Origin of the sequence: Mycolicibacterium sediminis (genome assembly GCF_010731735.1) — a bacterium.
GTDB classification, from domain to species: domain Bacteria; phylum Actinomycetota; class Actinomycetes; order Mycobacteriales; family Mycobacteriaceae; genus Mycobacterium; species Mycobacterium sediminis.
The window spans coordinates 3,705,664-3,760,622 of the sequence record NZ_AP022588.1 but is presented as its reverse complement, the minus strand read 5'-3'; the positions used below and the strand labels follow the sequence as shown (position 1 = coordinate 3,760,622).

The following is a 54,959-nucleotide window of genomic DNA, read 5'->3' as shown; positions in this document are numbered from 1 at the left end:
TCTCGTATGGGGCGTCGAGGACTGAGTCAGCCTCGCAGCTGCGGCAGCACGTCCTTCTCCCACGCGGCGAAGAACCCCTCCATGTCGGGCCCGATCTGCTGCACGTACACCTCGTCGACGCCCGCCTCCAGGTAGGGGCGGATCTGCTGGGCGTGCTCGTCCGCGTCCGGCCCGCACGTGACCGACTCGCCCACCTTCTCGCGCGGCACGAGGCTCATCGCGTCCTCGAAGTCCTTTGGCCGCGGCAGGATCTGCGCGAGCTGACCCGGCAGGCTCTCGTTGGCCCACAGCCGATGTGCCGCGTCGAGGCCTGCGTCCGCGTCGCGGTCCCAGCTCACCTTCGTGCCGGCCTGCACCGGCTTGTCCCCGCCACCGGACTCGCGGAACGCCTTGATCAGCTCCGCGTCGGGCATGGTGGTGCAGAAGCCGTCGCCGATGCGCCCGGCGAGTTCGGCTGCCTGGGTTCCGAAGCCCGACACGTAGATCGGGACGGGCTGCTCCGGCAGCGTGTAGATGCGCGCCTCCTGCACTTCGTAGTGCAGGCCGTGGTAGCTGATCTCCCTGCCCTCGTGCAGCTTTCGGATGATCTCGAGTGACTCCTCGAGCATCTCGAGGCGCACGCCGACCGATGGCCACGGGTCGCCCAGGACGTGTTCGTTGAGCGCCTCGCCGCTGCCGACGCCGAAGACGAACCGGCCGTCGAGCTGCACGGCGGCGGTGGCCACGGCCTGCGCGATGATCGCGGGGTGGATGCGGATGGTCGGGCACGTGACGGCCGTCGTGACGGGGAGCGACGTCACCTCCGACAAGGCACCGATCACACCCCACACGAAGGGGCTTTGGCCCTGCTCGTCGTTCCACGGATGGAAGTGGTCCGAGATCCACAGGGCCTCGAACCCCGCCGCCTCGGCGCGCTTCGCCTGGTCGATCAATTCCTTCGGGCCGAACTGTTCACAGGACAGGAAGTATCCGATCTTTGCCATCGTGATCCCATACCCCGTCCGTCCGCGGGTACGCCTCTACTGGTGGATGTCGTACTGGGCGATCTTGCGGTAGAGCGTGGCGCGGCTCATCCCCAGTTCGCGAGCGGCGTCGGCCATCGTCGAATCCTGCAGTCCGAGGACCCGGATGATCTCGCCGCGCTCGAATGCCTCGATCCGCGACAGGTGTCGGGTGCTGCCCGCCAACACCTCCGGAGGCAGTCCGCCGACGTCGATCACGTCGGCCCGGCCCGCGGCGTGCGTGACGACGCGGGTCAGCTCGTCGACGTTGCCAGGCCAGTCGTGATTGCGCAGCGCCCTCGCCGCGGCCGGGGTGACGTCGACGTCACGGCCCCGCACCCGGCGGGCGACGTGCAGCGCCAGCGGCAGCACGTCGTCGCACCGATCTCGCAGCGGCGGTACGTCGACCACGGTGTCGACGAGTTCCGCCAGCGCCGGGGGGATGTCCGCGAAGCGCTCCGCGGTCACCGCGAACGGCACCGCCGCCTCGGTGCTGCCGCGAAGGACCAGTGCGCGCAGCCGTTCGGCGACCCAGGTCGGCAGCATGTCGACGTTGCGGACGATGACCGCGGTGTGTGACTTGCCGAGTTCCGGTGTCCACAGCCCCAACCACGTCTGGACGTCGGTCGGTGCGGGCGCCGTCGCGGACAGGATGCGATCCCTCGGATGGACGTGGCGGGCGGCCTGCGCCAGCGACGTCGCCCGCCCGGAGCCGAGTTCACCCACCGCAGCGACGATTCCGCCGGAGGCCATCCCACGCTCCGCGGCCGCTACGACGTCGTTCCACTGCGTGGACAGGTCGTGCAACGTGCCTGACCCCGGCTCCAGCCTCGGTACCTCGACCCGGAACACCTGACCCCGGGGCGGCTGTCGGCGCGGCCGCCCGCTAGTCCGGGCGAGCATCAACGCGCTGGTGTTGCTGGCCGCCGACCGAGCCAGCGCGAGCAGCAGGTCGCTCGACGACCGCGACCAGGTGGTGAGGTTGACACTGCCCTCCAGACGACCGGTCTGTGGATCGAGGACGGGGACGGCGGCGCAGGTGAAGCTGCACAGACTCATCGAGTAGTGCTGCTCGGCACGAACCAGCGTCGGCACCCGGTCGGCCAGGGCGAGGCCGAGCCCGTTGGTGCCCACCTCGCGCTCGGAATAGGCGAACCCAGGTGCCAGGTGGACGTCGTCCAGAGCCTCGAGCAGTGACCGGTCACCCGAGAGCCGGGAGAGCACGACGCCCTCGGCGTCGGTGAGCATCATGCTCACCGGCTCGTTCGCCAGCGTCCGGTGCAGATCGGCGAGTACCTCGTTGCCACATTCGAAGAACAGCGACCCGAGGTCGTCGGTACCCGTGAACACCGGCTCGACCGCGTCCAGCGAGATCCCGTACTCCTCGCTGCGCTGCCATGACGCCAGCAGTCGACGGGGCACCGCCTCGGCGGTGACCGCGACGTCGCCGGACTCGCGGCGCTGCGCACGGTGCAGCCCCACGCGTTCGGGGACTCCGGCGGTCACGCGCACCTCCTGTGATCCACGTTACAAATCCTGCCACCCTCGCGCACCGCGGTGTGCATCCGCAGCGTCTCAGATTGAGACGCCACGGCCCTCGGCACCGGCTCGTCGCGCTCCTAGGCTCGCCTCAGTGTTGTGACAGCCGTCACACCAGGGAAGGACAGCCCCATGTACCGCAAGGACGACACCAGCTACTTCATCGTCGACGCCCACATCGCCCTGTGGGACGCGCGACCGGAGAATCAGCGCAACATCCACGGCAAGCAGTTCATCGACTGCTTCTACGACTACCACCGCAACCTGTCGCCGGAGTCGGAGCTGTGGACCTACGACGAGTACCTGTACCAGGGCGGCGAACGGCTGATGAAGGACCTCTTCACCGACGGCTACGTCGACCATGCGATCTTCCAGCCGGCCCACCTCGGCGAGTTCTACTACAAGGGCTTCGGCCAGACCGACGAGGCGTCCGAGCTGGCCGCCAAGCACCCGGACAAGCTGACCTACAACCACCACTTCGATCCCCGCAACGGTGAGCAGGGGCTCGATCAGCTGCGCCTCGACGCCGAGAAGTACCACCTCAAGGGCGTCAAGCTCTACACCGCGGAATGGCACGGTGACTCCCGCGGCTACAAGCTCGACGACCCGTGGGCGTACCGCTACTTCGAGGCGTGCCGCGAGCTGGGCATCCGAAACATCCACGTGCACAAGGGACCCACGATCCGGCCGCTGGACCGCGATGCCTTCGACGTCGCCGACGTCGACCACGTCGCGTCCGACTTCACGGACCTCAACTTCGTCGTCGAGCACTGCGGGCTGCCCCGACTCGAGGACTTCTGCTGGATCGCCACGCAGGAACCGAACGTGCACGCCGGTCTCGCCGTCGCCATGCCGTTCATCCACACCCGACCGAAGTACTTCGCGCAGATCATGGGAGAACTCCTGTACTGGATCGGTGAGGACCGCATCCAGTTCTCGTCCGATTACGCGCTGTGGACGCCGAGGTGGCTCGTCGAGGCCTTCGTCGACTTCCAGATCCCCGACGACCTCGGCGAGTACGCACCGATCACCACCGACCAGAAGAAGAAGGTGCTCGGCCTCAACGCCGCGAAGATGTACGACATCCCGGTGCCGGCGGAACTCCAGATCCCCGACGCCGCGGAGACCGAGACCGGGCCACGGGGCGCCGACAATCTGGTGGACGCGTGACGACGCGGTACGACTCGGCCCTCGCAGCACTCGCCACGGTGATGGATCCCGAACTCGACGAGCCGATCACCTCGCTCGGCTTCGTTCGCTCGCTGACCCTGTCGCCGGGTGGCAACGTAAAGGTGCACCTACGGCTGCCGACGTCGTTCTGCTCCCCGAACTTCGCCTACCTGATGGCATCGGACTCCAAGGACGTCCTCAACGGTCTCGACTGGACACACGTCGTGACGGTCGAACTCGACGACCATCACGACTCGTTGATCATCAACGCGGGCTTGGCGGCAGACGCCGGGTACCGCGGCACGTTCGGTCACGAGGCCGACGTCGGCCTCGACGAACTGCGGGAGACGTTCCGGCGCAAGGCCCACACCGCGGCGATGGAGCGCTGCCTGACCGCGCTGTTGCGTGCCGGGTTCCCGTCCGAGTCGATCGGCTCGGCCACGCTGGCCGACCTGCCGGCCGACGACGCGTCCCGCGCACTGCTGCACCGCCGGGCAGCCCTGGGGCTGCCGACCGGCGGCGACTCGGCCGTGCTCGTCGACCACGAGGGGCGTCCACCCGAAGACCCGGAACTGGCTCTGCGCCGCGCCCGGTCGACGCGGATCTCCATCGACGGCAACGCGCACTTCTGCCGGGGGCTGCTCGGCACCCGTTACGGCGACGAGACACCAGCCTTGCCAACCACTTTCACCCCACTCACCATCCTCGAAGGAGTCCACCCATGAGCACCATGAGGGCCGTCCGTGTCGTCGGCTATCACCAGAACCTCGAGATGGCCGACGTGGAGAAGCCGACGCCGACGGGCCCGTTCGACGTCGTGGTGAAGATCGGCGGGGCCGGGGTCTGCCGCACCGACCTGCACATCCTGGAGGGGCAATGGGCGGAGAAGTCCCAGGTCGAGCTGCCGTACACGATCGGACACGAGAACGCCGGCTGGGTGGAGGCCGTCGGCTCGGCCGTCACGAACGTCGTGGAGGGCGACAAGGTGATCGTGCACCCGCTGATCACCTGCGGGCTGTGCCGGGCGTGCAGATCCGGTGACGACGTCCACTGTGAGGCGAATCAGTTTCCAGGCATCGACACCAACGGCGGGTACGCCGAATACCTGAAGACGTCGGCGCGCAGCGTGGTGAAGATCGACGACTCGCTCGAACCGTCGGACGTCGCCGCGCTGGCCGACGCGGGTCTCACCGCCTATCACGCCGCCGCGAAGGCCGCCAAGCGGCTGACCCCGCGTGACCGTGTGGTCATGATCGGCGCAGGCGGCCTCGGGCACATCGGAATCCAGGTGATGAAGTCGCTGTCCCCCGCCGAACTCATCGTCGTCGACCGCAACCCGGAGGCGCTGAAGCTCGCAGAGGCCATCGGCGCCGATTGCGGGGTCATGGCCGACGGAACCCAGGTGCAGCAGGTGCTCGACCTCACCGGCGGCCACGGCGCCGAGGCCGTCGTCGACTTCGTGGGCGAGGGTGGCGCGACCGCCGAGGGCGTCGCGATGTTGCGCGGGGCGGGCGACTACTACGTCGTGGGTTACGGCGAGAACATCGACGTCCCGACCATCGACGTCGTCTCCAATGAGATCAACTTCATCGGCAACCTCGTCGGCTCCTACAACGACCTGTGCGACCTCATGGCGCTTGCCGCCCGCGGCAAGGTCAACCTGCACACCCAGAAGTACCAACTCGACGACTTCCAGTCGGCCATCACCGATCTCGACAACGGCAACGTCCGCGGTCGCGCCATTCTGATCCCCTAGGGGGCGCCGTGATCTTCATCGTGGTCAAGTGGACCCCGAAACCGGAGTTCGTCGAGACGTTTCCCGACGTCGTCGCCGACTTCACCGCAGCCACCCGCAACGAACCGGGCAACCTGTTCTTCGAGTGGTCGCGCAGCATCGACGATCCCTCGGAATACGTTCTCGTCGAGGGGTTTCGCGACGGCGATGCCGGTGGCGAGCACGTCGGCAGCGAGCACTTCAAGACGTTCGTCGCCGCAGCGCCCGACGTGCTGGCGTCGACGCCGCTGATCATCAGCCACTCCATCGACGCGGAGGGATGGTCGGAGATGGGCGAGATCAGGGTCGACTGATCGTTCGTTCGAGCCGTCAACCCAGGACGATGCGCAGCCGTTCCCAGCCCCGCACGGTCGACGTCGGGGCGAGGCGGGCCGTCGACTCGTCGATTCCCCAGTCGGGCCACCGGTTCAGCATCTCGTCGAGCGCGACGCGTCCCTCCAGACGCGCGAGGTTGGCGCCGAGGCAGTAGTGCACTCCCTTGCCGAACGTCAGGTGCGAGATGTCGGTGCGGCGAAGGTCGAAGACGTCGGGGTCGGCGTAGCGGCGGGGGTCGCGGTTGGCGGCGCCGAACAACAGCAGGACCGCACTGCCGGCGGGAATGGTCCGGCCGTGGCACACGACGTCCCTGGCAACGAAGCGGCCGACGTGCGGCCCCGTGGGCTCGAAGCGCAGCGTCTCGTCGATGGCGCGGTTGAGCAGTGAGCGGTCCTCGTGGACGAGTCGGCGCTGCTCGGGATGGTCCGCGAGCACCTTCGCCAGCCAGCCGATCAGGCGGCCGGTGGTCTCGTTGCCCGCACCGGCGACCACCTGCGTGTAGTGCAGCACCTCCCCGCGGGTCAGCTTCCGGGTGACGCCGTCGCCGTCGGTGAACTCGACGTTCAGCAGCGAGGTCATCAGATCGTCGGAGGGGTTCTTGGAGCGCCACTCGACGTACTCCGCGTAGATCCGACCATCGGCGATCGCGTCGGGGTTCGACACCCGCATCGGCGCTCCGGGCTTGGTGCGCAGGCCGGCGTCGTTGGCGTCTCGCACCGCGATCTGCTCCGTTTCCGGTATGCCGAGGAGCATTCCGATGACCCGCATCGGCATCATCGCCGCCAGTTCGGCGATCACGTCGAAGCCGTCCGTGCCGACGTGCGGGTCGAGACAGCGCACGCAGTAGGCCCGGATCTGGTCCTCGATCGCCGCCATGCGGCGCGGTGTGAACACCCGAGACACCAGACCGCGGAGCATCGTGTGCACGGGCGGATCCTCGAACATCATCACGCCCTCGGGCATGTCGAAGTCGGAGTTGATCAGCTCGAGGATGTCACTGCGGTCGTTGGAGTAGGTCTGCCAATCGGCCAGTGCGCGTTCGACGTCGGCGTGCCGGGAGATCGCCCAGAAGTCGTAGCGCCCGTTGTGGTAGATCGGTGCCTCGTCACGCAGACGCGCGTAGACGGGGTATGGGTCCGCGACGATGTCGGTGTCGTAGGGGTCGTAGTACACGTCGGCGCCGCGGGCCGTGGGGGTGGTCATGGGGCCTCCTCGAAGCTGAGCGACTGCCCAGCATCTGCGGCGATTGTATGGCAGCGTCGTCCGACCGTCAGGTGTTTGCGGAGCCCGCTCCGGGGTAAAGGCGACTGGTGTTCGCCCCCAGAATCCTCACCCCGATCGTCGCGTTCCTCGGCGTCCTGGCGCTGGCCGCGCCTCCGTCGGCCACCGCCGCACCGTCGACCCAGGTCCCCACCGCACCCGTCGACCAGGGGCTGCTCGACACCCAGGTGGAGCCGGGCGTCGCCCGCATCGACACCACCATCCCCTTCCAGGGGGCCCTCGGTGCGGGCACCGGGATCGTGCTGTCCCCCGGCGGCGAGGTGCTGACCAACTTCCACGTGGTGCAGGGTGCCGAGACCATCACCGCGACGGTCGACGGGCGTCGCTTCGACGCGGACCTGGCCGGCTACGACAGGAGCAACGACATCGCGCTGCTGCGGCTGCGCGGCGCCCGTGACCTTCGCGCCGTCCCGATCGGCAGCGTGAACGACCTCGCTCGGGGCGAGTCCGTCGTCGCGCTGGGCAATGCGAACGGGACCGGCAGTCCCGTCACGCGCGAGCAGGGCACCGTGACGGGGTTCGGGCGGGAGATCACGGCCCGCGACGAATTGACCGGCAACGCCGAACAGCTCACCGGCCTCGTCGAGTTCGGCGCGCCGGTGCGTGCCGGCGACTCGGGCGGCCCGCTGGTCGACGACGCCGGACGCGTGGTCGGCATCACGACCGCCGCGTCGCAGACCTTCGAAATGCAGGCGGGCGGTGAGGGGTTTGCGATCCCGATCGACCGCGCCATCGGGATCGCCGGGCAGATCAGGTCCGGCGCGCCGACGGCGACCGTGCACATCGGGCCGCCCGCCCTGCTCGGCGTCGGCGTGAGCGCCGCGGCGGGCCGGCCCGGGACCGGCGTGATCGCGGGCGAGGTGCTGCGCGGCGGCCCCGCCGACGCGGCCGGTCTGCGGCCCGGGGACCTGATCACCAGCGTCGACGGACAGGCCGTCGACTCGGGGTCGGCGCTGACCAGCGTCCTGGACCGCCGGGTGCCCGGTGACACGGTCGACGTGACCTTCGTGGACACCGATGGCAACCGGCAGGTGACGCGGGCTACGCTCGCTGCCTGACCTGCGGAGTGGACCTTTCGAGCGGTGATCGGCCATCCTAGGGGGGACAGCCGAACATCCGCCCGCGGAGGATCCCATCACCACGAACGACCGATGAGCACCCCGCAACGCCTGTCCGACCGCTACGAACTCGGAGACATCATCGGGTTGGGCGGCATGGCAGAGGTGCACCTCGCCCGCGACCTCCGACTTCACCGTGACGTCGCGGTCAAGGTGCTGCGCGTGGACCTCGCTCGCGACCCGCAGTTCCAGCTCCGCTTCAAGCGGGAGGCGAAGAACGCCGCCGCGCTGAACCACCCCGCCATCGTGGCCGTCCACGACACCGGGGACGCGGAGACCAGCCACGGGCTGCTCCCCTACATCGTCATGGAGTACGTCGACGGCGTGACCCTGCGCGACATCGTCCGCACCGACGGCCCGCTGGCGCCCCGACGGGCGATCGAGATCATCGCCGACGTCTGCCAGGCGCTGAACTTCAGCCACCAGCACGGCATCGTGCACCGCGACGTCAAACCCGCCAACGTCATGATCAGCAAGACCGGCGCGGTGAAGGTGATGGACTTCGGCATCGCCCGGGCGCTGTCCGACGCGGGCAACAGTCTGACCGCGACGGCGACGGTGATCGGCACCGCGCAGTACCTGTCCCCCGAGCAGGCCAGCGGCGAGACGGTCGACGCCCGGTCCGACGTCTACTCGCTCGGGTGCGTCCTCTACGAACTGCTCACCGGCGATCCTCCGTTCATCGGCGACTCCCCCATCTCGGTGGCCTACCAACACGTCCGCGTAGAGCCCACCCCACCGTCGCGGCGGCAGGCCGGGATCAGCCCCGCACTGGACGCCGTGGTGCTCAAGTCGCTCGCCAAGAAGCCCGACGAGCGCTACCAGAGCGCCGCGGAGATGCGGTCGGACCTGATCCGCGTCCACGGCGGCGAAGCCCCGAAGGCGCTCGGCGACACGCCGCCCCGCGCCACGCCGACCGGCCGCCATGCCGCGGCACCGCCTCCGCGTGACCCGCACCCGGCGGCCGACCACGACACGCAGCCCGCCACCCGGCAACCGGACGCGCCGCCCCGACGCTCGTCGACGCGCAGGTGGTCGATCGTGGCCGTCGCGCTGCTCTCGGTCGTGGCGGTCATCGCCGCCGTGTCCATCACCGTCTTCGGCGGCGGGAAGGACCTCCGGGTGCCCGACGTCGGCGGCCGGACGGAGGCCGCGGCCGTGGCCGAGCTGCGCAGCCGCGGCTTCGAGACCCGTTCACAGGAGCAGACCGACTCGAACGTCCCGAGCGGAACGGTGATCGACACCAGCCCCGCCGCCGACGCCGAGGCCGCCACCGGCGACGAGATCGTCGTCAACGTCTCGTCGGGGCCACCGCAGAGTCAGATCCCGGACGTTGAGAATCTGACTCCGGAGGACGCGGAGAGCCGGTTGCGTCAGGCCGGCTTCGAGAACCTCACCCGCACCGCCGACCAGTCCGCGCCGGAACTCAAGGATCGCGTGCTGTCCACCAGCCCTCCCGCAGGATCGTCGACCGGCAACACGACGCGGGTCGAGATCGTCGTGGGCAGCGGTCCCGACAGCAAGCCGGTGCCCGACGTCAAGCGCCGGCCCGCGGAGGTCGCCGAGGACATCCTGCGTGCGGACGGGTTCACGTCCCCGTTCCGGGTGACGGTCGACAGCCCGCTCCCGGCCGGCGAGGTCGTCGACACCAGCCCGTCCGCGGGTCAGGTCGCCGCCGTCGACAGCGTGATCCAGGTTCAGGTCTCGCTGGCCAACCAGTTCGTGATGCCCGACCTGAAGAACCAGTTCTGGGACGAGGCTCAGCAACGCCTGCAGAGCATGGGCTGGACCGGTGGCATGGACCGCGGCCCGGACGTGCCGGGCGGCGACGCCGGTCGCGCGAGGGTGGTCGCCCAGGACCCGCCCGCCGGGGCGGGGGTCGCCTTCGGCGGCAGGGTCACGCTGAGCTTCGGGTCCTGAGCTAGGCGTCGTCCTCGTCGCCGTCGGCCTGCTTCACGTCGTCGCTGCCGGGGACGGGTTCGAGCCCGCCCTTGGCGAGTTCCACGCCCACCGACGCCGGTCGGAACCGTCGTTCGGTCAGCCCCTCGATGAGCCGGGCGAAGCTGCGCGTCAACGACTTCGGGACGTGATCGGGGTCCATCAGGTCGTTCTCCGCGAGGGGACTGCCCTCGTCGGCGACGGTGCGTCCCGTGAACGGCCGCAGGGTCCGGCCACTGCCGCGCAGCGTCTCGACGGTGGTCAGGAACGACCCGTTCAGCGCCAGTTCGTCCCTAAATTCCTCGACCGGCACCCCGAGGTGCTCGGTGACGAGGCGATCGCGCAGCGTCGTGATCTCGCGGCGGACGTCGTCCGCCCGGTCGCCGCCGGTGGGCACCTCGAGCGCGATGTCGCACTCGCTGTCGAAGCCCATCGACCGGTTGTTCAGGTTGGACGATCCGATGCGCAGCAACCGGTCGTCGATCACCATGACCTTGGAGTGGACGTAGACCGGGGTGCCGCCGTCGGTCACCGGCCAGTAGACCCCGAACCTGCCGTGCTCGTCGGCCTCCCACAGCAGGTGCAGCAGGAGCTGACGGGCACTGTCCATCGATTCCTGCTCCAGCCGGCTCTCGGAGCTGCGGGGCAGGACGACCACGACCTCGGGCCCGTCCGGCTCCTTGAGACGCTCCGCCAGGGCCTCGGCGAGCCGGCGCGAGGCGAGGTACTGGTTCTCGAGGTAGATCGTGTCGCGGGCCGCCGCGATCGCGGCGAGGTTCAGTGCCTCGACCTCGCGCACCTCGTCACGGTCCTCGAAGGTCGGCAGGGTGCGGGCGATCGCGACGTCGACGTCGGGCAGGGTCGGTGACAGGTCCCGCGGCCACGCGACGTGCCGCGCCTCGATCTCGGTGAGCTTCTGCCCGGTGGCCCACTCCCAGCGATCCCGGGCGTGCTCACCGAGGGCACGCGCCGCGGCGCCGTCGACGCCGAGGCCCACCTCGTGCCGCGGGCCGTGGGTGCGGCCGGCGATCTTGCGGGTGTCGTCGTCGTCGGCGTGCTCGGGGGTGTCCCACCGGTCGAGCGTGAAGTCGAGGCCGCCGCACAGTGCGAAGGAGTCGTCCACGACGACGATCTTCTGATGGTGCACCGACCCCACCGGGTGGGCGGGGTCGATCGCGAGGTGCAACCGCTTGCTGCTGATCCGGTTCATCAGCGAGACCGGCGTGACCCCGAACCAGAAGTCGTCGAAGGCGGGCAGCAACTTCAGGTTGGACTTCAGCAGGTAGATCTCGAGGGCGGGTCGCTTCCACACGATCCACTGCAGGAAGGCGCCGAGCTGGTTGGGGCCGGGAAGTGTTGCGGCGCCGCGTTCGAACGGCGTCCTGGCGTCGAAGTCCCAGCCGACGAGCACGATTCGGTGCTGGGCCCGCAGCATTGCCGCCTTCGCATGCCGGAAGTAGTCGGCCGCGTCGATGATGCAGGCGAATTGGTCGGCCCGGTCGACCCGCCAGCAGGTCTCGCCAGGGGTCAGGATCGGATCGGCGCGCACGGTCGACCCGTTCACATCGGGGCACGAAGAGGCACGGACATGGTGTGAGTGAACCACACACCGGCCCACGGACAGCTACTCCGTAACCGACGTCACGGAACCGCCGGTACCGCCATCTTCGGCGTCGGCGTCACACACGCGCCACCCGTTCGACGTTTGACGGGATGCCCTGGTGGGCAAATCGTCGGAGCACAGTGCTGCGGCCATTCGTGGCAGCCCACGCAGACCACCACCGTGCACACCAAGCTGCCCCTGGCAGCTCGACGAAGGGATTGCACCATGGCACTGGACGACGACGACATCACCACCTCCGGCGCGGGCGGCGAAGGCCCGGCAGACGGCGGCTCCAACCCCGGCGGCCACGACGGCGGCGCCGACGGCTCGGCCGGTGGCGAAGGCCCCGCCGACGGCGGCTCCAACCCCGACGGACATGACGGCGGCGCCGACGGCTCGGCCGGTGGCGAAGGCCCCGCCGACGGCGGCTCCAACCCCGACGGCCACGACGGCGGCGCCGACGGCACCGCTTAAATTGTCGTCATGCTGAGTCGCTGCATCGCCGCCGATCCTCGCGACTTCGCGGTGCAGCACTGGGGCCGCAGGCCCCTGCTCAGCCGGTCCGGTGCGCTGCCCCGCGACTTCGCCGATCTGTTGTCGCCCGCCGCGGTCGACGAACTGATCGCCGAACGCGGGGTACGCGCGCCGTTCATCCGGATGGCCAAGGCCGGCCAGCTCCTGGCCCGCGACTGCTATCTGGGTCCGGCCGGGTTCGGCGCAGAGATGCCGGACCAGGTGGACTCCGCGGGCGTCCTGGCACAGTTCGCGGCCGGATCGACCATCGTGCTGCAGGGACTGCACCGGCTCTGGCCGCCGGTCATCGACTTCGTCCGAGGCATGGTCGACGACCTCGGCCACCCCGTTCAGGCCAACGCCTACGTCACGCCGCGCGGCAGCCGCGGCTTCGACCCCCACTACGACGTGCACGACGTGTTCGTCCTGCAGGTGTCGGGGCAGAAGCGCTGGATCGTCCACGAGCCGGTGCACCACGATCCGCTGCCGTCCGAGCCCTGGACCGACCACCGCGAGGCCATCGAAGCCCGTGCCGCCGAGGATCCCATCATCGACGCCGTGCTCTCGGCGGGCGACGCGCTCTACCTCCCGCGCGGTTGGCTGCACTCCGCCGAGGCGCTGGACGCCACCTCGATCCACCTGACCATCGGGGTGTCCGCGGTCACGGGCCTCGACGTGATCCGCGCCGTCGTCGACTCGCTGGCGTCGGTCGACGACCTCCGCAGGTCCCTGCCGATGGGCATCGACCTGACCGACCGCGACGAGATGGTCGCGACCGCCTCGAAGGTGATGGCGGAACTCGTCGACGTCCTGCGCGACCACGGCACCGAGTTGAGCGAAGGCGCCGCCGGGCGGCTGTCCCGGCGCCACGCCGACCGCACCCGACCCGTCGCCGTCCGTCCGCTGGCCACGCTCGACGCGATCGACGAGGTGTCGTTCGGGACGTTCCGGTGGCGCCACGGCCTGATCGCCGTCGTCGAGGAGCACGGCGGGCGCGTCGAGCTCCGACTGCCGGACCGGACGATCCGATTTCCCGCGTACTGCGCCCCCGCCGTTCGTGCGCTGCACTCCGGGTCGGCCGCCGCCGCGGCCTCCCTGCCGGGGCTCGACACCGCGGACGCAACGGTGCTGCTGCGCAGGCTCTTGCGCGAGGCCGTCGTCGTGCCCGACCGGTCCAGCCAGGGATGACCCCGGCGAGGCGACCACCGTGCAGCGACCAGTCGCTGCTGCGCAACGACCCCATGTACGGCACAGCGTCCGCGGGCCACTCGTGGGTGATGCTCGAATTGAGCGGTGGTTGGGGACATTCCGCGCTCCTCGATTCACCGGCCATCGTCGACCCCAACCTCGGGCGCGCCATCGCACGGCACTTCGAGACGGCGGGCATGCGCATCGCCGCCATCCGGCGACCGGGTCGGCGTCCCGCCGCGCCGCGGTGGCGCTGGTTCATCGCCCACTCCGACGAGGGGCGGGAGGCGCTGTACACCGGTGAGGTGAGCGGCCCGGACGACTACCTCCGACTCGCACCGGACGGCTCGGACGGGGCGCCGAGTCCGGATCCACTGGTCGCGATCTGCGCGCACGGCAGGCACGACCAGTGCTGTGCGGTGCGGGGACGAGCGGCGTGTGCGGCGATCGCAGACGAGTACCCCGAGATCACCTGGGAGTGTTCGCATCTCGGCGGTGACCGGTTCGCCGCGACGATGCTGGTGCTGCCAGAGGGGCTCTGCTACGGCCGGGTCGACTCCGCCGACTCGGCGGACCTGGTCCGGCTGTACTTCGACGGCCGGGTGAACGACGCCTTCCTACGCGGTCGCACCTCGCTGCCGCACGCGGTGCAGGCCGCCCAGCACTTCGTGCGCGAGGCGACCGGAGAGGACCGGATCCACGCCCTCTCACCCCTCGACGTCGTGCACGACGAGGGACGCATCCGCGTCCGACTGCGCGGGCCGTCGGGGCCGATCGACGTCGTGCTCACCGAGAAGATGACCGATCCGCTGCTGTCCATGTGTTCGGCGAAGGTCGAGGGCAGCGTGCGCACGTTCGTCTTCGAGTCGATGAGCTGACCGGTCAGCGGCTCGCACCGACGCGTGACAGCGCCTCCGTCGCAACGTGTTCGGCGTCGTGGTCGTTGATGTGGATGCTGTCGTAGATCCCCCTGAGCCGTTCGGCCTGTTCGGCAGGCGAGACCTCCGTCGACCGGTAGAGCCGGCCGGCCTCGCGGGCCTGGTTCCGCACCAGCCGCGTCCGGCCCCTGCGAAGCGACTCGTACAGCGCGAGCCTGTCCGGGACGTCGCCGGTCGACGCGTCCGCCAGCGTCGCGGCGAGGGTGATCGCGTCCTCGACGGCCTGGTTCGCGCCCTGACCGAGGTGCGGGGTGACCGCGTGGGCGGAATCGCCGAGCAGGGTGATGCGCCCGGTGGACCAGCGGTCCAGTGGCTCGCGGTCGTAGATCCCCCACCGGAACGTCTCGTCCATCGCTCCGATGACCTGCAGCACGCGCTCGTCCCAACCCTGGTATGCGCGAGCGAGTTCCGCGACGTCGCCGGGCGCGGTCCACGACTCCTCGACGTCGAGGGTCGTCGGCACGAACGCCACCAGGTTCATCAGCCGCCCCGACGACACCGGGTAGAGCAGGAAGCTCTGGCGGGGTCCGAGCCACATGGCACTGACGTCGAGGTCGACCACGCCGCGGACGCGCTCTGCGGGCAGCAGGCCGCGGTAGGCCATGATGCCCTCCGACACGGGGTCGGCGGGATCGGTCACCGTGCCCTGCAGACGCGAGTGGATGCCGTCGGCACCGACCAGCACGTCGGCCTCGACGACGCTGCCGTCGGCGAAGTCGACCCGCGCGCCCTCCGGCGTCTCGGTGACGCCGACGCACCGGCGGCCCATCTGAAGCGCGCCGTCGGGCAGCGCCCGAGCCAATGCCGTCTGGAACTCGCCGCGGTGCAGGAACCAGGTCCGTTCCGGGTCGCCGAGGGACAGCGCGGCGGGGTCGATCGGCAGTGCCGCACCCGTCGAGGTGCGGTAGGCGTAGCCCCTGACGCGGCCGGCGAGGGCCTCGATGGCGTCACCCAGCCCGAGGTCGGTCAGGACGCGAGATCCGTTGGTGGCGATGGCCACTCCGGCGCCGAGCGCCTTCAGTTCGTGTGCCTGCTCATACACCGTGGCGTCGATCCCTCGTCGGCGCAATGCGATCGCGGCCGTCAGGCCGCCGATTCCCGCACCGACGATTGCTACCCGTAGCGACATGCTGGCGCCTCCATGATCGACGTTCGTGTACCGATCGGCACACCATTGACCGTACGTGTACCGATCGGTACGGTCAAGGCGTGCCGCGACCCCCCGACCCCGACAGGCGCGCGCAGCTGCTGCGCGCCATCGTCGACCATCTGGAGCGGACGGGCATCGACGACCTGTCCCTGGCCCCGCTGGCGGAGGCCGTGGGGACGAGCAAGCGCATGCTGCTCTACTACTTCGGCGACCGCGGCGGACTCATCGCCGCGGCCATGGAGTTCAGCCGCCCCGACGTCGGGCAGATCTTCGCGAACGTCGACACCCCGGAACGGCTGGCCGCGGCCTCGACGGATCTGTGGCACGCACTGACCCGCGGTGCACAACGCCACCGCGTGCGGCTCCTGCTGCAGGTGCTCGCCCTGTCGACCACCGCCCCCGACACCTACGGCCCCTACGGCCGACGCGCGGTCGAGGTCGTCCTGGATCCGATCACCACGGCGTTCCGGGACGCCGGCTTCCCCGCGGACGAGGCGGCGGTGGGCGCGACGCTCGTCGTGTCCGGGCTGCGCGGACTCTGCCAGGACCTCCTGGTGACGACCGAGCGCGAACGCGTCGACGCAGCAGCCGCCCTGCTGGTGCACTCGGCCGTGTTCGTCGACGCCGCTCCGGCGATTGACAGGTAACTCCCAGCGCACGTTCGTCTTTCGTGGGTACCCCGTGGCCATGATTCACGACGTCGTCCTCGCCGCCACGCAGCAACCCGAAGCCGCCGGATTCATCCTGCGGGGCATCAAGGGGATCTTCGTCGCCATCGGCAGCGTCATCGCCGCCGTCATCTGCGCCATCGTCGCCGGGACGAAGGGCCGTAGCGCTCTGGGTTGGGGGCTGCTCGGCCTCTTCTTCTCGATCATCACGCTCATCGTGGTGATCGTCATCCCGTCGAAACGAAAGTGACGTCGCTCAAACGGTGATGATCGCCACGTCGCGCCCGGGAATCGGTGCGCCCGAACCGGTGTTGCCGCTCCACGTGTCCCAAACCCTGAAAGCTCCCCTCTGATGCGCCAGGGCCCCCTCGCAGGCCGCTACCCCGCGGTCGCCGCCATGGTCACCTTCGCGCTGATCCCCTACCTGGCGCTGTCCGCTGCGGTCGACCCCCTGGTACCGATCATCACCGAGTCGCTGCACATGAGCGAACAGACGATGACGTTGAGTTCCGGCCTGGGCAACGCCGCCTACGCGGTGGGCACCGTGCTCGCGGTGCAGTTCGCCCAGCACCTGCCGCAGCGCCGCATGCTGCTGTCCTACGCCGCGGTGCTGGTCGTCGGATCCGTGACCGCCGCAGCCGCGCCGAATGCGCCGGCGTTCATCACCGGGCACATCCTGCAGGGTCTCGCGACGAGCATGCTGCTGATCGCCGCTGCGCCTCCACTGACGATCGGCTTCCCCCGCGACAAGCTGAAGATCACCGCGGTCATCATGAACATGTGCGTGTTCGGCGCCGTGGCGCTCGGGCCGTTCATCGGTGGCGTGCAGGCGGAGTCGAACGCGTGGCGTCCGCTGTTCTGGATCGTCGCCGGCATCGCTGTCGTGGCGCTCGTCCTGGCGGTGCTGACGTTCGAGGACGCGCCGCCCGCCGACCGTGACGCACCGCGCGACCTGCCGGCGATCGTCCTGGCGGCCGTCGGCTGCACCGCGGCGTTCGTCGGCGCCGCACAGCTGACGAGCCACGACTTCTCCGACCTCGCGGTCACCGTGCCGATGCTGGGCGGCCTCGCACTGATCGTGGTGCTGATCGTGTACCAGTTCCGCGCCCGCCGTCCGCTGCTGACGGTGCGGACGATGCTGACCAGCGCCATCCCGGTCGCCGGTGTCGGCGTGGCCCTGTTCGCCGCAGCAGCCTCCGTCGCGGCCACCGTCCTCACCGCCGCCGTCTTCCTGAAGACCTACAGCCCCGTCCACGTCGGCCTGCTCTACCTGCCCGAACTCGGCGGCGCCGTGATCATGGCGTTCGTCTTCGGCTTCGTGATCTCCCGTCGGGCGATCCACTACCTGCCGCTGGTCGGGATGTTCCTGCTTGCGGCGGGCATCGTGGTGTTCCGGTTCGCGCTCCCGGCGAATCAGCCTCTGGCGCTGCTGGGTTCGACGCTGACGGGGCTCGCCCTCGGTGCGACGGTGGCGCCCGCGCTGTTCGTCGCCGGCTTCTCGCTCAAGTCCAACAGCCTGCAGCGGGTCTTCGCGATCATCGAACTGCTGCGGGCGGTCGCGGCCTTCATGGTCGCGCCGATCTTCGTCCACTTCGCCACCAGGGTGTCCAGCGACCTCGTCGAGGGAACGGAGATCGCGCTCTGGGTCGGCTTCGGCCTCGCGATCATGGGCGCCGTCTTCGGCGTCGCCGTCTACGCGCTCAGCGGCGCCCGACCGCAGACACCGGACCTCGACGAGTTCCTCGACGGGGACGAACCGGCCTGGTATTCGCCACCGCTGCTGGCACGGCTGCGCTCGAACGTCTCGGTCGAACCTCCCGTGCACCACCCGCACGTGGATTCCGGCCCCTCAGTGGATCGTTCGGTCCACGCAGGCGCCGGGCCCGTGCTGTTGGCCTACGACGGATCGGACCTCGCCGCACACGCGATCGCCGAGGCCGCAGGTCGAGTTCCGCAGAGCGTCGCCATCGTGGTCTGCGTCTGGCAGCCCGTCGACCTAGGCTTCACCCCGGTCGACGATCAGCACGTCGACGCCGACCGGGCGAGCGACGTGCGGCGCGCCGCCGAGCGCACCGCGGCGCACGGCGCCGCACTGGCTCGCGACGCCGGCTTCGAGGCGTCCAGCGTGGCGGTCGAGGCGACGCCGACGTGGCGGGGCATCGTCGCCGCCGCGGACGAGCACGACGCCCGCCTGATCGTCCTCGGGCCCCACCGCCGCGCCGGGCTGCTCGGCCACCTCGAGGGCAGCGTCGCCTCGGCGGTCGCCGCGCACACCGACGTCCCGGTGCTGCTCGTCCCCGAGCCCGAGGAGTCGGAAGCGCCTGCGGCGCACCGATAGTCCCCGACCTTTGCCGGATGGTCGAACACGTGTTCTAATCGTGTCATGACCGTAGACACTCTGGTAGAGGCGCCGTCCACCGCTCCCGTCGCGAACACCCCCGCCGAGCCGCTGGCACCCGCCGCCGACAAGAAGGCGCCGGCCAAGAAGGCGGCCGCCAGGACGAAGACGGTCGAGCTGACCCTCACCGTCACCGGCACCGCCGACGGCGAGTGGCGCGCGCAGCTCAAGCAGGGCAGCACTTTCCTGGCCCGCGACGTCGCGGTGGCCGCAGCCGCCGTCTCGCGGGCGGCCCGGGAACTCCACGACGATCTCGCCGAACCGATCGACGCGATCATCGGCGAGGCACGGTCCCAGCAGGCAGCCAAGGTCGCCGCGCTCGAGGCGGAGCTGGACGCGGCGCGTCAGGCGTTGGCGAACCTGGACTGAGTCCGTCGGCCAGAACGAGGCCCTCACCGACGACGACGGCCCCCGCCAAGGCGGGGGCCGTCGTCGTGAGACTGGAGACGCGAAGGTGGTGGTCCCGGCTGGGATCGAACCAGCGACCTTCCGCGTGTGAGGCGGACGCTCTCCCCCTGAGCTACGAGACCGGGGACTCCGTCGACACTAGTCCGACGGACGACGAAGGTTAACACGGGCCGCCGCGCGACCGGGAATCGAAAGACCGACCCCAGGCCGGTTGACGGTCGTATCGTCACGCCATGGCGCGTCGGGCCGGTGCAGTCGCTTCGCTCGCGCTGCTGGCCGCCCTGGCGGGGTGTGCCGACCGTCCGGCAGCGCCCGCACCGACCATGGCCCCGGCGGGCACGACCGCGGTGCCCACAGCCGAGGACGACGAGACACTCGACGAGCTGATCGCGTTCTCCTCACCGAGCGGGAACGTCGGCTGTTACGTCGACCCCTCGGCCGTCCGATGCGACATCGCCGAGCGGGACTGGACTCCGCCGGCGCGTCCCGCTGACTGCGAGTTCGACTACGGGCAGGGCCTCTCCCTGGCGCCGGGCGGCACGCCTGCCTTCGTCTGCGCCGGCGACACCACCCTCGGTGGCGGCGCGCCCCTGCCCTACGGCGAGTCGATCTCGGCGGGCGCGCTCCAGTGCGACAGCTCCGAATCCGCAATCACGTGCCGCGACAGCCTGACCGGGCACGGCTTCGCGATCGCGCGCGAGTTCTACGACGTCTTCTGAGCCCCCGAACACGGTTCCTACGAGGGGATTTGTGCGGTCTCGGTTCAATCGACTAGTGTCGTGCTTCGCAACGGACGACGCAGTCGGACGTAGCGTGCGGACGTGGCGCAGTTGGTAGCGCACAACCTTGCCAAGGTTGGGGTCGCGGGTTCGAATCCCGTCGTCCGCTCGATCGGTGCAGTGGCATCAACCCCAGCGGTGGAGTGGCCGAGTGGTGAGGCAACGGCCTGCAAAGCCGTGCACACGGGTTCGATTCCCGTCTCCACCTCCGATGATTTCGAAACACCCGGCGCGATTAGCTCAGCGGGAGAGCGCTTCCCTGACACGGAAGAGGTCACTGGTTCAATCCCAGTATCGCGCACCAAGATTCACACGGCCCGGTTCACACCGGGCCGTTTTCATGTCTCCCCTGGCGCGCCGCGCGGTGAACCTTGCCGCCCGTCAGGCGGATTCGCGCCCGAAGGCGTCGTAGGCCTCCGCGATGTGATGCACGGTGGCGTCGGGGTGTTCCCGGGCCACCGCCTCGATCGCCGAACGCGCCAGAGGGCCCAGACCCGCCATCTGGGTGGGCCACTCGCCGCGGGCGAGCGCCGCCGACAACGATTCCTCGAAGGTCGTACGTGAGGTGGGCGATTCGGCCGGCATGCCGTGAAGGCTACTGGCAGTCAGGAGCGCCGTCCTGCCGAGACGACGACCATCGCGAGATCGTCACGTCGTCTTCACATTCGAGCGCTGCGTCGAACCCGATGTTCGCTACGGCGACTCGGACGGGCAGTACGTCGCGGCCGCCGCACCGACGAAGAAGCCACTGTCCTCGATGTTGAGGCTCGTCTCGTTGGAGACTTCCTGGGTGGCGTCGAGCAACGAGTTGCCCTCTTGCAGGTAGTCGCACACCGCCATCCCGACCTTCACGGCGTCGACCGCCGAGGGGTAGGTGATCCCCTCGTCGTCGAGCACGCTGAGGAAGATCTCGTCGTTCTCGTCGGCGAGGGCCGGCGGCGCGAAGGTGGTCGCCAGCGCGAACCCGACTGCGGCCACCGAGACTACGAACTTTCCGCGCATGGCGGCCTCCTGTCAATGAACTGAGAAGCGAAGAGTACGACAGGTGACCGTCACATGCACCTATTTGCTGAAAGGTCGTTCACGACCCCGTCACGGCGAAAGGGAGGACGCCGTCGGCGGCGGCCTGACACCATCGGGTCATGACCGACCGCATCGAAGTCCAACGCCCGATCGCCGCACCACCCGCCGACGTCTTCGCGCTGCTGTGCGACCCGCAGGGCCACGTGGCCATCGACGCCACCGGAATGTTGCAGAGCGCCGACGGCGACCCCGTCACCGCGAGCGGTGACAGCTTCGTCGTGCACATGGATCGTGAAGCGCTGAACGACTTTCCGCTCGGCAAGTACGACGTGACGGTGAAGATCACCGACTACGAGAAGGACGCCCTGATCGCCTGGACCATCGAGGGTCAGATCAAGCCGCAGATCGGGCACGTCTACGGCTACCGCCTCGAGCCCGATGCCGACGGCACCCTGGTGACGTCGTTCTACGACTGGAGCGGCATCGACCAGCACTGGCGTGACGCGGGGATCTTCCCGGTGATCTCCGAGACCGCCCTGCGCGGCACGCTCGGAATCCTCGACCGCACCGTCCGCCGCGGCTACCCCAGGGGATGAACCCCTGATCGTCAACCCACGGTTGACGACAGCACATCGTCAACATACGGTTGACGCATGCCCGCCACGCCCGACATCACCCACCCCGTCCGCCTCGACGACCTCATCACCGCCATCCGCCAGGCCCACGACCAACCGCTCGAGCAGCTCACCGACGCGGTGATCGCCGGCCAGGCGCTCGGCGACGTCGCCGACCACCTCATCGGCCACTTCGTCGACCAGGCGCGCCGGTCGGGCGCGTCCTGGACCGACATCGGCACGTGCATGGGCGTGACCAAGCAGGCGGTGCAGAAGCGCTTCGTCCCGAAGGCCGACACCACGCCGATGGACCCCAACGAGGGGTTCGCCCGCTTCACCCCCAGGGCACGTGCCGCGATCGTGGAGGCGCAGACCGTCGCTCGCGCGGCCGAGAACGTCGAGATCACCCCCGGGCACCTGCTGCTCGGACTGTTCGGCGACGACGAGTCACTGGCCATCAGGCTGCTGGCGAGCCAGGGCGTCGACCACCATCGCGTCCGCAACGCCGTCGAACTCCCCCCAGCCACCGGTGAGCGCCACGAGCTGATCCCGTTCAACGGGCCCGCCAAGAAGGTCCTCGAACTGACCTTCCGAGAGGCGCTGCGACTCGGACACGACTTCGTCGGAACCGAGCACCTCCTGCTCGCCCTGCTCGAATCCGAGGATGGCAACGGCGTCCTGCACGGCCTCGGCGTCGACGGTCGGCGGGCCGAGACCGAACTGACCGACGCGCTGCGGATCGTCTCCGGCGCGCCGCGGGAATAGACCGCGGGCACTGCCGGTAGATAGACGCATGACACTCCCGGACTCGGCACGCGCGCTCATCGGTGACGGCGTCGACGCCACCCTCGTCACCATCAACCCCGACGGCAGCCCCCAGGTCTCGCTCGTATGGGTGGCGCTCCGATCGACCCCGGACGGCGACGAACTCGTCAGCGCCCACCTGTCCGAATATCAGAAGACCCGCAACGTCCGTCGCGACCCGCGCGTCGCCGTCACCATCGTCGCGCCGCACGAACCCGGCCGGCAGCGCCAGTACCTGTCGATCCAGGGCACCGCCCGCATCACCGAGGGCGGCGCACCCGAGCTGCTCACCGAGCTGGCCGAGGTGATGCTGGGGTCCAGCGAGCACTTCCCGCCCGCAGGAGCACCCGACGGACTGCTGACCCGCATCCGCATCGACAAGGTGGGCGGCTCCGGCCCCTGGGTCTCCTGACCGTCGAACCCACCGTCGGGCGTACCCCGGTGTGCCATCATGCGAGGCAGCACACGACGGGAGCGAAGAGTCACATGACTGGTGGAACCGGCACGCGGGGAATCACCCGGAAAGCGGCGACGCGCATGCTCGCCCTCGTCGTCGCGACGCTCGCCATGCTCGGCGTCGCGGTCGCACCGCCCGCGGCCGCAGACGTCAACCCGATCGGCAACCTGGGCGACACCCTGCGCGTCGAGTACCGCGGCATCGTCGCCGACGTGACCGTGCACGACGTCCTCCCCACCGATCCCCCTCCCGGCTACGCGCCCACCGGTTCCCCGCGCTGGCGCTACGAGGGTGGGCCGTGGCGCGCCGGGGTCACCGTGCACACCATCCAGACGCCTGCGCCCTACGCCCAGTCCCTCGGCTTCGCCTTCAACGGCGTCACCCCCTACGGAGATGCGTACGCGCCCAAGGCAACCGACGCACCCGACGCCCTGCAGTACGCACTGTTGAACGCGCCGGCCGGGTCGACCGTCAACGGCGCCGTCTACTGGCAGGTCTACCGCGACCTCGTCACCAACGTGGTGCTGCTCGACCCCAAGACCGGTGAACACCTGGCCCAGTGGAACATCTGGCAGCCGGGTTCGCCGCTGCCCTGATCCCCGTGCCCGTCCAGGTCACCGCGGCCGCCACGGCCGAACTGAGCGAACTCGCCGACGTCGCCGCGCGCACGTTCCCACTCGCCTGCCCGCCGTCGGCGACGCCCGCCAACGTCGCCGACTTCATCGCGACGAACCTGTCCCGGGAGCGGTTCGCCGCGTACCTCTTCGACCCCTCCCGCGAGGTGCTCGTCGCCCGCACCGAGCACGGGATCGTCGGCTACGCCATGCTCGTCGACGGTGTCGGGGACGACGAGCACGTCCGCCGTGCCGTGCCGATCCTGCCCGCGCGCGAACTGTCCAAGATGTACGTCCTGCCCGACTCCCACGGCTCCGGTGCCGCGGCGGCGCTGATGACCGCGGCGCTCGAGCGGTCCGAGGGACGCGGCGATTCGGCGGTGTGGCTCGGCGTCAACCAGGACAACGAGCGCGCGCAACGCTTCTACTCCAAGCACGGCTTCCTGATCACCGGCACCAAGACGTTCCAGCTCGGGGACGCGGTCGAGAACGACTACGTGATGCTGCGCAGGCTCTGACTACTCCTGGCCCGCGTGCGTCAGTGCCAGCAGTCGCGACGTCGCGCGCAGGTACTTCTTGCGGAACCCGCCGGCGAGCATCTCCTCGCTGAACACGGTGTCGAGCTTGGACCCCGACGCCACGATCGGGATGCCCGCGTCGTACAGCCGGTCGGTCAGCGACACCAGCCGCAGCGCCACGCTCTGATCCTCGATCGGGTGGACCCCGGTGACGAACACCTCGGTCACCCCCTCGATCAACGCGTTGTACCGCGATGGGTGCATCGTCGCGAGGTGCGCGCACAGCGCGTCGAAGTCGTCGAGCGTCGCGCCCTCCACGCCCTCCGCCCGCGCCCGCACGTCCTCGTCGCTGGGCGGTTGCGGCGCGGGTGGCAGGTCGCGGTGCCGATAGTCGGGGCCCTCGATCCGCACCGTCGTGAAGATCTGCGACAGCGTGTTGATCTCGCGCAGGAAGTCCTGCGCCGCGAAGCGTCCCTCGCCGAGTTGCTCGGGCAGCGTGTTCGACGTCGCGGCGATCGACACCCCGCGCTCCACCAGCGCCGACAGCAGCCGCGAGATCAACGTCGTGTTGCCCGGGTCGTCCAGTTCGAACTCGTCGATGCACACCACCACGTAGCCCGACAGCAGCTCGATGCACTCCACGAAGCCGAATACCCCTGCCAGCTGGGTCAATTCGCCGAAGGTCGCGAACGCCGCCGGCCCGGCGTCGGCGGCCACCAGGCGGTAGTACGTCGACGCCAGGAGGTGGGTCTTGCCGACGCCGAACCCGCCGTCGAGGTACACCCCGACGCCCGGGAGCACCTCACGCTTGCCGAACAGCTTCTTCTTGCCCGCCCGACGCTGCGCGGCCTCGGTGCAGAACTGCTCGCACGACCGGACGGCATCTGACTGCGACGGCTCCCCCGGGTCGGGCCGGTAGGTGTCGAAGGAGACGTCGGCGAACGTCGGCGGGGGCACCAGCTGGGCGACCAACCGCTCGGGCGTGACGGTCGGGTGACGATCCACCAGGTGCGCGGTCGTACCGGATGAAGTGGAAGGAGATGCCCCGTGCATGCAGGCACCCTATCGACGTGTTGCAATTGTCCACGTGTCCGAGGGCGAGGCTGCGACAGAGCTCACAGAGCTGGGAGCCGTCGGCTCCGCGTTCGACACCGACGACGACGGTCGGCTGGCGGCCTTCTACGCCTATCCCGACCCGCTGGATCGGTGCTGGGTCCGCGCGAACATGCTGTCCAGCCTGGACGGCGCCGCCACCGACGACGGCACGTCGGGTGGCCTCGCGGGTCTCGGCGACCGCGCCATCTTCCACCGGATGCGGCGCGAGGCCGACGTCATCCTCGTCGGAGCGTCCACGGTCCGGATCGAGAACTACTCCGGCGCCCAGATGCCGGCGGCCGCGCGCCTCGAGAGGCAGAGCCGGGGCCAGTCCGAGGTGCCGCCCATCGCCGTCGTCACCCACCACGCCGACTTCGAGCACGACGCCAAGCTGTTCACCCGCTCCGAGGTGCCGCCGCTGGTCCTCACCTGTCGTGAGACCGTCGAGGACGCGACCCGCCGGTTCGGCGACAGCGCCGAGGTGATCGACGCCTCCGGCCGACAGGCCGACCGCGTCGACCCCGTGCGCGTCCTCCAGCTCCTCGACGGTCGCGGACTGCGCCGGGTGCTCACCGAGGGCGGACCGTCACTGCTCAGCCTGTTCATCGAACTCGACCTGCTCGACGAACTGTGTGTGACGATCGCCCCCATCCTCGTCGGCGGCAACGCGCGGCGCATCGCCACCGGGTCCGGGGAGGCCCACACCCGCATGCGGCGCAGCCACCTGCTGACCGACGCCGAGGGCTACCTGTACACCCGGTACGTGAAGGCCGACTGATCCCGCGTCGACCGGACCCGGCACCCTCGATCGCTACTGTGGTCAGCATGCGTCGGCGTCGTCAGCCAATCCGGGCCCTCTGCCTCGCCACCGTCGCGTCGGTCGTCCTGGCCGGGTGCGCACCGATCCTGGCCGCCAACCCGCGCTTCGCCACCAACTCGGGGGCCAATCCGCAGGGACAGCCGGAGACCACCCAGGCCCCGACCGGCCCGCCGCCGGTCGAGGCGCCGAAGAACGAGCTGGCATGGCAGGACTGCACCAGCCGGGTGTTCCGCGACGCGCAGGTGCCCGCCCCCGCCGGCGTCAGCCTGGACTGCGCCGACTACGACGCCGACCTCGACTCCATCAACGGTGCCAGCGGCAGCGTCACCATCGGCGTCGTCCGCGCCAAGTCCGTGGCAACGCCCTCGGACGCGGGTCCGCTGGTGATGACCACCGGCACCGACCTGCCGTCCTCGGTCGAACTGCCGATGTGGCTGGCGCGCAACGGCACCGACGTGCTGAAGACCAACCCGATCGTCGCCGTGGACCGCCGCGGCACCGGCATGTCCGGCGAACTGGACTGCCGCGACCTGTTCGACCGCCAGGAGATGTTCGACCAGGCCCAGTTCGAGGCGGGCGACGACCCCGTGGCCAACCTCGGCGCCATCGTGCAGACCGCCACCACCAGCTGCACCGACACCATCGCTCCGGGCGACTCCGCCTACGACACCGTCCACGCCGCCGAGGACATCGAACGCCTGCGCAGTACCTGGGACGTGCCGACGCTGGCGCTGCTGGGCGTCGGCAACGGCGCCCAGGTCGCCCTGGCGTACGCGGGCACCCACGCGAACAAGGTGTCGCGCCTGATCCTCGACTCTCCGCTGCCCCTGGCCATCGGCGCCGAGGCCGCAGCCGAGCAGAAGGTCAAGGGCCAGCAGGCCGCCCTCGACGCCTTCGCCGCGCAGTGCACGGCCACCGGCTGCCCGCTCGGACCGGACCCCAAGGGCGCCGTCGACGCACTGCTGGCCGCCGCCCGCGCCGGGCAGGGCCCGGGAGGCGTGTCGGTGTCCGCACTCGTCGACGCCATCACCACCGCACTCGCCTTCGACCAGTCCGGGTCACGGGCCGCCCTCGCCGGCGCGCTCGCCGCCGCCCGGGACGGCAACACCGGCGCGCTCAACGACCTCGTGAACCAGGCCGAGACGCTGCGCCACACCGACGGTCAGTTCGTGAACTCCTGCAGCGACGCGCTGAACCGACCGACGCCGGACCGGGTGCGCGAACTCGTCGTCGGCTGGGACCGGCTCTACCCGCAGTTCGGCCGCGTCGGCGCGCTCGACATGGTCGACTGCCTGAACTGGCCGAGCAGCACGCCCCCCAAGGAACCGCAGAACCTCAAGACCCCGGTGCTGCTGCTGGGCGTGCAGAACGATCCCATCGTCGGCAACGAGGGCGTCGCGGCCGTCGCGGCGACCGTCATCAACGGCGGTGCCACCAACCGCCGCATCATCTGGCAGGGCACCGGCCACGGCGCGGTGACGTCGTCCCCGTGCGCCCTCGGGCCGGTGCTCGCGTACCTGCAGAGCGGCAACCTGCCGAGCACCGACACGTACTGCCCCGCCTGACCGGCCGCCTGCGAGGACCGTTATAGGGTGCGCTGGTGGCGGTAGCTGACTCCCTGGTGCGTGCATTCCGACCCCGCACGTCCGCGCCCGACGCCGCGACCGTGCTGCGGTCGGCACTGTGGCCCGTCGCGATCCTGTCGATCATCCACCGCAGCTACGTGCTGGCCACCAACGGCTACATCACCGACGACTTCGGGCCCGTCTACCGGGCCGTCGTCAACTTCAAGCGCGGCTGGGACATCTACAACGAGCACTTCGACTACGTCGACCCGCACTACCTGTACCCGCCCGGCGGCACGCTGCTGCTGGCCCCGTTCGGCTACCTGCCCGTGGACGCGTCGCGGTACTGGTTCATCTTCTTCAACACCGTCGCGATACTGCTGGCCGCCTACTTCCTGTTGCGGCTCTTCAAGTTCGGTCTCGCCTCGGTGGCCGCCCCGGCGCTGCTGCTGGCGATGTTCTGCACCGAGTCCGTCACCAACACTTTGGTGTTCACCAACATCAACGGCTGCATGCTGCTGGCCGAGGTGCTGTTCTTCCGGTGGCTGCTGGACGGCAAGCGCAACCACGAGTGGCTGGCCGGCGTCGCCATCGGCCTCACGCTCGTCGTCAAACCGTCGCTGGCGCCGCTGCTGCTGATACCCGTCCTGAACCGCCAATGGCGCCCACTCGTGACGGCCATCGGCGTGCCCCTGGTGTTCAACGCCGTGGCGTGGCCGCTGGTGTCCGACCCGATGAACTTCGTCAGCCGCACCGTCCCCTACATCCTGTCCACCCGCGACTACTTCAACAGCTCGATCCTGGGCAACGGCGTGTACTACGGCCTGCCGGCGTGGCTGATCCTGCTGCTGCGCATCGCGTTCGGTCTGCTCGCGGTGGCGACCCTGTGGCTGCTGTACCGCTATTACCGCGAACGCGACCCGCTGTTCTGGATGCTGACGTCGTCGGGCGTGCTGCTCATCACGTCGTTCCTGGTGCTGTCGCTGGGTCAGGGCTACTACTCGATGATGCTGTTCCCGTTCCTCATGACGGTGGTGCTCGCGAACTCGACGATCCGCAACTGGGTGGCGTGGCTGGCGATCTATGGCTTCATGACCATGGACCGGTGGCTGCTGGGCCACTGGCCGACCACCGGCCGGTTCCTCGAGTACTCGAAGATCACCTACGGCTGGTCGCTGATGCTCATCGTGGTGTTCAGCGTGCTGTACTTCCGCTACCTCGACGCCAAGGCCGACGGACGGCTCGAGGACGGCATCGATCCGCCGTGGATGACGGACGCGCGCCCTCGCGCTAGCGTTGAGGGATGACCAGCCCGAAGATCCAGCTCACCGACGACGAGTGGCGCACCAAGCTCAACCCGGCCGAGTTCGCGGTGCTGCGCGAGGCGGCCACCGAGCCGCCCTTCACCGGCGAGTACACCGACTCGAAGACCGAGGGCGTGTACCAGTGCCGGGCGTGCGGCGCCGAACTGTTCCGCAGCACCGAGAAGTTCGAATCCCACTGCGGCTGGCCGTCGTTCTTCGATCCGGCCGACTCCGACGCGGTGATCCTGGTGACCGACGACTCGCTGGGCATGCACCGCGTCGAGGTCATCTGCGCCAACTGCCACAGCCACCTCGGGCACGTCTTCGAGGGCGAGGGCTACCCGACGCCGACCGACCAGCGGTACTGCATCAACTCGATCTCGCTGAAGCTGGTCCCGGCCGGAAGCTGAACTCGAACTCCGTTCCGCGAGCAGACGTGAACTCCCCTGCTCTACGGCAGAAGAGGGGAGTTGACGTGTGCTCGGCGTGAAGAGCTACGGCAGGCGCGCGATCAGGTCCTCGACCGACAGGCGCGGACCGGTGAAGAACGGTGTCTCCTCGCGGACGTGGCGACGGGCATCCGTGTAGCGCAGCTTCCACATCAACTCGACGATGCGGCCGAGGTCCGGGCCCTCGAACGCCAGGATCCACTCGTAGTCGCCGAGGGCGAACGCCGGCACGGTGTTGGCCCGCACGTCCGGGTACTCGCGGCCCGCCATGCCGTGCTCGACGAGCATCTTGCGCCGCTCGTCGTCGGGCAGCAGATACCAGTCCAGGGAACGGACGAACGGGTAGACGCAGACGTAGTCGCCGGGCTCCTCGCCCGCGATGAACGCGGGCACGTGGCTCTTGTTGAACTCCGCGGGCCGGTGCAGCGCGACGACGCTCCACACCGGATCGCTCGCGCGGCCCAGCGTCGTCTGCCGGAACGCGCGGTAGGTGGCCTGCAGGTCCTCCACCCGCTCGGCGTGCGTCCACAGCATGAAGTCGGCGTCGGCGCGGAACCCCGCGACGTCGTACAGGCCGCGGACCACGACGTCGCCCTCCTCCTGACGCTTGAGGAAGGTCGCCATCTCGTCGACCAGCGCGGACCGCTCCTCCTCCAACGCCTCCGGCTGCACCGCGAACACCGAGATCATCATGTAGCGGGTCACCGAGTTCAATGCGTCGTAGTCGAGCTTCGCCATGTCTCCCATCGTGCCACGCTCGAGCCGGTCAACCGAGCGGCCGCCCGGGTGCCGGACGCCACACACGCCGGCACGCCGATGCCGTCGAGATAGCCTCCGGCCACGGCCAGCGTCGGCGGTAGACCCGCGCGCAGCTCGGCCACCAGCGCGGGGTGACCCGGGCCGTACTGCGGCAGCGCATCGATCCACCGCTGTACGCGGCAGTCGACGGGTTCCTGGCGGAGTCCGAACAGGTCGCGCAGGTCCTCGGCAGCCCACGCCAGCAGCTCCTCGTCGCCGGTGTTGCGGGCGATGCCGTCGCCGAACTTGCCGTACGACAGCCGCAGCAGCTCCGCGTTGCCGCGCCTGCCCCACTTGCGCGAGGTCAGCGTGACGGCCTTGGCGTGCAACGCTTCTCCGCTGGCGACCAGCACGCCGGACTGCTCCGGCACCGGCGTCCCGCCCGGCAGCGCCAGCACCACCAGCGCGCTGGAGGCGACGTCGATGCGCCCGGCCGCCGCGGCGGTCCGCGGTGCGACGCCCTCGACGAGGCGGGACAGCCGCGGCGCGGGCACCGCCACCACGACGCCGTCGGCGTACCAGCGGGCCCCGTCGTCGTCGAGCACGTCCCACCCCGCGGCCGACCGGTCGATGCGCCGCACGCCGACGTGCGCCCACCGGAAGCCGGCCCGGCGGGCCAGTTCGTCGATCAGCACCTGGTAGCCGCCGTCGACGGCGCCGAACACCGGCGCACCCGTGGGCGCGGGCACGCACTGCCGGACGGCGTCGGTGAGGCTGGGTGCGCCGCGGTCCAGCGCCGCGGCGAGCGTCGGCAGCGCCGACCGTAGACCGATGGTCGCCGCGGAGCCCGCGTAGACACCACCCAGCAGGGGATCGACCGACCGCTCCACGACCTGCCTGCCGAACCGGTCGGAGACGAGTTCGGCGACGGACGGGTCGGCGCCCGGCCGCCACGACAGGGGACGACCGGGCTCGCCTGCGACGTGCGCGACGGTGGCGTCGTCGACCAGGCCCGCCACCGACTCGGCGCTCGCCGGGATGCCCTGCAGCGTGCCCGGCGGCATCTGGTGCAGCCGCCCCCGCGCGTAGATCAGTGGCCGCACACCGGTGGTGCCGACCTGCTTGGCCGTCAGACCCAGCTCGGCCAGCAGCGCGGACACCTCGGGTCGTCGCGCGATGAACGCCTCGGCGCCGACGTCGACGGGCTGGCCGCCGACGCGCTCGGTCCGCAGCACGCCGCCGAGCCGGTCGGCGGGGTCGAACAGCGTGATCGACGCGTCGGGCCCGGCCGCCTGGCGCAGCCGGAACGCGGCCACCAGACCCGAGATGCCGCCCCCCACGACGCAGTAGGCGCGCGGGGTCACGACGAGTGCACCAGCGCGACTGCATCGGTGACGATGCCGGGATCGGTGGCGGGCAGCACGCCGTGCCCCAGGTTGAACACGTGGCCGGTGGCCCCGGCGTCGACGGCCCGCCTGCCGTCCTCGACGACGGCCCGCACCGCCCGTTCGACCGCGGGCCAGCCCGCGAGCAGAACCACCGGATCGAGGTTGCCCTGCAGCGCCTTGCCGGGACCCACCCGCGGGACGGCGTCAACCAGGGCGGTGCGCCAGTCGACGCCGACGACGGAGGCGCCCGCCTCCCCCATCGCGCCGAGCAGTTCCGCGGTGCCGACGCCGAAGTGCGTCATCGGGACGCCATAACCCGCGAGCGCGTCGAACACCCGCGTGCTGTGCGGCAGCACGAAGCTGCGGTAGTCGGCGAGCGACAGCGTCCCCGCCCAGGAGTCGAACAGCTGGATGGCGTCGACGCCCGCGTCGAGCTGGGCCCGCAGGAAGCCGATCGTCACGTCGGTGAGCGCAGTCATCAGCGCGTGCCAGGTCTGCGGCTCACCGAGCATCATGGCCTTGGTGTGCTCGTGGTTGCGGCTCGGACCGCCCTCGACCAGGTAGGAGGCCAGCGTGAACGGCGCGCCCGCGAACCCGATCAGCGGCACGTCACCGAGTTCGCCGGTGAGCATGCCGATGGCGTCGGCGACGGGCGCGACGGTCGCCGGATCCAGCGGGCGGACCGCGGCGACGTCGGCGGCCGTGCGGATGGGGTGTGCGATCACCGGCCCCACGTCGGGCACGATGTCGAGGTCGATCCCGGCGGCGCGCAGCGGTACGACGATGTCGGAGAACAGGATCGCGGCGTCGACGCCGTGCCTGCGCACCGGCTGCAGGGTGATCTCGCAGATCAGATCGGCGTCGAAGCAGGCCTGCATCATGGTGTTCTTGGCGCGCAGGGCCCGGTACTCCGGCAGCGAACGCCCGGCCTGCCGCATGAACCACACCGGCACTCGGGTGGGCTTGCGGCCGCCGGCCGCAGCCAGATACGGGGAGTCGGGCAGGTCACGGCGGGTATTCATCGCCATCCATGCTGCCATGCCGCGGCGCTACGGCGCGCCTGCGCCGCCACCAGGGGAGATCGGCTAGCGTCAATTGCCGTGACCTCCGCCGAACCGGCTCCCTTCCGCGAAGCGGTTGCGGCGATGAACACCGCGACCGTGCGGCCGGAGATCGAACTCGGGCCCATCCGCCCGCCGCAACGTCTCGCACCCTTCAGCTACGCCCTGGGCGCCGAGGTGCGCCACCCCGAGACCGCCGTCGTGTCCGAGGACTCCCTGGGCGGCGAGGCCTTCGGCCGGCTGATCCTGCTGCACGATCCCGAGGGCGCCGAGGCGTGGGACGGCACCATGCGGCTGGTGGCCTACATCCAGGCCGACCTCGACTCGATGGAGGCCGTCGACCCGCTGCTGCCCGAGGTCGCGTGGAGCTGGCTGGCCGACGCGCTCGAGACCAACGCCCACGCCGTCACCGCACTCGGTGGCACCGTGACGGCGACGACGTCGGTGCGCTACGGCGACATCTCCGGCCCGCCGCGCGCCCACCAACTCGAACTGCGCGCGTCGTGGACGGCGACCGACCTGATCCTCGGGCCGCACGTGCTGGCCTTCTGCGAGGTGCTCGAGCACGCTGCGGGCCTGCCCCCGGCGGGGGTCACGGACCTGAACTCTCGCACCCGCGCCTGAGATGACGGACGCACCGTCACCGGAGGCCGAAGACGGCCCAGCAGACGCCGAACCTGAACCCCAGGCCACTCCCCTGCTGGCGCCCGCCGACGGCGTCCCACCCCTGGCGATCTACCCCAGTGACATCGCCCGTGCCGCCGAGTTCCTCGCCTCGGGTCACGGCCCGTTCGCGATCGACGCCGAAAGGGCCTCGGGCTTCCGGTATTCGAACCGCGCCTACCTGGTGCAGATCCGCCGCGCCGGCGCGGGCAGCGTCCTGATCGACCCCGTTAACCACGGCGGCGACGCCCTGGCGGTCATGGCGCCCGTCGCCCGCGTGCTCGGCGACGACGAATGGGTGCTGCACGCCGCGGATCAGGATCTGCCGTGCCTCGCCGAGATCGGCATGACCCCGCCGCGCCTCTACGACACCGAACTCGCGGGCAGGCTGGCCGGTTTCGACCGGGTGAACCTCGCGGCGATGGTGGAGCGCCTGCTCGGCCTGCACCTGGTGAAGGGTCACGGTGCGGCGGACTGGTCGAAGCGTCCGCTCCCGGCGGAGTGGCTGAACTACGCCGCCCTCGACGTCGAGGTGCTCCTGGAGCTTCGCGACGCCGTCGCCGCCGTCCTCGAGGAGCAGGGCAAGACCGACTGGGCCGCACAGGAATTCGAGTACCTGCGCACGCTGGCCCCGACACCGACGCGACGCGACCGCTGGCGCAAGACGTCGGGCATCCACAAGGTGCGCAACCCGCGGGCGCTGGCCGCCGTGCGCGAACTGTGGAGCACCCGGGACGGCATCGCGCAGCGCCGCGACATCGCCCCCGGCCGCATCCTGCCCGACTCGGCGATCGTCAACGCCGCCACCGAGGACCCCGACACCGTGGCGAAGTTGACCGCGCTGCCGATCTTCGGCGGCGGCAGGCAGCGTCGCACCGCGCAGGTGTGGCTCGACGCGCTCGCCCGGGCCCGAGCCTCCGAGGACCTGCCGACGTCGTCCGAACCGCAGAACGGTCCGCCGCCGGCGGCCAGGTGGTCGCGCCGCAAGCCCGAGGCCGCAGCGCGTCTGGAGGCCGCCCGGGCGGGCCTGACCGAACTGTCGCAACGGGTCTCGGTGCCGCCGGAGAACCTGTTGACCCCCGACACCGTCCGCAGGCTGTGCTGGGACTGGCAGCCGGTGCCCGACGTCGCCACGACGGTCGACGACTTCCTCATCGCCTCCCACGCCCGCCCGTGGCAGCGGGAGCTGACCGGTCCCGTGCTCGTGGCGGCGCTGACGGCGACCGCCGACATCCCGGCCACCGACGCTGCCGTCGAGGATCCCGCCGACGGGTAGTCAGCCGGCGAGGACGCGGTCCACGTGGGCGAGGAAGTGCTCGAGCACCGCCTCGGGCGCCTCGATCTGCGGCCAGTGCCCGATGCCGTCGGCCAGCATCACCACGTCGGCGTCGGGGATCACCTCGGCGTAGCGGCGGGCCATGTGCGCCCCGGAGTTCGGGTCGGCGGGTCCGTCGATCAGCCGCATCGGCACGTCGGTCTCGCGCATCGCGCGCACCCAGCGGTTGCGGTGGGCGTAGCGGTCGGTGACGAACCGGCCGACCACGTGGGTGACCGCTGCCCCGTCGTTGTAGTCCATGATCTGGTGGAACTGCTCGAGCAACCGCGGCGAGGGCCTGGTGTCGACGCCGAACAGTTCGTCGAGGGTGCGGTCCATGACCCGGCGGAACACCGAGCCACCCTGCACGCGGGCGAACACGTCGCCCAGCGGCGTGCGGGAGAGCACCTTCTGCACCAGACGCGGGGTGTAGGCCTCGTTGAACATGCCGCCGTTGAGCCACGTGATCGACGCGAACTCCAGGGGACGGTACGACCAGTCGCCGAACTCGTGGCGTGCCAATAGTTCCTGGCCCACCGAGTCGCCGAGGTCGTGGGCCAGCACGTGGCAGGCGGACACGTCGAGGTGGGCCAGCAGCGCCTCGTGCACGTCGGCGTGGTCGTGCACCGAGTACTGATACGTCGACGGCTTGGCCGAGAAGCCCATGCCCAGCATGTCGGGCGCGATGACGGTGAACCTCTCGAGGAGCACGTCCCAGATGGACGCCCAGTCGAACGAGTTGAACGGGTAGCCGTGGATCAGCAGCAGCACCGGCGCCTCACCGACCGGCCTGCCGGCGACGCGGTAGAAGACCTCGAACCCGAGGTAGTCGAAGTACCGGCCCGCGGACTTCCAGCGTTCGAGTTCGGCGTCCATGGTCGCAGCCTATGCCGGACGGGCTACTGGTCGACGCGTCCGCTGACCTCGGCCTCGCCTACCTGGCTGGCCAGCGCGGCCACCCAGCCGGTGACCTGGCGCGCGACGTGCTGGTCGGTGAGACCGACCGACGTCAGCACCTCGTTGCGCGAGGCGTGGTCCTGGAACTCCTGCGGCATCGCGACGTCCCGGCACGGCACGTCGACCTCGGCGCTGCGCAGCGCCGACGACACCGCCGAGCCGATGCCGCCGTGCACGCCGTTGTCCTCGAGCGTGACGACCAGCTTGTGCGAGACCGCCATCTCGACGACGACGCCGGAGACCGGCAGCACCCACCGGGGATCGACCACGGTCACGCCGATGCCCTGCTTGCGCAGCCGTTCGGCGACGGAGAGTCCCATCGACGCGAACGATCCCACGGCGACCAGCAGCACGTCGCTCGACAGTCCGTCGGCCGGCTCGGCCAATACGTCGACGCCCGAACGCCTCTCGACCGCCGGGATGTCGTCGCCCACGGCGGCCTTCGGGTAGCGCACCGCGGTGGGACCGTCCTTGACGTCGAGCGCTTCGACGAGTTCCTCCCGCAGTCGGGCGGCGTCGCGTGGTGCGGCGACGCGCATGCCGGGCACGATGCCGAGCAGCGACATGTCCCAGATGCCGTTGTGACTCGCGCCGTCGGGACCGGTCACGCCGGCACGGTCGAGCACCAGGGTCACCGGAAGTCGGTGCAGCGCAACGTCCATCATCACCTGATCGAAGGCCCTGTTGAGGAACGTCGAGTAGATGGCGACCACCGGGTGCATGCCGCCCATCGCGAGCCCGGCGGCGGAGGTGACAGCGTGCTGCTCGGCGATGCCGACGTCGAAGAAGCGGTCCGGGAAGCGCTCCCGGAACGGACTGAGACCGGTGGGCCCAGGCATGGCGGCCGTGATGGCGACGACGTCGCGGCGCTTGGCGGCCCGCTTGATCAGCTCGTCGGAGAAGACCGACGTCCAGGTGGGTGCGGCGACCGACGTCGCCAGCCCGGTGGTCGGATCGATGATGCCCGTGGCGTGCATCTGCTCGGCCTCGTCGGCCTCGGCGGGTGCGAAGCCCTTGCCCTTGCGGGTGACGACGTGGACGATCACCGGCGCGTTGAACCCGCGCGCGTGGCGCAGCGCTGCCTCCACGGCCCGCTCGTCGTGGCCGTCGATGGGGCCGACGTACTTGAGGCCGAGGTCGGTGAACATCACCTGCGGGGACAGCGCGTCCTTGATGCCGGCCTTGACGCTGTGCATGCCCTGGTAGCAGATCTCACCGATGATCGGGACGCCGCGCATGGTGTCGCGGCCCTTCTCCAGCAGCTTCTCGTAGCCGGGCTGCAGGCGCAGGCCCGCGAGGTGGTCGGCGAAGCCGCCGATGGTGGGCGCGTAGCTGCGGCCGTTGTCGTTGACGACGATCACGACGGGCCGCTTGGACCCCGCGATGTTGTTCAGCGCCTCCCAGCACATGCCACCGGTGAGTGCACCGTCGCCGACGACGGCCACGACGTGCCGGTTGCGGTGCCCGCTCATTTCGAAGGCCTTGGCCAGCCCGTCCGCGTAGGACAGCGCGGTGCTGGCGTGGCTGGACTCCACCCAGTCGTGCTCGCTCTCGGCGCGCGACGGATAGCCCGACAGACCGTCCTTCTTGCGGAGGTCGTCGAAGTCGCCGCAGCGTCCGGTGAGCATCTTGTGGACGTAGGACTGGTGGCCGGTGTCGAAGATGATCGGGTCGTGCGGGGAGTCGAACACGCGGTGCAGGGCCAGCGTCAGTTCGACCACGCCGAGATTGGGGCCGAGATGTCCGCCGGTCGCAGCGACCTTGTGGATCAGGAATTCCCGGATCTCCACGGCGAGGTCGTCCAGCTGTGCCTGCGACAGGTGTTGCAGATCGGCGGGGCCGCGGACCGTTTCCAACATCAGGCCAGTTTACGCACCATGCCTGATGACGGCCCCGTGTGCCGCGTTGACCTCCGCCACAGTTTGAACCTCGCGCGAGCGCATCGATGCACGTCAGGGGCACCCCGGCCGGATCGCCCCGATGACCGCGACGTTAGACTTCCGTCTCAGGTGTGCCGGGAAGTCTGGTCGGCGAGTTGGTTCCCCCTGCCCGCGACCGCTACCGAACGAGGTGCTCCTCTTGCCGAAGCCCCGCCGACCCCTCACTGCCGCGCTACTCAGCCGCGGTTCGTGGGCCGAGACGTCCCGGGTGTCAGACGTCCTGCGCAAGGAGACCGTCGGCGGCACGCTCCTCGTCATCGGTGCGGTCATCGCGATGGTCTGGGCCAACTCACCGTTGTCGGAGTCCTACCACGCGCTGCGCGAGCTGCACGTGGGCACCGACGCGCTTGGGCTGCACCTGGACCTCGACCTCGGTACCTGGGCCGCCGACGGACTGCTCGCCATCTTCTTCTTCGTGGTCGGCCTGGAGCTCAAGCGCGAGTTCGTGGCGGGCGACCTGCGCGATCCGCGACGCGCCGCGCTGCCCGTCGCCGCCGCCGTGGGCGGCATGGTGGCTCCCGCGCTGATCTTCGTGGCCTTCACCGCGCCCGCCGGAGACGGCGCCGTCCGAGGGTGGGCGATCCCCACCGCCACCGACATCGCGTTCGCCGTCGCCGTCCTGGCGGTCATCTCGACCCACCTGCCGTCGGCGCTGCGCACGTTCCTGCTGACGCTGGCCGTGGTCGACGACCTGCTGGCCATCACGGTGATCGCGGTGTTCTACACCGACGACATCGACGTGCGCGCCCTCGGCCTGGCCCTCGTCCCACTCGCACTGTTCACCCTGTGCGTGCAGCGGCGGATCCGGTCCTGGTGGCTGCTCGTGCCGCTGGCGCTGGCCACGTGGGCGCTGGTGCACGAGTCGGGGATCCACGCGACGGTGGCCGGGGTGCTGCTCGGATTCGCGGTGCCCGTGCTGCGCAGCGAGGGTGCCGGCGGGCCGGATGCCGGACCCGGGCTGGCCGAGCACTTCGAGCACCGCATCCGTCCGCTGTCGGCGGGCGTGGCGGTGCCGATCTTCGCGTTCTTCGCCGCGGGCGTGACGATCGGCGGGCTGAGCGGCCTCACCGCCGCCCTCGCCGATCCGGTCGCGCTGGGCATCGTCTTCGGGTTGGTGGTGGGCAAGGTCGTCGGCATCTTCGGCACCACCCGCATCCTCTCGGCGGTCACCCGGGCGTCGTTGGACGCCTCGCTGAAGTGGATCGACGTGTTCGGCATGGCGATGCTCGCGGGCATCGGGTTCACGGTCTCGCTGCTGATCGGCGAACTCGCGTACGGCCCGGAGTCCGCCCGCGGCGAACACGTGAAGATCGGCGTGCTCGCGGGCTCACTGACCGCGGCGCTGCTCGCCGCGGTCGTGCTGCGGCTACGCAATCGGCACTACCGCGCGGTGCACGAGGAGGAGACGCGCGACGCGGACCTCGACGGCATCCCCGACGTCTACCAGCGCCGCGACGACGGCATCACGCCCGACTGAGCACCGCGACGCACTCCACGTGGTGGGTCAGGGGGAACGAGTCGAAGACGCGCAGCTCCTCGACCTCGTAGCCGTTCGCCAGGTACAGGCCGACGTCCCGTGCGAATGACGCTGCCTCACAACCGATGTGGACGATGCGCGGCACACCGGCCGACGCCAGCTGCTCGATGATCTCGCGCCCGGCGCCGGTGCGCGGCGGATCGAGCACGGCGACGTCCGCCCGGTCGGGTTGCGCGGACAGCGCGCGACGCACCGACTCGGTGACCACCTGCACCCACCCGACGTCGGCCAAGGCGGCACGCGCCGCGCGCGCCGAGCCGCGTGAGGTGTCCACGGTGAGCACGCTGCCCGTCTCCCCCACCGCGTCGGCCATGACCGCGGCGAAGACACCCGCGCCGCCGTACAGGTCCCACGCCGTCATGCCGGGTTCGAGCCGGGCGTACCTCGCGACCAGGTCGCTGTACAGCGTGGCCGCGCCGCGGTGGGCCTGCCAGAACGCGGTGACCGGAACGTGCCACTCGCGGTTCCCCACCCGCTGCACCGCCTCGTAGCGTCCCTCGACGACCTGCGTCGGAGAGGGCTTGTCGCGCTTGGCCTTCGGGCCGGTCTGGACGACGTGGCGGACGCCGTCGTCGTCGACGGCGACGTGCAGTTCCGCCCCGGCGGGCCACCGCGGGCCGTCCAGTCCGTCCAGCATGCCGTCGGGTAGCTGCGCGCATCGCAGGTCGGTGACCAGCTCGGCGCTGTGGTAGCGGTGGAAGCCGGCCCTGCCGCCGGACGTCGTGTCCAGCCGCACCCGGGTGCGCCACCCGGTGGCGCCGTCGTCGTCGACCGCCTCGGCCGGGCCCGACCACTCGAACCCGCCGAGCCTGCCCAGCTGGTTGGCCACGACGTCGCCCTTGATCCGCCGTGCCGCCGCGGGATCGGCGAACGCGAGGTCGCAGCACCCCGACCCGTCCACGCCGGCGATCGGGCACAGCGAGTCCACCCGGTCGGGCGACGGGTCGAGGATCTCGATCGCCGACGCGTGCCACAGCTTCGCGCGCTCGTCGGTCACCCGGGCGACGACCCGTTCCCCCGGCAGGGCGTATCGCGTGAAGATCACCCGGCCGTCGTGGCGGGCGATGCAGCTGCCGCCGTTCGCGGCGTCGCCGACGGTGACCTCCAGCGTCACGTCGCTCATTCCAGGAACCCCCGGCGCGCGTCGCCCGGCGCCGACTTCGGCTCCTGATCCTTGAGCCGTTCCGAGGAGTTCAGCTGATAGGGCACCGACGTCACCATGACCTGCGGTTCGAACAGCAGGCGGCCCTTGAGGCGCAGCGCGCTCTGGTTGTGCAGCGCCTGCTCCCACCAGTGCCCGACGACGTACTCGGGGATGAAGATCGTGACGACGGTGCGCGGCGCGTCGCGGGTGATCCGCTTGACGTAGTCCAGCACCGGCCGGGTGATGTCCCGGTAGGGCGAGGCCACGATCTTGAGCGGCAGGGAGATGTCGGACGCCTCCCACCGGGTCTTGAGTTCGCGCGCCTCGACGTCGTCGATGCTGACGTGGATGGCCTCGAGTTCGTCGGGCCGGGTCGCGCGGGCGTAGGCGAGCGCACGCTTGGTGGGCAGCGTCGTGTTGGACACCAGCACGATGGCGTGGTTGCGGCTGGGCAGCACGACGTCGTCGCCCGCCTCCTCGTCCGCCGCGGCCAGTTCGGTGCGGACGCTGGCGTAGTGCTTGTGGATCATCCGCATCACCACGAAGAAGAAGCCCATCACCAGGATCGCGATCCAGGCCCCCGCCATGAACTTGGTGACCACGACGATCACCAGGACGGTGCCGGTGCACACGCAGCCGATGGTGTTGATCACCCGGGACCGTTGCATGCGACCGCGTTCCTCGCCGTCGGTCTCGACGGCCAGCAGCCGGGTCCAGTGCCGCACCATGCCGATCTGACTGAACGTGAACGACACGAACACCCCGACGATGTAGAGCTGCAGCAGGGCCGTCACCTCGGCCTGGAAGGCCACCACGAAGGCGATCGCGGCGAACGCCAGGAACAGGATGCCGTTCGAGAACGCCAGCCGGTCGCCCCGGGTGCGCAGCTGGTGGGGCAGGTAACTGTCCTGGGCCAGAATCGAACCCAGCACGGGGAAGCCGTTGAACGCGGTGTTGGCGGCCAGCCCCAGGATCAGGGCCGTGACGAACGCGATGAGGAACAGACCCAGCGGGAAGTCGTGGAACACCGCGTCGGCCAGCTGCGCGATCAACGTCTTCTGCTGATAGCCGACGGGTGCGCCGCCGAGCTGTTCGGCCGGACGCTCGGCGATCTGTACGCCGGTCTCCTTGGCCAGCAGCGTGATTCCCATGAGCAGTGTGACGGAGATGCCGCCGAGCAGCAGCAGCGTGGTGGCCGCGTTGCGGGACTTCGGCTTGCGGAACGCGGGGACGCCGTTGCTGATCGCCTCGACGCCCGTGAGCGCCGCGGACCCCGACGAGAACGCCCGGGCGACCAGGAAGATCAGCGCGAACCCGAGCACGTCGCCGTGCTCGGAGTGCATCTCGAAGTCGGCGGACTCGGCCTTCAGCGGCTGGTCGAGGGCGAAGATCTGGAAGAAGCCCCAGCCCAGCATGATGAACATGCCGATCATGAAGGCGTAGGTGGGAATCGCGAACGCCGTGCCCGACTCGCGGATGCCGCGCAGGTTGAGCGAGGCGAGGATGAGGATCAGCACCACCGCGAACCACACCTTGTGCTGCGCGATGAACGGCACCGCCGAGCCGATGTTGGACATCGCCGACGACATCGACACCGCCACCGTCAGTACGTAGTCCACCATCAGCGCGCTCGCCACCGTCAGGCCGGCGGTGCCACCGAGGTTGGTGGTGACGACCTCGTAGTCACCGCCACCGGACGGATAGGCGTGCACGTTCTGCCGGTAGCTCGCGATCACGACGAGCATGACCGCGACGACGGCGAGCGCGATCCACGGCGCCATCGTGTACGCCGCGACGCCCGCGACCGACAGCACCAGGAAGATCTCCTCCGGGGCGTAGGCGACCGACGAGAGGGCGTCGGAGGCGAACACCGGAAGGGCGATGCGCTTGGGCAGCAGGGTGTGCGCGAGCTTGTCGCTGCGGAACGGCGTTCCTAGGACCAGTCGGCGGGCGACGGTCGAGAGCTTGGACACGAGTGCCAAGGGTATGCCTAAGCGTGGCGGGTCGTCCGAATGGCTGTAGCGTTCTTCGTGCCCAGCGTGAACACACGGATTTCTTGGCATACCCGCAGGAAGGACCGACGCGTGCGTGTTGTGGTGATGGGATGCGGCCGGGTGGGCGCATCGTTGTCCGACGGCCTGGCCCGCATCGGCCACGAGGTGGCCGTCATCGACCGGGACGGCACGGCGTTCCACCGACTGTCCCCCGAGTTCCCCGGCGAGCGGGTGCTCGGGATGGGCTTCGACCGGGACGTGCTGCTGCGCGCGGGGATCGAGGAGGCGGGCGCGTTCGCCGCGGTGTCCTCGGGTGACAACTCGAACATCATCTCCGCCCGCGTCGCCCGCGAGACGTTCGGCGTCGAACGCGTCGTCGCCCGCATCTACGACGCCAAGCGTGCCGCGGTCTACGAGCGGCTCGGGATCCCTACCGTCGCGACGGTGCCCTGGACCACCGACCGACTGCTCAACGTGCTGACCCGCGAGACCGAGACCACCAAGTGGCGGGACCCGTCCGGCAACGTCGGCGTCACCGAACTCCCCCTGCACGAGGACTGGGCCGGGCACCGGGTCACCGCGCTGGAGACGGCGACCGGTGGCCGGGTGGCCTTCCTGATCCGTTTCGGCAGCGGGCTGCTGCCGGATGCGAAGACCGTGATCCAGGCCGGTGACCAGGTGTACCTGGCCGCGATCTCCGGCCACGTCGCCGAGGCCATGGCGATCTCCGCCCTGGCGCCCTCCCCCGACGTCGACGACGAGTGAGGAAGCCGTGAAGGTCGCCATCGCAGGAGCAGGCGCGGTCGGCCGCTCCATCGCCCGCGAACTCGTCGAGAACCACTCCGTGACGCTGCTGGAGCGCAACCCGGACCACCTCGACGTCGACGCCATCCCCGCCGCGCAGTGGCGCCTCGGCGACGCGTGCGAGCTGAGCCTGCTCGAGTCGGTGAAGCTCGAGGAATTCGACGTGGTCATCGCCGCCACCGGTGACGACAAGGCCAACGTCGTGCTCAGCCTGCTCGCCAAGACCGAGTTCGCGGTGCCGCGCGTCGTGGCGCGCGTCAACGACCCGCGCAACGAGTGGCTGTTCGACGAGAACTGGGGCATCGACGTCGCCGTCTCGACCCCGCGCATGCTGGCCTCGCTCGTCGAGGAGGCCGTGTCGGTGGGTGACCTGGTGCGGCTGATGAGCTTCCGCAAGGGGCAGGCCAACCTCGTCGAGATCACGCTGCCCGACGACACCCCGTGGGGCGGCAAGGCCGTCAAGCGCCTCGAGCTACCCCGCGACGCGTCCCTGGTGACGATCCTGCGCGGCTCGCGGGTCATCGTGCCCGAGGACGACGAACCGCTCGAGGGCGGCGACGAACTGCTGTTCGTCGCGGTCGCCGAGGTCGAGGAACAGCTGCGCGAGCTGATCCTGCGCACCGCCACCTGACCCGGTCACGGTCGCGCCGGATACGCGGGCGGCGGCGTCGCCCGGTCGTGACAGTGGGCAGCCGCGTCGGCCGGGACGTCCGCCATCCCGGCGACGTTGCGGATCCCGATGGCGCTGACCACTCCGGCCAGCGCGAACAGCGCGGCCACGACCAGCACGACGCGATGGAACCCCGCGAGGTCGAGCGCTCCGCCCGCGATCAGGCTCATCATCGCCACCGCGATGAGTCCCGCGATGCGCGACACCGCGTTGTTGACCGCCGAGCCGATGCCGCTCTGCCCGGTGTCGACGGCGGCCAGGATCGCCGCGGTCAGCGGCGACACCGTGATCGTCAGGCCGAGGCCGAACACGACCACGCCGGGCAGCAACTGGGTCCAGAAGTCGAACGGGTCGCCCGCCCGCGTCATGAGGACGAACCCGAGCGCCGCGACGAGCGGACCCACCGCCATGAACACCCGCGGTCCGTGGACGCCGGCCAGGCCCCCGAAGCGCGACGCGAGGAGGAACGACAGCACCGGCACCGGCAGGGTCGCCAGGCCGGCGAGCGTCGCCGACATGCCGACGGTCTCCTGCAGGAACAGCGCGACGACGAGGAGCCCGAGCGACACCGCGGCGTAGAAGAACACGGTCGCGAGGTTGCCGACCGCGAAGTTGCGCCGGGAGAACAGCCCCAGCGGCATCATCGGGTGCGACGTCCGGTGCTCCCACCACGGGAACGCCGCGAGGCACAGCAGGCCGATGGCGAGGCTCGCCGCGACAGCGGGATGGGCGAGGCCGAGCCGCTGCTGTTCGATGAGCGCGAACACCGTCCCCGCCAGACCCACGGCGCCCAGCACGGCGCCCACCACGTCGATCCGGCGGGCCGCTCCCACCCGCACCGGATCCGGCGGCAGGCGCGTGACGAGGAACAGCGTCACCGCGAGTGGGATCACGTTGATCCCGAACACCCAGCGCCAGTTCAGCGCGTCGACCAGGATCCCGCCCAGCGGTGGCCCGATGACGAACGCCGTTCCGGTCCACGCCGTCCACGTACCGATCGCCCTCGCCTGAGCGGCGCCGGTGAAGTGGGCGTTGATCATCGCCAGCGAACTGGGCACCAGGAACGCCGCCCCCACGCCCTGCAGGCACCGCGCCGCGACGAGGATCGTGCCGGCGGGCGCCACCGCGCACAGCACCGACGCGACGGCGAACACCGCCAGCCCCACCCGTAGGACCCGCAAGCGGCCGTACTCGTCGGAGATCGCTCCCGCGACCAGGATCAGCGCGCCGAGGGTGAGCAGGTAGCCGTCGAGCACCCACTGCTGCAGGACGAGTCCCCCGCCCAGGTCGGCGGAGATGGCGGGCAGGGCCAGGTTGACCACCGAGCCGTCGAGGAAGGCGACGAACGACGCGAGGACGGACACGGCGATGACCGCCCGCCCGGCGTCGGGTGCTGCGCGCATCGGGTACCGCCCGTCAGTCGAGGGGCGAGGCTCCCGGGGCGTTGGGCGCGCCGGACGGCTCCCGGTCGTCGTCGGCGGAGGTGGCGTCGCGGGCGGCGTCGCGCTCGCGCAGGGCGCGCTGCGCTGCGCGGATCGCCAGGTAGGTGACCAGCGCGGCGACGGCCGTCAGCGGCCATCCCATCGCGATCCGGGTGACGCCCAGCAGACCGGTCTGGTCCTCGTCGTAGAGACGGTTCTGCACGATGAACCGCGACGCGAACACGACTGCCCAGAACAGCGTCGCCACGTCGAACGCGCGCACGGCCCGGCGGACCTCGCGCCAATCCTTGTCGTGGCCGCCCACCCAGCCCCATACGTACCCGACCAGCGGTCGGCGGATCAGCACAGACAGCGTGAACACGCCGGCGTAGACCAGCGACGACCAGATGCCGAGCAGGAAGTAGCCCTTGGACTCGCCCACGATGTAGGCGATCAGTGCGCTGACCCCGACGGCGAAGAAGCCCGAGACGGCGGGTTGGAGCGACTCGCGGCGGAACAGCCGCCACACGAGGATGAGCGTCGCGATGCCGAGCGCGGCGAAGATCGCGGGCATCAGGCCGAAGAGCGACGACACCGGCACGAACACCAGCACCGGAAGGGTCGAGTAGATCAGGCCGCTGATGCCGCCCATCTGGGCCAGGACGGCCTGGGCGCTGAGCGTGCTCGCGGGCTCGCTGGCTTCGTCCGCCTCGGTGTCCTCCGTCCCGTGGTCGGGCCGGGTCACTTCTGAATCTCGTAGTGCGGGTTGTAGATCGCCTTGCTGCCGTTCTCCAGCGTGCCCAGACGACCGTGCACCCGCAGCGTGCGTCCCGACTCGATGCCGGGGATGCGACGCTGGCCGAGCCAGACGAGCATCACCGCGTCGGTACCGTCGAACAGCTCGGCGCGCACACCGCCGGCGCATCCCTTGGATGCCGTCTCGACGCATCGCAGCGTCCCCACCATCGTGACCTCCTGGCCGCGACGACAGTCGATGGCCTTCTGGGCGCCGGTGTGGGTGACTTCGTCGGACAGTTCGGCGTCGTCGAGCTGTTCTGGATCCTCCGTCAACCGACGGGTGAGTCGACGCAGATAACCTTCGGCCGTGGCCATGGTGTCTCCTGACACTGTGGCGGATCCACCGTGGATCCTCCCTAACCATCGCCACGGTAGACCTCTTGGTGGGGATTTGCCACGCCGCCTCCAGGGTGTCGGCGGCACCGGGCGACGCCCACGGGGCACCATCGACGGATGGCCCTCGATCTGCGTGGGACGACGGCGATCGTCCTGCCCGGCACCGGCTCCGACGACGACTACGCCTACCGTGTGTTCTCCCCCACACTGCACGGTCTGGGCGCCGCGGTGAGCACCCCCGCACCCGATCCGAGGAGGTTGATCGCGGGGTACGTCGCCGCGCTCGACGAGGCCGCGCGCACGGGTCCGATCGTGGTCGGCGGGGTGTCGATCGGCGCCGCGGTGGCCCTCGCATGGGCACTCGACCACCCCGCGCTCGCGATCGGGGTCCTCGCCGCACTACCCGCGTGGACGGGACCGTCGGAGACCGCACCCGCGGCCGCGGCAGCGCGACACACGGCGGCGCTGTTGCGCCGGGACGGACTGGCCGCGACGGTCGCGGACATGCGCGCGTCGAGCCCGCGGTGGCTGGCCGACGAACTGACCCGGTCCTGGGCCGGTCAGTGGCCCGACCTGCCCGACGCGATGCTGGAGGCTGCGGGCTACGCGGCCCCGACGACGACCGACATCGGGCGCCTGAGCGTGCCCCTGGGGGTCGCCGCCGCCGTCGACGACGCCGTCCACCCGATCGAGGTGGCGCTGGAGTGGGCGGCCGCCGCACCCCGTGCGGCACTGCGCACCGTCACGCTCGACGGCATGGGCGCGGACCCGGCCGTTCTCGGCGCGGCGTGCGTTGCGGCGCTGCTCGAGGCCTGAGTCGCCCGCAAGCTAGCCGCCGGTGATGGTCCGCAGCTGCTGCATCGCCGATCCCTGCTCGCTGCGGCGGGCCGCGGGCTCGGGCGGTGCCATGGGATCCGGCGTGACGGGCTGAGCCTGGTCGGCGACCATCTGCTCGGCGCGCGCACGCAGCCGGCTGACCAGAGAGTCGGACAGCTGCAGGGGCAGCATCGCCCGCACCGGCTGCGGGGTGTCACCGCGACGGATGACGGTGTCGGCCAGGGCCCTGCGGACCTCGGCGGCGATCTGGTCGGCGAGGTGGGGCGGACCGACCGCCGCGCCGCGCACCATCCAGCGGTAGCCGTCCACGCCGATGAAGCGCATGACGACGGGCTCCGGACCGCTGGTGACGTGGCCGACGACCTCGCGACCCCACGGACCGTCCTCGATGGAGACCTGCGCGTTGTCGTTGCGCAGCGAGTCGGCGATCTCGGTCACGACCTCGCGCCACAGGCCGCCCGTCTTGGGTGCGGCCCACGCCGTGACGTTGTAGCGCCCGTTGGGCGTCACCATCCACACGGCGGACGGCACGCCCTGCTGGTTGACCTCGAAGACGGTTTCGGCGGTGTCGTTCTCCGGGATGAGCACCGAGCCGAGGTCGTGCCGACCGACGGTCGCGACCGCGGCGTCCTCGAAGTCGGTGATGTCGAACGGGCCGTCGAGGTCGTCGCCGCGGCCGTCGAGATCGTGGTCGAGGTCGTCCCCGCCGGGCGTCTCCGGAAGAGCGTCCGTGGGACGAACCTCGTCGGCCTCGTCCTTGCCGTGCTTGCGTCTGCCCAGTGCCATTTACAAACTCTCGTGTCCGCCGGAGGAACCGTGACCGCCTGCGCCACGGGTGGTGTCAGCCAACCCTGCCTCATCGAAGGACGTGACCTCGACGAGTTCGGGGAGTTCGACCCGTTGCACCAACAGCTGTGCAATGCGGTCACCGCGGGTGATCGCGATGGTTGCCTCAGGGTCGAGATTGATCAGTGCCACCTTGATCTCACCGCGATAGCCCGCGTCGATCGTGCCAGGGCTGTTCACGATCGACAGTCCCACCCGGGTGGCCAACCCGGAGCGGGGATGCACCAGGCCGACCATGCCGTGCGGGATCGCCACCGCGATGCCCGTGGGGACCAGGGCGCGGTGTCCGGGCGCCAACTGGAGGTCGACTGCGCTGTACAGGTCCACGCCGGCATCGCCGTGATGGGCGCGGACGGGCATCGGCAGCTCGGGATCGAGCCGCACGACCGCCAGAGAGGTGGACACGTTGCACGAGATTACTCTTGGCCGGGTGTCCGAGACGCGTGCCGCCGCCGATTCCGTGCGCTACCGCGAGCGCCTGCGGGTGCCGTGGTGGTGGTGGCTGCCCGGGTTCGCGCTGGCCGGCATCATCGCCTTCGAGGTGAACCTCGGCATCCAGTCCATCCCGATGTGGATTCCGTTCGTGGTGCTGGGACTCGTCGCGGCCGCGGCGCTGACGTGGCTCGGCCGGGTCGACGTCCGGGTCGTGTCCGGCACCGCCCCCCACGGTGAGACCGAGCTGTGGGTGGGCGCCGCGCACCTGCCCGTCGGCGTGATCGCCCGCTCCGCCGAAGTACCGAAGTCCGCGAAGTCCGCCGCGCTCGGCAGACAGCTCGATCCGGCGGCGTTCGTCGTGCACCGGGCATGGGTGGGGCCGATGATCCTGATCGTCCTCGACGATCCGGACGACCCGACGCCCTACTGGTTGATCAGTTGCCGCCGCCCGGACCGCGTCCTGGCGGCGCTGAACGCCTGAACCCCCGTCAGGCGGCGCAGTCGGTGCAGATCAGCTGGCCGTTCTTCTCGCTGGCCAGGCGGCTACGGTGGTGCACGAGGAAGCAGCTCGAGCAGGTGAACTCGTCGGCCTGCTTCGGGACGACGCGCACCGACAGTTCCTCGCCGGACAGGTCCGCGCCGGGCAGTTCGAAGGACTCGGCCGATTCGGATTCGTCGACGTCGACGGCCGCCGACTGGGCTTCGTTGCGCCGAGCCTTGAGTTCTTCGAGGGAGTCCTCGGAGACGTCATCGGTCTCGGTGCGCCGTGGCGCGTCGTAGTCGGTGGCCATATACCTCTTCCCCTCAAAAATGCTGCGACAGAGCTTTGTACCAGCGCAGAACGCGTCCGCCAAATGATTCGTGCCCGGAGGCCCTCCGGATTGGATGTGATTTGCGTCACATGACGACCGGTCGCGTGCGGATCGGCGGCGCGGGGAGCCTCTAAGGTGCAGGGGTGGTCGCGCACATCACCTCGGGTACCGCCTTCGACAAGCACGGTCGGCCCTTCCGCCGACGCAACTACGTGCCCGGTCTCGCGCTGCTCGCCGTGCTCGCCGTGGCCTCGCTGATGATCTGGGTCGTCGCCTTCAATCAGCCGACCGACGTGCAGGAAGTCGTCGCGTGCAACGCACCGCCGCCACCGGCGAACGGTGATCAGCCGGTGCTGGGCGACCGGGTCACCGCGGCGACGATGTCCGAGGTCGTCCCCGCCAAGCTCGCGGACACCAAGATCCGGGTCCTCAACGCGAGTGGACAGGGCGGACAGGCCGGCGAGGTCGCGGGGGCCCTACGCGATCTCGGTTTCGCGCCGCCCACCGCCGCGAACGACACCGTGTACGCCGACAGCCGCCTGCAGTGCCAGGGCCAGATCCGGTTCGGGCCGTCGGGCCGCGCCGCCGCGGCGGCGGTCTGGCTCGTCGCCCCCTGCACCGAGCTGTTCCAGGATCAGCGCGGCGACGACACCGTCGACCTCGCCGTCGGCACCGAGTACTCCGAGCTGAACCACAACGACGACATCGACGCGATGCTCGCCAGCCTGCGTCCGGACGCCACCCAACCGCCCGACGCGACGCTGCTCGAGAAGATCCACTCGTCGTCCTGCTGACCGCTACCCCAGCGGCGCGCCCGCCTCGCGCAGCGCGGCACGCAGGTGCGTCGCGACGCCCGGCGCGGACGCGATGATCATGTCGCCGCCGTCGCCGTCCACCGACGGAAGGTCGAGGACCGCGCCGGCCTCCTGGGCGACCAGCGCGCCGGCCGCCCAGTCCCACACGTGGACGCCGTCCTCGTAGTAGGCGTCCAACCGGCCCGCGGCCACCATGCAGAGGTCGAGCGCGCAGGACCCGATGCGCCGCACGTCCCTGATCGCCGGCACCAACCGCGCCATCACGTGCGCCTGCCGCTCCCGGCGTTCCCGGTCGTAGGCGAACCCGGTTCCCACCAGCGCCAGCGACAGGTCGTCGACCTCGGTGCAGCGCAGCGTCGTGACCTCCGTTCCGCGCCGCGCCGACGCACCCTGGCCGCGCGCCGCCGAGAAGACCTCACCGGTCGCGACATTGGCGACGGCGCCCGCCACGGACACGCCGTCGACCTGGACGCCGATCGACACCGCGTACGCCTCGACGCCGTAGACGAAGTTGACCGTCCCGTCGATCGGGTCGAGCACCCACAGCGGGCTGCCCGGGCGCCCGAGGGTCGAGCCGCCCTCCTCCTCCCCGAGCACGTCCTCCCCCGGACGCAGTACCGCGAGCCGTTCGCGCAGCAGCCGCTCGGTCTCGGTGTCGACGATGGTCACCGGATCGGTCGGGCTGCTCTTGGACCGGACGGCGGATCCGACCGTCTCGGCGTCCCTGCCGGCGCCGAAGACCTCGGCGCGGCGGCGACGGACGTAGTCGGCGGCCTCGGCTGCGAGATCCTCGGCAACCCGGCGGAGTTCGGTCGGTTCGGTGTCGATGTCCGTCACCGTGACATCGCAGCACAAAACCGGATCCGGTCGAGCGGCAGCCCACATCGCACGGGACGAACCACTAGTGTTGTGACTCGCGTCGCACCTGCCGGCCACTAACCACAGGAGTGCTCATGACCGCCACCGAGACCCCGTCGACCGAGTCCGGCGCCGCACCGTCGGAGCACCGTGGGTTCGGTGTCGACGTCGGAGGCAGCGGCGTCAAGGGCGGCATCGTCGACCTCGACACCGGACAGCTGATCGGCGAGCGGTTCAAGCTCGACACGCCCCAGCCCTCGACGCCCGACGCCGTGGCCAAGACCGTCGCGGCCGTCGTCCGCGAGTTCGGCTGGACCGGCGGCCTGGGGGTGACCTACCCCGGCGTGGTGACCGACGGGATCGTCCGCACCGCCGCCAACGTCGACAAGGCGTGGATCGGCACCAGCGCGCGCGACGTCATCTCCGCCGAGCTGGACGGCCAGCAGGTCACGGTCCTCAACGATGCCGACGCGGCCGGTCTCGCCGAGGAGAAGTTCGGCGCGGGACGAGACAACACCGGGGTCATCGTGCTGCTCACGTTCGGCACGGGCATCGGTTCCGCGGTCATCCACAACGGTCTCCTGCTCCCGAACACCGAGTTCGGCCACCTCGAGGTGGGCGGCAAGGAAGCCGAGCACCGCGCGGCGTCCTCGGTGAAGGAACGCAAGGACTGGAGCTACGAGCGCTGGACGCAGGAGGTCACGAAGGTCCTGGTGGCGGTGGAGAACGCGATCTGGCCCGACCTCTTCATCGCCGGTGGCGGCATCAGCCGCAAGGCCGACAAGTGGATTCCGCTGCTGAAGAACCGCACACCCGTCGTCGCCGCAACGCTGCTCAACACCGCCGGCATCGTCGGCGCCGCCATGGCCTCGGACGTCGACGTCACCACTCCCTGATCGAACCCGCACGGCGACAAAATCTTTGGGGCCGTTCCAACGAGATCAATCAGGTCGTCGCGCTGGCCGCGCCTGCCGGCGGCGACGCCGTCGGCAAACGTCGGGCCCGTCTCGAGCCCACGAGCCGGGTGGAGGACGGCCTCGGGGCAGGGCCGCCCGCCACGACCGACCAATTCGCGCTCGTGGAGGGCGGGTGGCCACTCTGTCGTTACAATGGTCACCGGCGGCCGCACGACGGATAGCGGCGAGTATCCCAATCGATATCGACGCCACCATTCGACAGCCGACAGACTTTTCGGTGGCGCACGCCCACGCCGCCGATTCCGCACGACCGAAGGGGTGCCCGTGGCAGCGACGAAGGCAAGTCCGGCAACAGAGGAGCCGGTGAAGCCGGTGGCCGCCAAGGCGCCCGCGAAGGCTCCTGCCAAGAAGGCTGCCGCGAAGACCGCGAACGGCACCGCCCCCGCGAAGCGCGCCACGAAGTCGGCCGCCGCCAAGGGACCGGCGAAGAAGGCGGCCGCCAAGAAGGCCGGCCCCGCCACCCGCGCGAAGAAGGGTGACGGCGACGTCGACGGCACCGACGACGTGACGCCCGTCGAGGAACTCGACGGCGCCCCCGAGGACATCGACGAGGCCGACATCGAACTCGAGGAGATCGACGACGACGAGGTCGTGGTCGAGGGTGCGGCCACCACCGACAAGGCCACCGCCAAGGTGACCGAGGCCGGCAAGGCCGAGACCGAGGATGGCGACGACGACATCTCCGAGCCCTCCGAGAAGGACAAGGCCTCTGGCGACTTCGTCTGGGACGAGGAGGAGTCCGAGGCACTGCGGCAGGCCCGCAAGGACGCCGAACTCACGGCCTCCGCCGACTCGGTCCGCGCCTACCTCAAGCAGATCGGCAAGGTGGCGCTGCTTAACGCCGAGGAGGAGGTCGAACTAGCCAAGCGCATCGAGGCCGGCCTCTACGCGACGCAGAAGTTCGCCGAGTTCGCCGAGAAGGGCGAGAAGCTCACCACCCAGGTCCGACGTGACTACCAGTGGATCCAGCGTGACGGCGATCGGGCGAAGAACCACCTGCTCGAGGCCAACCTGCGCCTCGTGGTCTCGCTGGCCAAGCGCTACACGGGCCGCGGCATGGCGTTCCTGGACCTGATCCAGGAGGGCAACCTGGGTCTGATCCGCGCGGTCGAGAAGTTCGACTACACCAAGGGCTACAAGTTCTCGACGTACGCCACCTGGTGGATCCGTCAGGCCATCACCCGCGCCATGGCAGACCAGGCCCGCACCATCCGCATCCCCGTGCACATGGTCGAGGTCATCAACAAGCTCGGCCGCATCCAGCGCGAACTCCTGCAGGACCTGGGCCGCGAGCCCACGCCCGAGGAACTCGCCAAGGAGATGGACATCACGCCGGAGAAGGTGCTGGAGATCCAGCAGTACGCCCGTGAGCCAATCTCGCTGGACCAGACCATCGGCGACGAGGGCGACAGCCAGCTCGGCGACTTCATCGAGGACTCCGAGGCCGTCGTGGCCGTGGACGCGGTGTCGTTCACGCTGCTGCAGGATCAGCTGCAGTCGGTACTCGAGACCCTGTCCGAGCGTGAGGCCGGTGTCGTCCGGCTGCGCTTCGGCCTCACCGACGGTCAGCCGCGCACCCTCGACGAGATCGGTCAGGTGTACGGCGTGACGCGCGAGCGCATCCGGCAGATCGAGAGCAAGACCATGTCGAAGCTGCGCCACCCGAGCCGCTCGCAGGTCCTGCGCGACTACCTGGACTAGGCGCTAGGCGCGCTCGCGCACCTTGTAGGACACCGGCCACGACTCACGCGACTCGTCGCCGGTGAGCGGTGTGCCCTTGCCGCCCACCTGGACGGCGTAGGCCTCCATGCCCGCTCCGACCTCGCGGTCGGCCTTCTCCTTCGCGAGATACAGCAGTTCGTCGATGCCGAGTTCCTTGAACGCGACGAACGTGCTGCGCCGCACCACGTGTGGACTGGTGGCCTCGGCGACCATCCGATCGGTGAGCAGTCGGCCCGCCAGGACCGCCGCACCGAGGAGCGCGAACGGGATCACCCAGTAGCAGACGAAGGACAGCGGCGTCCGGGTGTCCAGGATGGTGGCGTCTCCGTAGACGATCGGCGGGATGGCCGACGACACCGTCATGCCCGCGAACGCCGCCACCCAGATCCAGGTCACCCGTGTGGTGATCTCGCCGAACAGCTCGCTCTTGAGCACCTCCTTGGGTTGGTCGACCTCGGCGATCTCCCGCACGAACGGCCGGCCGGCGAGCACGCCGACCAGTGCGACGAGCAGGATCCCCGCGGTGCTCAGCGGCTGGATCCAACGCTCCATGAAGCCCTGACTGACCGTCAACGTGACGACCGTCAGCACGAGGAACGTTGCGACCGAACCGATTTCGAGCGTGCCACCCGGTGGGCGCCGTGCGCGGCTCACCGCCAGCGCCACCGCGGACACCGCCAGTGCCGTCACGACGGCGGCGACGAAGGGGACGTTTCCGACCAGGACCCAGTAGACGATCCACGGCGCGAAGCCGGACAGGATTCCCATGCGGCCAGTTTAGGCATTGGCCGTTACACACGGACGCGTTCCTGTCACCCTCGCCCGCGGGCCGCCAGGTGCCCGCTAGCGTCGCCTCGTGTCGGGAGATCGCAGGAACGTGTCGTCGGGATCATCGTTCGAGGACGAGGTCGGCTACTCGCGCGCCGTCCGGGTCGGGCCCCACGTCGCCGTCGCCGGCACGACGGCACCCGGCGACGGCATGGCGGCGCAGACCCGCGAGGTGCTGCGCCGGATCGAGTCCGCGCTGCACGAGTGCGGAGCGTCGCTGGGCGACGTCGTGCGCACCCGCATGTTCGTCACCGACGTCACCCGGTGGCGGGAGGTCGCCGCCGTCCACGCCGAGGTGTTCGGCGCCATCCGACCCGTGGCCACCATGGTGGAGGTCTCGGCGCTGATCGACCCGGACCTGCTGATCGAGATCGAGGTGGACGCCTACCTGTCGGACCGAGCGACCTCGGCGAATCGGCCGTCCGCGCCGGGAACATAGGGTGTGACGTCGATCACGGCGGCCGTCGGGAGTGGGCCGTACAGGTGCGGGAATCGCATGGACGCCGGATCCTCCGGCACCCCCGGCTCCCACCGGACCGGTGCGTCCAGCAGCGTCGGGTCGCACCACAGCAGCAGCAGGTCCGAGCGGCCGGCGTACAGCCGGTTGGCGGGTAGGTGCACCTGCTCGGGCGCGGACAGGTGGACGAAGCCGACGTCGGCCAGCGACGGCGGCCTGCGCTCCCCCTCGACACGCGCCTGGTCCCACTCGTCGACGGTGCACAGGTGAACCAACCACGATCCGGGTGTGATCATCAGCCCAGTGTGCGGTTGCGGCAACCGGGGTACTAGGTGAGACACGACACACCGGTGAACCACCAGGGAACAACGCCGGAACCGAAAACGTCTGACACAGTAGACCTACGCGAGTTTTGGAGGAGGAGCCATGAACGCAACTCTGACCAGTCCTGAACTGACCCGGGCTGATCGCTGCGACCGTTGCGGTGCTGCCGCTCGCGTCAGGGCGGTGTTGCCATCGGGCGCAGAACTGTTGTTCTGCC

The 54,959-nt window shown here is 70.2% G+C and carries 60 protein-coding genes and 4 tRNA genes (2 of these 64 only partly in view); 39 read left to right on the top strand and 25 right to left on the bottom strand.

The genetic code is table 11. From position 1 onward, the window contains the following. Positions 1 to 25: the 3' end of a VOC family protein gene (locus tag G6N64_RS18025; protein ID WP_163798402.1), read on the top strand. The gene continues 356 nt to the left of window position 1, outside the view; the window shows 25 of its 381 coding nt (coding positions 357-381); its start codon lies beyond the left edge, outside the window; its stop codon occupies positions 23 to 25. Between the two features lies 1 nt (position 26). On the opposite strand, the gene G6N64_RS18020 is transcribed toward G6N64_RS18025, so the two are convergent. Continuing rightward, the gene (locus tag G6N64_RS18020) at positions 27 to 983 is read right to left on the bottom strand and encodes a TIGR03557 family F420-dependent LLM class oxidoreductase (protein ID WP_163798401.1); all 957 of its coding nucleotides are present in this window, start codon (positions 981 to 983) and stop codon (positions 27 to 29) included. A gap of 36 nt (positions 984 to 1,019) precedes the next feature. Further along, entirely contained in the window at positions 1,020 to 2,507 is a 1,488-nt protein-coding gene (locus tag G6N64_RS18015; protein WP_246230697.1) for an AAA-type ATPase lid domain-containing protein, read from the bottom strand. Between the two features lie 165 nt (positions 2,508 to 2,672). Between G6N64_RS18015 and G6N64_RS18010 the strand changes: the two genes are divergently transcribed. From G6N64_RS18010 to G6N64_RS17995, 4 genes are read left to right on the top strand one after another with little or no spacing between them, the layout of a single operon-like run. Further along, a complete protein-coding gene (locus G6N64_RS18010; RefSeq protein WP_163798399.1) occupies positions 2,673 to 3,710 on the top strand; it encodes an amidohydrolase family protein in 1,038 nt (345 codons plus the stop codon). Next, positions 3,707 to 4,435: an iron-sulfur cluster assembly protein gene (locus G6N64_RS18005; protein WP_264002233.1), complete on the top strand. Its 729-nt coding sequence runs from the start codon at positions 3,707 to 3,709 to the stop codon at positions 4,433 to 4,435. The genes G6N64_RS18010 and G6N64_RS18005 overlap by 4 nt, the downstream gene beginning before the upstream one ends. A 5-nt stretch (positions 4,436 to 4,440) precedes the next feature. Beyond that, positions 4,441 to 5,466, top strand: coding sequence for an NAD(P)-dependent alcohol dehydrogenase (locus G6N64_RS18000; RefSeq protein ID WP_163801910.1), 1,026 nt, complete (start codon positions 4,441 to 4,443; stop codon positions 5,464 to 5,466). 8 nt (positions 5,467 to 5,474) lie between these two features. Further along, on the top strand, positions 5,475 to 5,798 hold the full coding sequence (locus G6N64_RS17995) for a putative quinol monooxygenase (RefSeq protein ID WP_163798397.1): 324 nt from the start codon (positions 5,475 to 5,477) through the stop codon (positions 5,796 to 5,798). Positions 5,799 to 5,814: 16 nt separating this feature from the next. Here the strand turns inward: G6N64_RS17995 and G6N64_RS17990 are convergent, their stop codons facing one another. Further along, entirely contained in the window at positions 5,815 to 7,023 is a 1,209-nt protein-coding gene (locus tag G6N64_RS17990; protein WP_163798394.1) for a cytochrome P450, read from the bottom strand. Positions 7,024 to 7,130: 107 nt separating this feature from the next. Here G6N64_RS17990 and G6N64_RS17985 point away from each other — a divergent pair, with 107 nt between their 5' ends. Further along, positions 7,131 to 8,159, top strand: coding sequence for a S1C family serine protease (locus G6N64_RS17985; RefSeq protein ID WP_246230696.1), 1,029 nt, complete (start codon positions 7,131 to 7,133; stop codon positions 8,157 to 8,159). A gap of 93 nt (positions 8,160 to 8,252) precedes the next feature. Further along, positions 8,253 to 10,139: a Stk1 family PASTA domain-containing Ser/Thr kinase gene (gene pknB, locus G6N64_RS17980; protein ID WP_163798391.1), complete on the top strand. Its 1,887-nt coding sequence runs from the start codon at positions 8,253 to 8,255 to the stop codon at positions 10,137 to 10,139. A 1-nt stretch (position 10,140) separates the two neighbouring features. Here the strand turns inward: pknB and G6N64_RS17975 are convergent, their stop codons facing one another. After that, a complete protein-coding gene (locus tag G6N64_RS17975) occupies positions 10,141 to 11,706 on the bottom strand; it encodes a phospholipase D-like domain-containing protein (RefSeq protein WP_163798390.1) in 1,566 nt (521 codons plus the stop codon). A gap of 279 nt (positions 11,707 to 11,985) precedes the next feature. Between G6N64_RS17975 and G6N64_RS17970 the strand changes: the two genes are divergently transcribed. The 3 genes from G6N64_RS17970 to G6N64_RS17960 are packed head-to-tail and all read left to right on the top strand — an operon-like array spanning position 11,986 to position 14,339. After that, entirely contained in the window at positions 11,986 to 12,234 is a 249-nt protein-coding gene (locus G6N64_RS17970) for a BatC protein (protein ID WP_163798388.1), read from the top strand. Between the two features lie 9 nt (positions 12,235 to 12,243). Beyond that, positions 12,244 to 13,461, top strand: coding sequence for a cupin domain-containing protein (locus G6N64_RS17965; RefSeq protein ID WP_163798386.1), 1,218 nt, complete (start codon positions 12,244 to 12,246; stop codon positions 13,459 to 13,461). After that, positions 13,458 to 14,339 (top strand): ferredoxin family protein, encoded by an 882-nt coding sequence (locus G6N64_RS17960; RefSeq protein ID WP_163798385.1) that lies wholly within the window; start codon positions 13,458 to 13,460, stop codon positions 14,337 to 14,339. Before G6N64_RS17965 ends, G6N64_RS17960 begins: the two co-directional genes overlap by 4 nt. A gap of 4 nt (positions 14,340 to 14,343) precedes the next feature. On the opposite strand, the gene G6N64_RS17955 is transcribed toward G6N64_RS17960, so the two are convergent. Continuing rightward, positions 14,344 to 15,528, bottom strand: coding sequence for an FAD-dependent monooxygenase (locus G6N64_RS17955; RefSeq protein WP_163798382.1), 1,185 nt, complete (start codon positions 15,526 to 15,528; stop codon positions 14,344 to 14,346). Positions 15,529 to 15,608: 80 nt separating this feature from the next. Between G6N64_RS17955 and G6N64_RS17950 the strand changes: the two genes are divergently transcribed. The 4 genes from G6N64_RS17950 (at position 15,609) to G6N64_RS17935 (ending at position 18,984) form a co-directional block, all read left to right on the top strand. Continuing rightward, positions 15,609 to 16,196, top strand: a complete 588-nt coding sequence (locus G6N64_RS17950; protein WP_163798380.1) for a TetR/AcrR family transcriptional regulator — start codon at positions 15,609 to 15,611, stop codon at positions 16,194 to 16,196. Positions 16,197 to 16,236: 40 nt separating this feature from the next. Beyond that, a complete protein-coding gene (locus tag G6N64_RS17945) occupies positions 16,237 to 16,467 on the top strand; it encodes a deoxyribodipyrimidine photolyase (protein ID WP_163798378.1) in 231 nt (76 codons plus the stop codon). 102 nt (positions 16,468 to 16,569) lie between these two features. Beyond that, complete coding sequence (locus G6N64_RS17940; RefSeq protein WP_163798376.1) at positions 16,570 to 18,555, top strand: universal stress protein; 1,986 nt, start codon at positions 16,570 to 16,572, stop codon at positions 18,553 to 18,555. Between the two features lie 45 nt (positions 18,556 to 18,600). Then, complete coding sequence (locus G6N64_RS17935) at positions 18,601 to 18,984, top strand: DUF6319 family protein (RefSeq protein WP_163798373.1); 384 nt, start codon at positions 18,601 to 18,603, stop codon at positions 18,982 to 18,984. Positions 18,985 to 19,070: 86 nt separating this feature from the next. Here the strand turns inward: G6N64_RS17935 and G6N64_RS17930 are convergent. Next, positions 19,071 to 19,145, bottom strand: a tRNA-Val gene (locus G6N64_RS17930). A gap of 111 nt (positions 19,146 to 19,256) precedes the next feature. Between G6N64_RS17930 and G6N64_RS17925 the strand changes: the two genes are divergently transcribed. The 4 genes from G6N64_RS17925 (at position 19,257) to G6N64_RS17910 (ending at position 20,106) form a co-directional block, all read left to right on the top strand. Beyond that, positions 19,257 to 19,742: a DUF6636 domain-containing protein gene (locus G6N64_RS17925; RefSeq protein ID WP_246230695.1), complete on the top strand. Its 486-nt coding sequence runs from the start codon at positions 19,257 to 19,259 to the stop codon at positions 19,740 to 19,742. Between the two features lie 96 nt (positions 19,743 to 19,838). After that, a tRNA-Gly gene (locus G6N64_RS17920) sits at positions 19,839 to 19,911 on the top strand. Between the two features lie 28 nt (positions 19,912 to 19,939). Next, a tRNA-Cys gene (locus G6N64_RS17915) sits at positions 19,940 to 20,010 on the top strand. Positions 20,011 to 20,031: 21 nt separating this feature from the next. Then, positions 20,032 to 20,106 (top strand) — tRNA-Val (locus G6N64_RS17910). Positions 20,107 to 20,183: 77 nt separating this feature from the next. Here the strand turns inward: G6N64_RS17910 and G6N64_RS17905 are convergent. Next, positions 20,184 to 20,387 carry a hypothetical protein gene (locus tag G6N64_RS17905; RefSeq protein WP_163798371.1) on the bottom strand — a complete coding sequence of 68 codons (204 nt, stop codon included), beginning with the start codon at positions 20,385 to 20,387 and terminating at the stop codon, positions 20,184 to 20,186. A 108-nt stretch (positions 20,388 to 20,495) separates the two neighbouring features. Continuing rightward, positions 20,496 to 20,804, bottom strand: coding sequence for a DUF732 domain-containing protein (locus G6N64_RS17900; protein ID WP_163798370.1), 309 nt, complete (start codon positions 20,802 to 20,804; stop codon positions 20,496 to 20,498). Between the two features lie 140 nt (positions 20,805 to 20,944). Between G6N64_RS17900 and G6N64_RS17895 the strand changes: the two genes are divergently transcribed. The 5 genes from G6N64_RS17895 (at position 20,945) to G6N64_RS17875 (ending at position 23,832) form a co-directional block, all read left to right on the top strand. Beyond that, entirely contained in the window at positions 20,945 to 21,421 is a 477-nt protein-coding gene (locus tag G6N64_RS17895) for an SRPBCC family protein (RefSeq protein WP_163798368.1), read from the top strand. A gap of 57 nt (positions 21,422 to 21,478) precedes the next feature. Further along, complete coding sequence (locus tag G6N64_RS17890) at positions 21,479 to 22,204, top strand: Clp protease N-terminal domain-containing protein (protein WP_163798366.1); 726 nt, start codon at positions 21,479 to 21,481, stop codon at positions 22,202 to 22,204. 28 nt (positions 22,205 to 22,232) lie between these two features. Then, on the top strand, positions 22,233 to 22,655 hold the full coding sequence (locus G6N64_RS17885) for a PPOX class F420-dependent oxidoreductase (protein WP_163798365.1): 423 nt from the start codon (positions 22,233 to 22,235) through the stop codon (positions 22,653 to 22,655). A gap of 74 nt (positions 22,656 to 22,729) precedes the next feature. Next, positions 22,730 to 23,296 carry a hypothetical protein gene (locus G6N64_RS17880; protein WP_409370734.1) on the top strand — a complete coding sequence of 189 codons (567 nt, stop codon included), beginning with the start codon at positions 22,730 to 22,732 and terminating at the stop codon, positions 23,294 to 23,296. Further along, positions 23,293 to 23,832 carry a GNAT family N-acetyltransferase gene (locus G6N64_RS17875; RefSeq protein WP_276017851.1) on the top strand — a complete coding sequence of 180 codons (540 nt, stop codon included), beginning with the start codon at positions 23,293 to 23,295 and terminating at the stop codon, positions 23,830 to 23,832. The genes G6N64_RS17880 and G6N64_RS17875 overlap by 4 nt, the downstream gene beginning before the upstream one ends. Here the strand turns inward: G6N64_RS17875 and zapE are convergent, their stop codons facing one another. Continuing rightward, positions 23,833 to 24,885, bottom strand: coding sequence for a cell division protein ZapE (zapE, locus tag G6N64_RS17870; RefSeq protein ID WP_163798363.1), 1,053 nt, complete (start codon positions 24,883 to 24,885; stop codon positions 23,833 to 23,835). It abuts the gene before it with no gap. On the opposite strand from zapE, the gene G6N64_RS17865 reads away from it, so the two are divergent. From G6N64_RS17865 to msrB, 4 genes are read left to right on the top strand one after another with little or no spacing between them, the layout of a single operon-like run. After that, positions 24,884 to 25,705, top strand: coding sequence for a pyrimidine reductase family protein (locus G6N64_RS17865; RefSeq protein ID WP_163798361.1), 822 nt, complete (start codon positions 24,884 to 24,886; stop codon positions 25,703 to 25,705). The two genes, zapE and G6N64_RS17865, sit on opposite strands and share 2 nt — an antisense overlap. A gap of 47 nt (positions 25,706 to 25,752) precedes the next feature. Continuing rightward, entirely contained in the window at positions 25,753 to 27,312 is a 1,560-nt protein-coding gene (locus tag G6N64_RS17860; RefSeq protein WP_163798359.1) for an alpha/beta hydrolase, read from the top strand. Between the two features lie 32 nt (positions 27,313 to 27,344). Then, entirely contained in the window at positions 27,345 to 28,619 is a 1,275-nt protein-coding gene (aftC, locus tag G6N64_RS17855; protein WP_276017852.1) for an arabinofuranan 3-O-arabinosyltransferase, read from the top strand. Beyond that, positions 28,616 to 29,026: a peptide-methionine (R)-S-oxide reductase MsrB gene (gene msrB / locus G6N64_RS17850; protein ID WP_163798355.1), complete on the top strand. Its 411-nt coding sequence runs from the start codon at positions 28,616 to 28,618 to the stop codon at positions 29,024 to 29,026. The genes aftC and msrB overlap by 4 nt, the downstream gene beginning before the upstream one ends. Positions 29,027 to 29,110: 84 nt before the next feature. Here msrB and hemQ read toward each other — a convergent pair whose 3' ends face one another. The 3 genes from hemQ to hemE are packed head-to-tail and all read right to left on the bottom strand — an operon-like array spanning position 29,111 to position 32,213. Further along, on the bottom strand, positions 29,111 to 29,803 hold the full coding sequence (hemQ, locus tag G6N64_RS17845) for a hydrogen peroxide-dependent heme synthase (RefSeq protein WP_163798353.1): 693 nt from the start codon (positions 29,801 to 29,803) through the stop codon (positions 29,111 to 29,113). Next, positions 29,776 to 31,167, bottom strand: a complete 1,392-nt coding sequence (locus G6N64_RS17840) for a protoporphyrinogen oxidase (RefSeq protein WP_163798351.1) — start codon at positions 31,165 to 31,167, stop codon at positions 29,776 to 29,778. The genes hemQ and G6N64_RS17840 overlap by 28 nt, the downstream gene beginning before the upstream one ends. Beyond that, entirely contained in the window at positions 31,164 to 32,213 is a 1,050-nt protein-coding gene (gene hemE, locus G6N64_RS17835) for a uroporphyrinogen decarboxylase (RefSeq protein ID WP_163801905.1), read from the bottom strand. Before hemE ends, G6N64_RS17840 begins: the two co-directional genes overlap by 4 nt. Before the next feature lie 78 nt (positions 32,214 to 32,291). On the opposite strand from hemE, the gene G6N64_RS17830 reads away from it, so the two are divergent. Both G6N64_RS17830 and G6N64_RS17825 read left to right on the top strand, forming a co-directional pair. Beyond that, positions 32,292 to 32,876: a DUF3000 domain-containing protein gene (locus G6N64_RS17830; protein WP_163798349.1), complete on the top strand. Its 585-nt coding sequence runs from the start codon at positions 32,292 to 32,294 to the stop codon at positions 32,874 to 32,876. 1 nt (position 32,877) lies between these two features. Beyond that, positions 32,878 to 34,191, top strand: coding sequence for an HRDC domain-containing protein (locus G6N64_RS17825; protein WP_163798347.1), 1,314 nt, complete (start codon positions 32,878 to 32,880; stop codon positions 34,189 to 34,191). Here the strand turns inward: G6N64_RS17825 and G6N64_RS17820 are convergent, their stop codons facing one another. Both G6N64_RS17820 and dxs read right to left on the bottom strand, forming a co-directional pair. After that, entirely contained in the window at positions 34,192 to 35,106 is a 915-nt protein-coding gene (locus G6N64_RS17820; protein WP_163798345.1) for an alpha/beta fold hydrolase, read from the bottom strand. A gap of 23 nt (positions 35,107 to 35,129) precedes the next feature. Next, entirely contained in the window at positions 35,130 to 37,046 is a 1,917-nt protein-coding gene (dxs, locus tag G6N64_RS17815; RefSeq protein WP_163798343.1) for a 1-deoxy-D-xylulose-5-phosphate synthase, read from the bottom strand. 211 nt (positions 37,047 to 37,257) lie between these two features. On the opposite strand from dxs, the gene nhaA reads away from it, so the two are divergent. Further along, positions 37,258 to 38,604 carry a Na+/H+ antiporter NhaA gene (gene nhaA / locus G6N64_RS17810; RefSeq protein ID WP_246230694.1) on the top strand — a complete coding sequence of 449 codons (1,347 nt, stop codon included), beginning with the start codon at positions 37,258 to 37,260 and terminating at the stop codon, positions 38,602 to 38,604. Here the strand turns inward: nhaA and G6N64_RS17805 are convergent. Continuing rightward, on the bottom strand, positions 38,591 to 39,787 hold the full coding sequence (locus tag G6N64_RS17805) for a class I SAM-dependent RNA methyltransferase (RefSeq protein ID WP_163798338.1): 1,197 nt from the start codon (positions 39,785 to 39,787) through the stop codon (positions 38,591 to 38,593). The genes nhaA and G6N64_RS17805 overlap by 14 nt on opposite strands. After that, a complete protein-coding gene (locus tag G6N64_RS17800; RefSeq protein ID WP_197748282.1) occupies positions 39,784 to 41,790 on the bottom strand; it encodes an APC family permease in 2,007 nt (668 codons plus the stop codon). Before G6N64_RS17800 ends, G6N64_RS17805 begins: the two co-directional genes overlap by 4 nt. 102 nt (positions 41,791 to 41,892) lie before the next feature. On the opposite strand from G6N64_RS17800, the gene G6N64_RS17795 reads away from it, so the two are divergent. Continuing rightward, a complete protein-coding gene (locus tag G6N64_RS17795; RefSeq protein WP_197748281.1) occupies positions 41,893 to 42,567 on the top strand; it encodes a potassium channel family protein in 675 nt (224 codons plus the stop codon). A gap of 7 nt (positions 42,568 to 42,574) precedes the next feature. Further along, on the top strand, positions 42,575 to 43,237 hold the full coding sequence (locus G6N64_RS17790; protein WP_163798333.1) for a potassium channel family protein: 663 nt from the start codon (positions 42,575 to 42,577) through the stop codon (positions 43,235 to 43,237). A gap of 5 nt (positions 43,238 to 43,242) precedes the next feature. Here the strand turns inward: G6N64_RS17790 and G6N64_RS17785 are convergent, their stop codons facing one another. The 3 genes from G6N64_RS17785 to G6N64_RS17775 all read right to left on the bottom strand — a co-directional run bounded on the left by G6N64_RS17785 (position 43,243) and on the right by G6N64_RS17775 (position 45,810). Beyond that, a complete protein-coding gene (locus G6N64_RS17785) occupies positions 43,243 to 44,679 on the bottom strand; it encodes an MFS transporter (protein WP_163798332.1) in 1,437 nt (478 codons plus the stop codon). A gap of 13 nt (positions 44,680 to 44,692) precedes the next feature. Beyond that, positions 44,693 to 45,349: a DUF3159 domain-containing protein gene (locus G6N64_RS17780; RefSeq protein ID WP_163801903.1), complete on the bottom strand. Its 657-nt coding sequence runs from the start codon at positions 45,347 to 45,349 to the stop codon at positions 44,693 to 44,695. 89 nt (positions 45,350 to 45,438) lie between these two features. Continuing rightward, entirely contained in the window at positions 45,439 to 45,810 is a 372-nt protein-coding gene (locus G6N64_RS17775) for an OB-fold nucleic acid binding domain-containing protein (protein WP_163798330.1), read from the bottom strand. A gap of 138 nt (positions 45,811 to 45,948) precedes the next feature. Between G6N64_RS17775 and G6N64_RS17770 the strand changes: the two genes are divergently transcribed. Continuing rightward, positions 45,949 to 46,647 carry an alpha/beta fold hydrolase gene (locus G6N64_RS17770; protein WP_163798328.1) on the top strand — a complete coding sequence of 233 codons (699 nt, stop codon included), beginning with the start codon at positions 45,949 to 45,951 and terminating at the stop codon, positions 46,645 to 46,647. A 12-nt stretch (positions 46,648 to 46,659) separates the two neighbouring features. Here the strand turns inward: G6N64_RS17770 and G6N64_RS17765 are convergent, their stop codons facing one another. Continuing rightward, positions 46,660 to 47,454, bottom strand: a complete 795-nt coding sequence (locus tag G6N64_RS17765; RefSeq protein ID WP_163798326.1) for a DUF3710 domain-containing protein — start codon at positions 47,452 to 47,454, stop codon at positions 46,660 to 46,662. Then, positions 47,455 to 47,919, bottom strand: coding sequence for a dUTP diphosphatase (gene dut, locus G6N64_RS17760; RefSeq protein ID WP_163798324.1), 465 nt, complete (start codon positions 47,917 to 47,919; stop codon positions 47,455 to 47,457). A 25-nt stretch (positions 47,920 to 47,944) separates the two neighbouring features. On the opposite strand from dut, the gene G6N64_RS17755 reads away from it, so the two are divergent. Then, positions 47,945 to 48,430, top strand: coding sequence for a DUF3093 domain-containing protein (locus tag G6N64_RS17755; RefSeq protein WP_163798323.1), 486 nt, complete (start codon positions 47,945 to 47,947; stop codon positions 48,428 to 48,430). Between the two features lie 7 nt (positions 48,431 to 48,437). Here the strand turns inward: G6N64_RS17755 and G6N64_RS17750 are convergent, their stop codons facing one another. Beyond that, entirely contained in the window at positions 48,438 to 48,740 is a 303-nt protein-coding gene (locus tag G6N64_RS17750; protein ID WP_163798321.1) for a DUF4193 domain-containing protein, read from the bottom strand. 164 nt (positions 48,741 to 48,904) lie between these two features. Here G6N64_RS17750 and cei point away from each other — a divergent pair, with 164 nt between their 5' ends. After that, positions 48,905 to 49,555, top strand: coding sequence for an envelope integrity protein Cei (gene cei, locus G6N64_RS17745; RefSeq protein ID WP_163798319.1), 651 nt, complete (start codon positions 48,905 to 48,907; stop codon positions 49,553 to 49,555). Positions 49,556 to 49,558: 3 nt separating this feature from the next. Here cei and G6N64_RS17740 read toward each other — a convergent pair whose 3' ends face one another. Beyond that, positions 49,559 to 50,413, bottom strand: a complete 855-nt coding sequence (locus G6N64_RS17740; protein ID WP_163798317.1) for an inositol monophosphatase family protein — start codon at positions 50,411 to 50,413, stop codon at positions 49,559 to 49,561. A gap of 116 nt (positions 50,414 to 50,529) precedes the next feature. Between G6N64_RS17740 and ppgK the strand changes: the two genes are divergently transcribed. Further along, positions 50,530 to 51,330: a polyphosphate--glucose phosphotransferase gene (gene ppgK, locus G6N64_RS17735; protein WP_163798315.1), complete on the top strand. Its 801-nt coding sequence runs from the start codon at positions 50,530 to 50,532 to the stop codon at positions 51,328 to 51,330. A gap of 345 nt (positions 51,331 to 51,675) precedes the next feature. Continuing rightward, a complete protein-coding gene (locus G6N64_RS17730; RefSeq protein WP_163798313.1) occupies positions 51,676 to 53,112 on the top strand; it encodes an RNA polymerase sigma factor in 1,437 nt (478 codons plus the stop codon). Between the two features lie 3 nt (positions 53,113 to 53,115). Here G6N64_RS17730 and G6N64_RS17725 read toward each other — a convergent pair whose 3' ends face one another. Then, positions 53,116 to 53,901, bottom strand: coding sequence for a hypothetical protein (locus tag G6N64_RS17725; RefSeq protein ID WP_163798311.1), 786 nt, complete (start codon positions 53,899 to 53,901; stop codon positions 53,116 to 53,118). An 88-nt stretch (positions 53,902 to 53,989) separates the two neighbouring features. Here G6N64_RS17725 and G6N64_RS17720 point away from each other — a divergent pair, with 88 nt between their 5' ends. Beyond that, a complete protein-coding gene (locus G6N64_RS17720) occupies positions 53,990 to 54,400 on the top strand; it encodes a RidA family protein (RefSeq protein ID WP_163798308.1) in 411 nt (136 codons plus the stop codon). Here the strand turns inward: G6N64_RS17720 and G6N64_RS17715 are convergent. Then, positions 54,346 to 54,714: a DUF952 domain-containing protein gene (locus tag G6N64_RS17715; protein WP_163798307.1), complete on the bottom strand. Its 369-nt coding sequence runs from the start codon at positions 54,712 to 54,714 to the stop codon at positions 54,346 to 54,348. The genes G6N64_RS17720 and G6N64_RS17715 overlap by 55 nt on opposite strands. Positions 54,715 to 54,844: 130 nt before the next feature. On the opposite strand from G6N64_RS17715, the gene G6N64_RS17710 reads away from it, so the two are divergent. Then, on the top strand, positions 54,845 to 54,959 hold the 5' portion of the coding sequence (locus G6N64_RS17710; protein ID WP_163798305.1) for a DUF7455 domain-containing protein. The gene runs 77 nt beyond the window's last position; the window shows 115 of its 192 coding nt (coding positions 1-115); the start codon lies at positions 54,845 to 54,847; the stop codon falls past the right edge of the window.

Excerpts from the sequence above, each read along its gene's own strand:
- G6N64_RS17785 (WP_163798332.1), bottom strand. The coding sequence starts at position 44,679 with ATGCGCGCAGCACCCGACGCCGGGCGGGCGGTCATCGCCGTGTCCGTC.
- G6N64_RS17775 (WP_163798330.1), bottom strand. The coding sequence starts at position 45,810 with ATGGCCACGGCCGAAGGTTATCTGCGTCGACTCACCCGTCGGTTGACG.
- G6N64_RS18000 (WP_163801910.1), top strand. The coding sequence starts at position 4,441 with ATGAGGGCCGTCCGTGTCGTCGGCTATCACCAGAACCTCGAGATGGCC.
- G6N64_RS17725 (WP_163798311.1), bottom strand. The coding sequence starts at position 53,901 with ATGGGAATCCTGTCCGGCTTCGCGCCGTGGATCGTCTACTGGGTCCTG.
- G6N64_RS17900 (WP_163798370.1), bottom strand. The coding sequence starts at position 20,804 with ATGCGCGGAAAGTTCGTAGTCTCGGTGGCCGCAGTCGGGTTCGCGCTG.
- G6N64_RS17860 (WP_163798359.1), top strand. The coding sequence starts at position 25,753 with ATGCGTCGGCGTCGTCAGCCAATCCGGGCCCTCTGCCTCGCCACCGTC.
- G6N64_RS17805 (WP_163798338.1), bottom strand. The coding sequence starts at position 39,787 with ATGAGCGACGTGACGCTGGAGGTCACCGTCGGCGACGCCGCGAACGGC.
- G6N64_RS18010 (WP_163798399.1), top strand. The coding sequence starts at position 2,673 with ATGTACCGCAAGGACGACACCAGCTACTTCATCGTCGACGCCCACATC.
- G6N64_RS17895 (WP_163798368.1), top strand. The coding sequence starts at position 20,945 with ATGACCGACCGCATCGAAGTCCAACGCCCGATCGCCGCACCACCCGCC.
- G6N64_RS17965 (WP_163798386.1), top strand. The coding sequence starts at position 12,244 with ATGCTGAGTCGCTGCATCGCCGCCGATCCTCGCGACTTCGCGGTGCAG.
- G6N64_RS17765 (WP_163798326.1), bottom strand. The coding sequence starts at position 47,454 with ATGGCACTGGGCAGACGCAAGCACGGCAAGGACGAGGCCGACGAGGTT.
- hemQ (WP_163798353.1), bottom strand. The coding sequence starts at position 29,803 with ATGGCGAAGCTCGACTACGACGCATTGAACTCGGTGACCCGCTACATG.
- G6N64_RS17940 (WP_163798376.1), top strand. The coding sequence starts at position 16,570 with ATGCGCCAGGGCCCCCTCGCAGGCCGCTACCCCGCGGTCGCCGCCATG.
- G6N64_RS17905 (WP_163798371.1), bottom strand. The coding sequence starts at position 20,387 with ATGCCGGCCGAATCGCCCACCTCACGTACGACCTTCGAGGAATCGTTG.
- G6N64_RS17990 (WP_163798394.1), bottom strand. The coding sequence starts at position 7,023 with ATGACCACCCCCACGGCCCGCGGCGCCGACGTGTACTACGACCCCTAC.
- G6N64_RS17885 (WP_163798365.1), top strand. The coding sequence starts at position 22,233 with ATGACACTCCCGGACTCGGCACGCGCGCTCATCGGTGACGGCGTCGAC.
- G6N64_RS17880 (WP_409370734.1), top strand. The coding sequence starts at position 22,730 with ATGACTGGTGGAACCGGCACGCGGGGAATCACCCGGAAAGCGGCGACG.
- G6N64_RS17945 (WP_163798378.1), top strand. The coding sequence starts at position 16,237 with ATGATTCACGACGTCGTCCTCGCCGCCACGCAGCAACCCGAAGCCGCC.
- G6N64_RS17825 (WP_163798347.1), top strand. The coding sequence starts at position 32,878 with ATGACGGACGCACCGTCACCGGAGGCCGAAGACGGCCCAGCAGACGCC.
- pknB (WP_163798391.1), top strand. The coding sequence starts at position 8,253 with ATGAGCACCCCGCAACGCCTGTCCGACCGCTACGAACTCGGAGACATC.
- ppgK (WP_163798315.1), top strand. The coding sequence starts at position 50,530 with ATGACCGCCACCGAGACCCCGTCGACCGAGTCCGGCGCCGCACCGTCG.
- G6N64_RS17780 (WP_163801903.1), bottom strand. The coding sequence starts at position 45,349 with ATGGGCGGCATCAGCGGCCTGATCTACTCGACCCTTCCGGTGCTGGTG.
- zapE (WP_163798363.1), bottom strand. The coding sequence starts at position 24,885 with ATGCACGGGGCATCTCCTTCCACTTCATCCGGTACGACCGCGCACCTG.
- G6N64_RS17955 (WP_163798382.1), bottom strand. The coding sequence starts at position 15,528 with ATGTCGCTACGGGTAGCAATCGTCGGTGCGGGAATCGGCGGCCTGACG.
- G6N64_RS17970 (WP_163798388.1), top strand. The coding sequence starts at position 11,986 with ATGGCACTGGACGACGACGACATCACCACCTCCGGCGCGGGCGGCGAA.
- G6N64_RS17715 (WP_163798307.1), bottom strand. The coding sequence starts at position 54,714 with ATGATCACACCCGGATCGTGGTTGGTTCACCTGTGCACCGTCGACGAG.
- G6N64_RS17925 (WP_246230695.1), top strand. The coding sequence starts at position 19,257 with ATGGCGCGTCGGGCCGGTGCAGTCGCTTCGCTCGCGCTGCTGGCCGCC.
- hemE (WP_163801905.1), bottom strand. The coding sequence starts at position 32,213 with ATGAATACCCGCCGTGACCTGCCCGACTCCCCGTATCTGGCTGCGGCC.
- msrB (WP_163798355.1), top strand. The coding sequence starts at position 28,616 with ATGACCAGCCCGAAGATCCAGCTCACCGACGACGAGTGGCGCACCAAG.
- G6N64_RS17890 (WP_163798366.1), top strand. The coding sequence starts at position 21,479 with ATGCCCGCCACGCCCGACATCACCCACCCCGTCCGCCTCGACGACCTC.
- G6N64_RS17820 (WP_163798345.1), bottom strand. The coding sequence starts at position 35,106 with ATGGACGCCGAACTCGAACGCTGGAAGTCCGCGGGCCGGTACTTCGAC.
- G6N64_RS17770 (WP_163798328.1), top strand. The coding sequence starts at position 45,949 with ATGGCCCTCGATCTGCGTGGGACGACGGCGATCGTCCTGCCCGGCACC.
- G6N64_RS17750 (WP_163798321.1), bottom strand. The coding sequence starts at position 48,740 with ATGGCCACCGACTACGACGCGCCACGGCGCACCGAGACCGATGACGTC.
- G6N64_RS17935 (WP_163798373.1), top strand. The coding sequence starts at position 18,601 with ATGACCGTAGACACTCTGGTAGAGGCGCCGTCCACCGCTCCCGTCGCG.
- G6N64_RS17865 (WP_163798361.1), top strand. The coding sequence starts at position 24,884 with ATGCAGGCACCCTATCGACGTGTTGCAATTGTCCACGTGTCCGAGGGC.
- G6N64_RS17960 (WP_163798385.1), top strand. The coding sequence starts at position 13,458 with ATGACCCCGGCGAGGCGACCACCGTGCAGCGACCAGTCGCTGCTGCGC.
- G6N64_RS18020 (WP_163798401.1), bottom strand. The coding sequence starts at position 983 with ATGGCAAAGATCGGATACTTCCTGTCCTGTGAACAGTTCGGCCCGAAG.
- dxs (WP_163798343.1), bottom strand. The coding sequence starts at position 37,046 with ATGTTGGAAACGGTCCGCGGCCCCGCCGATCTGCAACACCTGTCGCAG.